Annotated in this window: 51 protein-coding genes (1 of these 51 running past the window's edge); 38 read left to right on the top strand and 13 right to left on the bottom strand. The window is 66.3% G+C overall.

Going from position 1 to position 56,690, the window contains the following annotated elements; genetic code table 11:
* The 4 genes from recC to OMP44_RS24045 form a co-directional block, all read left to right on the top strand.
* Positions 1-2,184, top strand: partial view of an exodeoxyribonuclease V subunit gamma gene (gene recC, locus OMP44_RS24060; protein ID WP_280311506.1) — the 3' portion only. It extends 1,248 nt beyond the left edge of the window; the window shows 2,184 of its 3,432 coding nt (coding positions 1,249-3,432); its start codon lies off the left edge, out of view; its stop codon occupies positions 2,182-2,184.
* Entirely contained in the window at positions 2,181-5,843 is a 3,663-nt protein-coding gene (gene recB / locus OMP44_RS24055) for an exodeoxyribonuclease V subunit beta (RefSeq protein WP_280311505.1), read from the top strand. Before recC ends, recB begins: the two co-directional genes overlap by 4 nt.
* The gene (gene recD / locus OMP44_RS24050; protein ID WP_252977193.1) at positions 5,836-7,917 is read left to right on the top strand and encodes an exodeoxyribonuclease V subunit alpha; all 2,082 of its coding nucleotides are present in this window, start codon (positions 5,836-5,838) and stop codon (positions 7,915-7,917) included. Before recB ends, recD begins: the two co-directional genes overlap by 8 nt.
* Positions 7,918-7,990: 73 nt before the next feature.
* On the top strand, positions 7,991-9,574 hold the full coding sequence (locus OMP44_RS24045; protein ID WP_280311504.1) for a DNA recombination protein RmuC: 1,584 nt from the start codon (positions 7,991-7,993) through the stop codon (positions 9,572-9,574).
* A 102-nt stretch (positions 9,575-9,676) separates the two neighbouring features.
* On the opposite strand, the gene OMP44_RS24040 is transcribed toward OMP44_RS24045, so the two are convergent.
* The 4 genes from OMP44_RS24040 to OMP44_RS24025 form a co-directional block, all read right to left on the bottom strand.
* The gene (locus tag OMP44_RS24040; RefSeq protein WP_133861275.1) at positions 9,677-11,260 is read right to left on the bottom strand and encodes a peptide chain release factor 3; all 1,584 of its coding nucleotides are present in this window, start codon (positions 11,258-11,260) and stop codon (positions 9,677-9,679) included.
* 94 nt (positions 11,261-11,354) lie between these two features.
* The gene (locus OMP44_RS24035) at positions 11,355-12,530 is read right to left on the bottom strand and encodes an acyltransferase family protein (protein WP_280311503.1); all 1,176 of its coding nucleotides are present in this window, start codon (positions 12,528-12,530) and stop codon (positions 11,355-11,357) included.
* A 297-nt stretch (positions 12,531-12,827) separates the two neighbouring features.
* On the bottom strand, positions 12,828-13,874 hold the full coding sequence (locus tag OMP44_RS24030) for a glycoside hydrolase family 5 protein (protein ID WP_280311502.1): 1,047 nt from the start codon (positions 13,872-13,874) through the stop codon (positions 12,828-12,830).
* A gap of 300 nt (positions 13,875-14,174) precedes the next feature.
* Entirely contained in the window at positions 14,175-14,366 is a 192-nt protein-coding gene (locus OMP44_RS24025) for a hypothetical protein (RefSeq protein ID WP_158891359.1), read from the bottom strand.
* Positions 14,367-15,087: 721 nt separating this feature from the next.
* Between OMP44_RS24025 and OMP44_RS24020 the strand changes: the two genes are divergently transcribed.
* From OMP44_RS24020 to OMP44_RS24005, 4 genes are read left to right on the top strand one after another with little or no spacing between them, the layout of a single operon-like run.
* Positions 15,088-15,798 carry an ABC transporter permease gene (locus OMP44_RS24020; RefSeq protein WP_133861272.1) on the top strand — a complete coding sequence of 237 codons (711 nt, stop codon included), beginning with the start codon at positions 15,088-15,090 and terminating at the stop codon, positions 15,796-15,798.
* A gap of 9 nt (positions 15,799-15,807) precedes the next feature.
* The gene (locus OMP44_RS24015) at positions 15,808-16,710 is read left to right on the top strand and encodes a glycine betaine ABC transporter substrate-binding protein (protein WP_133861271.1); all 903 of its coding nucleotides are present in this window, start codon (positions 15,808-15,810) and stop codon (positions 16,708-16,710) included.
* 3 nt (positions 16,711-16,713) lie between these two features.
* Positions 16,714-17,373, top strand: a complete 660-nt coding sequence (locus OMP44_RS24010; protein WP_133861270.1) for an ABC transporter permease — start codon at positions 16,714-16,716, stop codon at positions 17,371-17,373.
* Positions 17,374-17,383: 10 nt separating this feature from the next.
* Positions 17,384-18,538 carry an ABC transporter ATP-binding protein gene (locus OMP44_RS24005; RefSeq protein ID WP_263258826.1) on the top strand — a complete coding sequence of 385 codons (1,155 nt, stop codon included), beginning with the start codon at positions 17,384-17,386 and terminating at the stop codon, positions 18,536-18,538.
* Positions 18,539-18,777: 239 nt separating this feature from the next.
* On the opposite strand, the gene OMP44_RS24000 is transcribed toward OMP44_RS24005, so the two are convergent.
* Together OMP44_RS24000 and OMP44_RS23995 are read right to left on the bottom strand one after the other, a co-directional pair.
* Positions 18,778-19,251 (bottom strand): L,D-transpeptidase family protein, encoded by a 474-nt coding sequence (locus tag OMP44_RS24000; protein WP_405046304.1) that lies wholly within the window; start codon positions 19,249-19,251, stop codon positions 18,778-18,780.
* A gap of 86 nt (positions 19,252-19,337) precedes the next feature.
* Complete coding sequence (locus tag OMP44_RS23995; RefSeq protein WP_133861267.1) at positions 19,338-19,892, bottom strand: NUDIX hydrolase; 555 nt, start codon at positions 19,890-19,892, stop codon at positions 19,338-19,340.
* Between the two features lie 127 nt (positions 19,893-20,019).
* On the opposite strand from OMP44_RS23995, the gene OMP44_RS23990 reads away from it, so the two are divergent.
* The 3 genes from OMP44_RS23990 (at position 20,020) to purT (ending at position 22,085) form a co-directional block, all read left to right on the top strand.
* A complete protein-coding gene (locus OMP44_RS23990; RefSeq protein ID WP_133861266.1) occupies positions 20,020-20,607 on the top strand; it encodes a CoA pyrophosphatase in 588 nt (195 codons plus the stop codon).
* 77 nt (positions 20,608-20,684) lie between these two features.
* Positions 20,685-20,882, top strand: a complete 198-nt coding sequence (locus OMP44_RS23985; protein WP_133861265.1) for a DUF1289 domain-containing protein — start codon at positions 20,685-20,687, stop codon at positions 20,880-20,882.
* A 21-nt stretch (positions 20,883-20,903) separates the two neighbouring features.
* Positions 20,904-22,085: a formate-dependent phosphoribosylglycinamide formyltransferase gene (purT, locus tag OMP44_RS23980; RefSeq protein WP_133861264.1), complete on the top strand. Its 1,182-nt coding sequence runs from the start codon at positions 20,904-20,906 to the stop codon at positions 22,083-22,085.
* 61 nt (positions 22,086-22,146) lie between these two features.
* On the opposite strand, the gene OMP44_RS23975 is transcribed toward purT, so the two are convergent.
* Both OMP44_RS23975 and OMP44_RS23970 read right to left on the bottom strand, forming a co-directional pair.
* Positions 22,147-23,451, bottom strand: coding sequence for an MFS transporter (locus OMP44_RS23975; protein ID WP_280311501.1), 1,305 nt, complete (start codon positions 23,449-23,451; stop codon positions 22,147-22,149).
* A gap of 188 nt (positions 23,452-23,639) precedes the next feature.
* A complete protein-coding gene (locus OMP44_RS23970; protein ID WP_187980225.1) occupies positions 23,640-24,440 on the bottom strand; it encodes a cytochrome C assembly family protein in 801 nt (266 codons plus the stop codon).
* On the opposite strand from OMP44_RS23970, the gene OMP44_RS25225 reads away from it, so the two are divergent.
* The 14 genes from OMP44_RS25225 to OMP44_RS23905 all read left to right on the top strand — a co-directional run bounded on the left by OMP44_RS25225 (position 24,439) and on the right by OMP44_RS23905 (position 37,275).
* A complete protein-coding gene (locus OMP44_RS25225) occupies positions 24,439-24,684 on the top strand; it encodes a small membrane protein YohP (RefSeq protein ID WP_488803457.1) in 246 nt (81 codons plus the stop codon). The genes OMP44_RS23970 and OMP44_RS25225 overlap by 2 nt on opposite strands.
* A 176-nt stretch (positions 24,685-24,860) precedes the next feature.
* Positions 24,861-26,240 (top strand): signal recognition particle protein, encoded by a 1,380-nt coding sequence (gene ffh, locus OMP44_RS23965; protein ID WP_280311500.1) that lies wholly within the window; start codon positions 24,861-24,863, stop codon positions 26,238-26,240.
* Between the two features lie 250 nt (positions 26,241-26,490).
* Positions 26,491-26,739, top strand: coding sequence for a 30S ribosomal protein S16 (rpsP, locus tag OMP44_RS23960; RefSeq protein WP_017640797.1), 249 nt, complete (start codon positions 26,491-26,493; stop codon positions 26,737-26,739).
* Between the two features lie 5 nt (positions 26,740-26,744).
* On the top strand, positions 26,745-27,281 hold the full coding sequence (gene rimM / locus OMP44_RS23955; protein WP_133862627.1) for a ribosome maturation factor RimM: 537 nt from the start codon (positions 26,745-26,747) through the stop codon (positions 27,279-27,281).
* A 3-nt stretch (positions 27,282-27,284) separates the two neighbouring features.
* Positions 27,285-28,022 carry a tRNA (guanosine(37)-N1)-methyltransferase TrmD gene (gene trmD / locus OMP44_RS23950; protein WP_133862626.1) on the top strand — a complete coding sequence of 246 codons (738 nt, stop codon included), beginning with the start codon at positions 27,285-27,287 and terminating at the stop codon, positions 28,020-28,022.
* A 42-nt stretch (positions 28,023-28,064) separates the two neighbouring features.
* A complete protein-coding gene (gene rplS, locus OMP44_RS23945) occupies positions 28,065-28,415 on the top strand; it encodes a 50S ribosomal protein L19 (protein WP_007160957.1) in 351 nt (116 codons plus the stop codon).
* 69 nt (positions 28,416-28,484) lie between these two features.
* On the top strand, positions 28,485-28,898 hold the full coding sequence (locus OMP44_RS23940; RefSeq protein WP_133862625.1) for an acyl-CoA thioesterase: 414 nt from the start codon (positions 28,485-28,487) through the stop codon (positions 28,896-28,898).
* Positions 28,895-29,785 carry a site-specific tyrosine recombinase XerD gene (gene xerD / locus OMP44_RS23935; protein ID WP_133862624.1) on the top strand — a complete coding sequence of 297 codons (891 nt, stop codon included), beginning with the start codon at positions 28,895-28,897 and terminating at the stop codon, positions 29,783-29,785. The genes OMP44_RS23940 and xerD overlap by 4 nt, the downstream gene beginning before the upstream one ends.
* Before the next feature lie 62 nt (positions 29,786-29,847).
* Positions 29,848-30,573 (top strand): thioredoxin fold domain-containing protein, encoded by a 726-nt coding sequence (locus OMP44_RS23930; RefSeq protein ID WP_007160960.1) that lies wholly within the window; start codon positions 29,848-29,850, stop codon positions 30,571-30,573.
* Positions 30,574-30,633: 60 nt separating this feature from the next.
* Complete coding sequence (locus tag OMP44_RS23925) at positions 30,634-31,938, top strand: homoserine dehydrogenase (RefSeq protein ID WP_027600220.1); 1,305 nt, start codon at positions 30,634-30,636, stop codon at positions 31,936-31,938.
* 46 nt (positions 31,939-31,984) lie between these two features.
* The gene (gene thrC / locus OMP44_RS23920) at positions 31,985-33,394 is read left to right on the top strand and encodes a threonine synthase (protein WP_263258829.1); all 1,410 of its coding nucleotides are present in this window, start codon (positions 31,985-31,987) and stop codon (positions 33,392-33,394) included.
* A 220-nt stretch (positions 33,395-33,614) separates the two neighbouring features.
* Positions 33,615-34,154: a YaeQ family protein gene (locus tag OMP44_RS23915; protein ID WP_133862621.1), complete on the top strand. Its 540-nt coding sequence runs from the start codon at positions 33,615-33,617 to the stop codon at positions 34,152-34,154.
* Positions 34,154-35,875, top strand: coding sequence for a single-stranded-DNA-specific exonuclease RecJ (gene recJ, locus OMP44_RS23910; protein WP_133862620.1), 1,722 nt, complete (start codon positions 34,154-34,156; stop codon positions 35,873-35,875). The genes OMP44_RS23915 and recJ overlap by 1 nt, the downstream gene beginning before the upstream one ends.
* 296 nt (positions 35,876-36,171) lie before the next feature.
* Positions 36,172-37,275: an NADH:flavin oxidoreductase/NADH oxidase gene (locus OMP44_RS23905; protein WP_280311499.1), complete on the top strand. Its 1,104-nt coding sequence runs from the start codon at positions 36,172-36,174 to the stop codon at positions 37,273-37,275.
* 39 nt (positions 37,276-37,314) lie between these two features.
* Here the strand turns inward: OMP44_RS23905 and OMP44_RS23900 are convergent, their stop codons facing one another.
* Entirely contained in the window at positions 37,315-37,785 is a 471-nt protein-coding gene (locus OMP44_RS23900) for a nuclear transport factor 2 family protein (protein ID WP_280311498.1), read from the bottom strand.
* A gap of 191 nt (positions 37,786-37,976) precedes the next feature.
* On the opposite strand from OMP44_RS23900, the gene OMP44_RS23895 reads away from it, so the two are divergent.
* Positions 37,977-38,672 (top strand): tellurite resistance TerB family protein, encoded by a 696-nt coding sequence (locus tag OMP44_RS23895; protein WP_280311497.1) that lies wholly within the window; start codon positions 37,977-37,979, stop codon positions 38,670-38,672.
* A gap of 3 nt (positions 38,673-38,675) precedes the next feature.
* Here OMP44_RS23895 and OMP44_RS23890 read toward each other — a convergent pair whose 3' ends face one another.
* The gene (locus OMP44_RS23890; RefSeq protein ID WP_280311496.1) at positions 38,676-39,578 is read right to left on the bottom strand and encodes a LysR family transcriptional regulator; all 903 of its coding nucleotides are present in this window, start codon (positions 39,576-39,578) and stop codon (positions 38,676-38,678) included.
* A gap of 146 nt (positions 39,579-39,724) precedes the next feature.
* On the opposite strand from OMP44_RS23890, the gene OMP44_RS23885 reads away from it, so the two are divergent.
* From OMP44_RS23885 to OMP44_RS23850, 8 genes are all read left to right on the top strand, one after another.
* Entirely contained in the window at positions 39,725-41,398 is a 1,674-nt protein-coding gene (locus OMP44_RS23885; RefSeq protein ID WP_280311495.1) for a GMC family oxidoreductase, read from the top strand.
* A 109-nt stretch (positions 41,399-41,507) separates the two neighbouring features.
* Positions 41,508-43,130, top strand: coding sequence for an MFS transporter (locus tag OMP44_RS23880; protein ID WP_280311494.1), 1,623 nt, complete (start codon positions 41,508-41,510; stop codon positions 43,128-43,130).
* Positions 43,131-43,230: 100 nt separating this feature from the next.
* Positions 43,231-44,326 (top strand): peptide chain release factor 2 gene (prfB, locus tag OMP44_RS23875; RefSeq protein ID WP_133862613.1). Its coding sequence is split into 2 segments (ribosomal slippage): positions 43,231-43,302 and positions 43,304-44,326, totalling 1,095 coding nucleotides; the frame shifts between segments, so codons are not numbered across the junction.
* A gap of 96 nt (positions 44,327-44,422) precedes the next feature.
* The gene (gene lysS, locus OMP44_RS23870; RefSeq protein WP_133862612.1) at positions 44,423-45,925 is read left to right on the top strand and encodes a lysine--tRNA ligase; all 1,503 of its coding nucleotides are present in this window, start codon (positions 44,423-44,425) and stop codon (positions 45,923-45,925) included.
* Positions 45,926-46,183: 258 nt separating this feature from the next.
* Positions 46,184-47,191: a transporter gene (locus tag OMP44_RS23865; RefSeq protein ID WP_158891300.1), complete on the top strand. Its 1,008-nt coding sequence runs from the start codon at positions 46,184-46,186 to the stop codon at positions 47,189-47,191.
* Between the two features lie 227 nt (positions 47,192-47,418).
* Positions 47,419-48,363, top strand: a complete 945-nt coding sequence (cbpA, locus tag OMP44_RS23860; RefSeq protein WP_133862610.1) for a curved DNA-binding protein — start codon at positions 47,419-47,421, stop codon at positions 48,361-48,363.
* On the top strand, positions 48,363-48,683 hold the full coding sequence (locus OMP44_RS23855) for a chaperone modulator CbpM (protein ID WP_133862609.1): 321 nt from the start codon (positions 48,363-48,365) through the stop codon (positions 48,681-48,683). Before cbpA ends, OMP44_RS23855 begins: the two co-directional genes overlap by 1 nt.
* Positions 48,684-48,782: 99 nt before the next feature.
* The gene (locus tag OMP44_RS23850; RefSeq protein WP_280311493.1) at positions 48,783-49,526 is read left to right on the top strand and encodes a TIGR00266 family protein; all 744 of its coding nucleotides are present in this window, start codon (positions 48,783-48,785) and stop codon (positions 49,524-49,526) included.
* 36 nt (positions 49,527-49,562) lie between these two features.
* On the opposite strand, the gene OMP44_RS23845 is transcribed toward OMP44_RS23850, so the two are convergent.
* Positions 49,563-50,471: a helix-turn-helix transcriptional regulator gene (locus OMP44_RS23845; RefSeq protein WP_133862607.1), complete on the bottom strand. Its 909-nt coding sequence runs from the start codon at positions 50,469-50,471 to the stop codon at positions 49,563-49,565.
* 332 nt (positions 50,472-50,803) lie between these two features.
* Between OMP44_RS23845 and OMP44_RS23840 the strand changes: the two genes are divergently transcribed.
* From OMP44_RS23840 to OMP44_RS23825, 4 genes are all read left to right on the top strand, one after another.
* Complete coding sequence (locus OMP44_RS23840) at positions 50,804-52,135, top strand: MFS transporter (protein ID WP_280311492.1); 1,332 nt, start codon at positions 50,804-50,806, stop codon at positions 52,133-52,135.
* Between the two features lie 185 nt (positions 52,136-52,320).
* Positions 52,321-53,070 carry a fumarylacetoacetate hydrolase family protein gene (locus tag OMP44_RS23835; protein ID WP_133862605.1) on the top strand — a complete coding sequence of 250 codons (750 nt, stop codon included), beginning with the start codon at positions 52,321-52,323 and terminating at the stop codon, positions 53,068-53,070.
* The gene (locus tag OMP44_RS23830; protein ID WP_280311491.1) at positions 53,067-53,831 is read left to right on the top strand and encodes an SDR family oxidoreductase; all 765 of its coding nucleotides are present in this window, start codon (positions 53,067-53,069) and stop codon (positions 53,829-53,831) included. The genes OMP44_RS23835 and OMP44_RS23830 overlap by 4 nt, the downstream gene beginning before the upstream one ends.
* A 20-nt stretch (positions 53,832-53,851) precedes the next feature.
* Complete coding sequence (locus OMP44_RS23825) at positions 53,852-54,808, top strand: 2-hydroxyacid dehydrogenase (protein ID WP_280311490.1); 957 nt, start codon at positions 53,852-53,854, stop codon at positions 54,806-54,808.
* Between the two features lie 7 nt (positions 54,809-54,815).
* Here the strand turns inward: OMP44_RS23825 and OMP44_RS23820 are convergent, their stop codons facing one another.
* Together OMP44_RS23820 and OMP44_RS23815 are read right to left on the bottom strand one after the other, a co-directional pair.
* Positions 54,816-55,712 (bottom strand): metal ABC transporter ATPase, encoded by an 897-nt coding sequence (locus tag OMP44_RS23820; protein WP_280311489.1) that lies wholly within the window; start codon positions 55,710-55,712, stop codon positions 54,816-54,818.
* A 98-nt stretch (positions 55,713-55,810) separates the two neighbouring features.
* Entirely contained in the window at positions 55,811-56,626 is an 816-nt protein-coding gene (locus OMP44_RS23815; protein WP_280311488.1) for an aldo/keto reductase, read from the bottom strand.
* Positions 56,627-56,690 lie beyond the last annotated feature (64 nt).

Genomic DNA, 56,690 nt, shown 5'->3' with positions numbered 1-56,690 from the left:
AGCCTCAGGCCACGCGACGTAATCGTCATGGTGCCGGACATCGATGCCTATGCGCCGCACATCCGTGCGGTGTTCGGTCAGCTCGAACGCCAGGATCCGCGCTTCATTCCCTTCAGTCTGGCCGATCAGCACCAGCGTGGCTTCCAGCCGCTGCTGATCGCCCTGGAGCATCTGCTGCAATTGCCCGACAGCCGCTTCGCCCTGAGCGAAATCCTCGATCTGCTGGATGTGCCGGCGCTGCGCGCCCGCTTCGGACTGCGCGAAGGCGATCTGCCGACCCTGCACCTCTGGCTGGAAGGCGCCGGCGTGCGCTGGGGGCTGGATGCCGAGCAGCGCAGTCGTCTCGATCTGCCCGAGGGGCTGACGCAGAACACCTGGCGCTTCGGGCTGAGGCGCATGCTGCTGGGCTACGCCGTGGGCAGCGGCGCCGCCCTGGGCGATATCGAGCCCTTCGACGAGGTGGGTGGCCTGGACGCGGCCCTGGTCGGGCCGCTGGTGGATCTGCTCGATGCCCTGGACGCGGCCCAGGCGGCACTGGCCCAGCCAGCCCGGCCAACGGAGTGGGGCGCCCGCCTGCAGGCGCTGCTGGCGCTGTTCTTCAGCGCCCAGGACGAGCACGACGAATACCTGCTGGAGCAGCTGGAAAATCTCCGTGAGCGCTGGCTGGAATTGTGCGAGGACGTCGCCCTGGATGAAGAGCTGCCGCTCACCGTGGTCCGCGAGGCCTGGCTGGCCGGACTGGATTCCGGGGGGCTGGCCCAGCGTTTTCTTGCCGGGGCGGTCAATTTCTGCACCCTGATGCCCATGCGCGCCATTCCCTTCCGTGTGGTCTGCCTGCTGGGCATGCACGATGGCGCCTATCCGCGCATCCAGTCGCCGCTGGATTTCGATCTCATGGCCCAGGACTATCGTCCCGGTGACCGCTCGCGGCGTGAAGACGACCGCTATCTGCTGCTGGAGGCGCTGCTCTCGGCGCGCGATCAGTTCTATGTCAGCTGGGTGGGGCGCAGCATCCGCGACAACAGCGAGCGCCCGCCGTCGGTGCTGGTCGCCCAGTTGCGTGACCATCTTCAGGCCGGTTGGCGGCTGGAGGGTCATGAAGAAGAGCCGGAGCGTCTGCTCCCGGCTTTCACCCAGGCGCATCCCCTGCAACCCTTCAGCGCCCGCTATTTCCGTGGCGAGCGCGGCTATTTCAGCTTTGCCGCCGAATGGCTGGGCGTGCATGACTGCACCACCCGCGATGAGGATGACCTGTTGCCGCCGCTGGTACCCGAAGAGCCCCTGGGCCTCGATGACCTGGCGCGCTTTCTGCGCGGACCGGTGGATCTGTTCTTCGCCAATCGCCTCAAGGTGCACTTCGCGGCGCCCGATGCGCCGGCGGAAGACGAAGAGCCCTTCGGCCTGGATGCCCTGACCCGCTACCAGTTGGGCGAAGACCTGCTGGCGGCGGCGCTGGCCACGCCGGCCGAAGCGGATCAGGCGCTGATGGCCGCCGCCGAGCGCCTGCGCGGCAGCGGTCGTTTGCCGCTGGCGGGCTTTGGCGAACGGGCCGGGCGGGCCTTGCGCGAGCCGCTGCCCGCCGTGGTCGCCCAGGTCGAGGCCCTGGCGCTGCGCTGGCCCGAACCCCTGGAAGAGGCCGTGACCCTGGATCTCGCACATAAAGAGCTGCAGTTGGTGGCCAACTTCGAACGGCTGCGTCGTGGCCCTGAGGGGCTGCTGGCCCTGACCGCCCAGGCCAATGGCCTGGGCAATACCCGCACTCGCAAATGGCATCGGCTGCTGCGACCCTGGGTGCAACATCTGGTCGCCGCGGCCGGTGGCCTACAGCTGACCACCGCGGTGGTGGCGACCGATCTGACGCTGCTACTGGCGCCGCTGGACGCCGAGCTGGCCCGGCGTCAGCTGAACGAGTTGCTTGATGCGTGGGCGCTGGGCCAGCGTCGTCCACTGCCCGTCGCGCCGCGCACCGCCTTCGCCTGGCTGGCCAATGACCCGGACAAGGCCCTGGCCGCCGCCGAGCAGGCCTATCAGGGCGAGGCCGCGACCCACCCGGCACTGCGTCGGCAGTATCCGGACTTCGCCGCCTTGCTGGCCGACGAGGAATTCGATGGCTGGTGCCAGACCCTCTATGCGCCGGTGCACACCGCCGGCTGGCAGGTGGTGGGCGGGGAGGCGCAGGCATGAGTCAGCGTCCGCTCGCTCTGCGCTTTCCGCTACAGGGCAATCAGCTCATCGAAGCCAGTGCCGGCACCGGCAAGACCTTCACCATCTCCGCACTCTATGTGCGTCTGGTGCTGGGGCACGGTACACCCGAGACGGCTTTCGGGCGTGAATTGCTGCCGCCGCAGATCCTGGTGGTGACCTTTACCGAGGCCGCCACCCAGGAGTTGCGCGATCGCATTCGCCATCGCCTGGCCGAGGCGGCACGCTTCTTCCGTGACGAGATCGCCGCGCCCGATCCGCTGCTCGCCGAATTGCGCGAGGACTTTGCCGTCGAGGCCTGGGCCGATTGCGCCCGGCGCCTGGACATCGCCGCCCAGTGGATGGATGAGGCGGCCGTCTCCACCATCCACAGCTGGTGCCAGCGCATGCTCCGTGAGCACGCCTTCGACAGTGGCAGTCTCTTCGTGCAGAACTTGGAGCAGGACCAGAGCGAGCTGCTCGCCCAGGTGGTGCGCGACTACTGGCGGCGCTTCTGCTATCCCCTCGAAGGGGAAGCGCTGGACTGGGTGATCGAGCACTGGGGCGAACCCCGTGCCCTGGCCGCGCGCCTGCGCCCCATGTTGAGCGAGGCCCTGGGCGCCCCCCGGGGCGAACCCGCCGCCCTGCTGGCTACCGCCCTGGCCGAACGCCGAGAGCGGTTGGCGCGGCTCAAGGCGCCTTGGAGCAAGTGGGCCGAAGAGTTGCGCGAACTCTGCCAGGCCGGCTGCGATGCCAAGGTGGTCGACGGCCGCAAGTTGCAGAAGAGATTCTTCGGACCCTGGTGCGACAAGCTGGTCGCCTGGGCGGACAACCCCGCCAGCGAGGACCTGGATATCGGCACCGGCTTTACCCGGCTGACCGAGGAGGGCTTCGCCGAGGCCTGGACCAAGGCCAGTCCGCCGGATCATCCGGCCCTGGCGGCCATGGCGCGGCTGCCCGGGCAACTCGCCGAGCTGCCCAGCCCCGAGGTGCCGCTGCTGGAGCACGCGGCGGCCTGGGTGCAGCAGAAATTCGAGCGCGAGAAGCTGCGCCGCGCCGAGCTGGGTTTCGACGACATCCTTACCCGCCTGGACCGGGCGCTGCAGGCCGATGGCGCCGGCGCGCGGCTGGCGGCGCTGATCCGCGAGCAGTTCCCGGTGGCGCTGATCGACGAATTCCAGGACACCGATCCGGTGCAGTACCGCATCTTCAGCACCGTCTACGGCGCAGGGGAGGGCACCGGACTGTTCCTGATCGGCGATCCCAAGCAGGCCATCTATGCCTTTCGCGGCGCCGATATCCATACCTATCTGCAGGCACGTCGCGCCAATGCCGGCCACCTGCACTCGCTGGATACCAACTTCCGCTCCACCGCCGCCATGGTCGCGGCGGTCAACCAGGTATTCCAACATGGCGAGATGACGGCACCGCGCGCTGCCTTCCTGTTCCGCCAGGGTGAGGACAATCCGGTGCCCTTCGAGCCGGTTCGCGCCCAGGGCCGGCGCGAAGCCCTGGAAATCGACGGCGTACCGGGTGCGGCCCTGACCTTCTGGCAACTGGCGAGCGACGAGCCCCTGGCCGGCACCGCCTATCGCGCCACCCTGGCCGAGAGCACCGCCAGCGAGATCGTCCGGTTGCTGAGCCTGGCCGCCGAGGACAGGGCCGGCTTTCGCCGTGAAGACGGCGAACTGGTGCCGCTGCGGCCCGCCGATATCGCCATCCTGGTGCGCGCCGGCAGCGAAGCCCAGGCGGTGCGCCAGGCGCTGGTGCGGCGCGGGGTGCGCAGCGTCTACCTGTCGGACAAGGACTCGGTATTCACCGCCCAGGAGGCCCGCTGCCTGCTGGACTGGCTCAAGGCCTGCGCCGAGCCCGATGTGGATCGCCGGCTGCGCGCCGCCCTGGGCAGCCTGACCCTCGACCTGCCGCTGGCCGAACTGGATGCCCTCAACCACGACGAGCAGGCCTGGGAGTCGCGGGTCCTGCAATTCCGTGGCTATCGCCAGCTCTGGCGCGGCCAGGGGGTGCTGCCCATGCTGCGGCGCCTGCTGCAGGACTTCCGGCTGCCGCAGCGGCTGATGGCCCGCGCCGATGGCGAGCGGGTGCTGACCAATCTGCTGCACCTCGCCGAGCTCTTGCAGCGCGCCGCTGGCGAGCTGGACGGCGAGCAGGCGCTGATTCGCCACCTGGCCGAGCAGCTGGCCGCCCAGGGGGCCGCCGACGAGCAGATCCTGCGCCTGGAAAGCGACGCCGAGCTGGTCAAGGTGGTGACGGTGCACAAGTCCAAGGGCCTGGAATACCCGCTGGTGTTCCTGCCCTTCGCCTGCGCCTATCGCGCCGAGGAGGGCGCCACGCTGCCGCTGCGCTATCACGATGACCAGGGGCAGGTGCGCCGGACCTTCAAGCCCTCCGCCGGGGAACTGGCCCGCGCCGACGACGAGCGTCTGGCCGAAGACCTGCGCCTGCTGTATGTCGCCCTGACCCGGGCCCGCCATGCCTGCTGGGTCGGGGTGGTCGATCTCAAGCGCGGGCGCAGCAAGGAATCCGGCTTCGCCCGCAGTGCTCTGGGCTACCTGGCCACCGGTGGCGAGCCCCTGGCGAGTTCGGCGGCCCTGGACGCGGCCCTGACCACCCTGGTCGGTGCGCAATCCGACACCCTGATTCTGCCGTTGCCCGCCGCCGATCCGGCCCGCCTGCCCGAGGCCCGTGAAGCCCCGGTGACCCTCAAGGCGCTGACAGCCCGGCGGGCGGCCCGCGAGGACTGGTGGATCGCCTCCTACAGTGCCCTGCGCATCGGCACGCGGCTGGGCGAGGCGCGGGAGGAAGGGCCGTTCAATCTGGAGCTGGACCTGGATACCCCGGCGGCCCAGAAGCTGTTCGACGATGATCGCCTCGCTCCGGACGAGGCGCGTCAGCCGGCGGCTGGCGAAGACCTGCACCGCTTTCCCCGCGGACCCGGTCCTGGCACCTTTCTGCACAGCCTGCTGGAGTGGGTCGGCGAGGAAGGCTTCACCGCCATCCAGGCTGCGCCCGAGCGGCTGGACGACCTGATCGCCCGACGTTGCCAGCGGCGTGGCTGGAATCACTGGATTCCCATCCTGCAGGGTTGGCTGCGCCAGTTGCTGGAATTGCCGCTGCCGTTGCCGGGAGGCAGTCAGCACCTGGGCGAACTGGCGCGCTACCAGGTGGAGATGGAATTCTGGTTCGCCACCCATGGCGTCGATCTGGAGCGGCTGGATGATATGGTGAGTCGTGGCACCCATGGCGGCCAGGCGCGGCCGATGCTGGAGCCGGGCCAGCTCAACGGCCTGTTCAAGGGCTTCATCGACCTGGTCTTCGAGCACGAGGGCCGCTATTTCGTGGTGGACTACAAGTCCAACTGGCTGGGCGCCGAGGCCGGGGCCTATACCCGTGCGGCCATGGAGGCCGCTGTCCTGGCCAAGCGCTATGACCTGCAGTACGTGCTCTACAGCCTGGCTGTGCACCGGCTGCTCAAGGCGCGGCTACCCGACTATAGCTACGGGCGCCACTTCGGCGGCGCCGTCTACCTCTTCCTGCGCGGCTGCGATCCGGCCGGCCACGGCGTCTTCGTCGAGCGGCCCGCCCAGGCCCTGATCGAGACCCTGGATCTGCTGTTCAGTGGTGCGGAGAATGCCCATGTCTGATTTCAGCCCCGCCACCGAACGGCTGCTGCGCCTGGCATCCCTGGCCCAGGAGCGTCCCCTCGCCCCGCTCGAACAGCGTGACGACCTCTTTCGCCTGCTGGAGCTCTGGGTGCAGCGCGGCTGGCTGCGCCAGGTGGACCGGGCCTTCACCAGCTTTCTCGGCGAACTCGAACCCCAGGGCGACTCGGCGGTGCTGCTGGCCGCGGCCCTGGCCAGCCATCAACTCGGCCATGGCCATGTCTGCCTGGATCTCGCCGCCACCCTGCGCAATCCCGACGCCGCCCTGTCGCTGCCGCCCGAGGGCGACGAGGCGCGCGCTTCGCTCTTGCCGTCGCAGTTGCTGCATGGCCAGACCCTCGACGCCTGGCAGCGGGCGCTGCGGGCCAGCGTCCTGGTCGATGGCGACGGCAGCTGTCCGGAACGACCGCTGGTGCTGGGCGGCGAGCGCCTCTACCTGCGGCGCTACTGGAGTTACGAACGGGCGGTGGCCGCCAGCCTGCGTCAGCGCCTGGCCACTCTCGAGCCGCTGCCGGCGGATCTAGCGGAGCGCCTCGACCGGCTGTTTCCGCCGGATCCCGACGCGGGTGGCGAACCCGACTGGCAGAAACTGGCCTGCGCCCTGGCGGTACGGGGCGCCTTCAGCATCATTACCGGCGGCCCCGGCACCGGCAAGACCACCACCGTGGTGCGACTGCTGGCGCTGCTCCAGGCGCCCGCGGTGGCGGCCGGTCGCCCCCTGCGTATCCGCCTGGCCGCACCGACCGGCAAGGCGGCTGCGCGCCTCACCGAATCCATCGGCGGCCAGGTCAGTCGCCTGCCGGTGGACGACGAGTTGCGTCGGCACATCCCCACCGGGGTGACCACGGTACACCGGCTGCTGGGCAGTCGGCCCAACACCCGCCACTTCCGCCATCACCGCGGGCAGCCCTTGCCGCTGGACGTGCTGGTGGTGGACGAAGCCTCGATGATCGACCTGGAAATGATGGCCAGCCTGCTGGCGGCCTTGCCGCCCAGGGCACGCCTGGTCCTGCTGGGTGACAAGGATCAGCTGGCCTCGGTGGAGGCGGGCGCAGTGCTGGGCGATCTCTGTCGGGATGCCGAGGCCGGACGCTACAGTCCGGCTACCCGCGCCTGGCTGGAAGCCGTGAGTGGCCAGTCGCTGGCCCAGACGCCGCTGACGGTCGGCGACGACCAGGGTGACGCCCTGGCGCAGCAGGTGGTGATGCTCAGACGCTCGCGGCGCTTCGGTGCCGGCAGCGGCATCGGCCAGTTGGCCCGTCGGGTCAATGCCCAGGACGGCCCGGCTGCGCAGCAGGTGCTGGTCGACGGCGGCTACGCCGATCTTCATCGCGTGCTGCTCAAGGGCCCGGAGGATCGTGCCCTGGAACGCCTGGTGCTGGAAGGGCGCGGGCGCGCCCGCGGCTATCGTCATTATCTGCAGGTCCTGCAGGAGACCCGGCCCCAGCTCGACACCGTGCTGGAGGACCCGGCCTGGACGCGCTGGGCCGGCCAGGTGCTGGCCGCCTTCGACGACTTCCAGCTGCTCTGCGCCGTGCGCAAGGGGCCTTGGGGCGTGGAAGGCCTCAACCTGCGCATCGCCAGCGCCCTGCTGGCGGCCGGTCTGCTCGCGGGCGAGCATGGCTGGTACGAGGGCCGCCCGGTGCTGGTGACGCGCAACGACTACAGCCTGGGGCTGATGAACGGCGACATCGGCATCACCCTCTGCCTGCCGGACGCCAACCAGCCGGGGCGCAAGGTCCTGCGGGTCGCCTTTCCCCGCGGCGATGGCAGCGGTGGCCTGAGATTCGTCCTGCCCAGTCGGCTGGCGGCGGTGGAGACGGTGTTCGCCATGACCGTGCACAAATCCCAGGGCTCGGAATTCGCCCATACGGCGCTCCTACTGCCCGAGCAACTCAGTCCGGTGCTGACCAAGGAGCTGGTCTATACCGGCATCACCCGGGCGCGCGATGATTTCACCCTGATCGAGGCCCGCGGCGGCATCTTCGCCGAGGCCGTGGCCCGACGGGTCCGCCGCGTCAGCGGGCTGGATCTGGATTTGCGAAACACTGTGTAAATGTACAGATAAATGCTGGACGCTCCCCGTGCGCCTGCCTAAGGTGAGGGGAGCCGTCCGCGATGAGAGCGCCATGACTTCCCTGCCTTTCGTTTCCCTTGTGCTTCCCCTGTTGCTGCTGGCTGGCTGGGCGGGTTCGGCCGTCTGGCTGACCGGGCGCCAACGCTATCTGCAACAGCAACTCGATAGCGCCGCCGAGCGCTACGACATGCTGCGCGACGACCTGCAACGGGCCGAGCTGGCCAATGGTCGCCAGGTGGTGGAGCTGGGCGCCGAGCGTGAACGCACCGCCACCCTGCAGCGCCAGCTGGAGGCCACTCGCGAGCTGGAGGCCGAGTTGCGCCAGCAGACCCGCCAGGCCCAGTTGCAGGCCGCCGAACAGCACGCCCTGGCCGAGGCCACCCGGGCTCAGCTGCAGGGCAGCCAGGAGCAGCTCGCCGAACTGCGCGAGCGCCAGCACCGCGAGCAGCAGCTGCACGCCGAGGTGCAGGAGCGTCATGCGCGCCTGGCCGAAGAGCACGCCACGCTCAGGACCACCCTGGAGCAGAAGGAAGAGCACTTCCAGGCGCAGCAGCTACTACTGCGCGAGAGTCGCGAGCAACTCAAGCTGGAATTCGAACAACTGGCCGGACGCATCTTCGACGCCAAGGGCCAGGCCTTCGCCCAGCACAGCCAGCAATCCCTGGATGCCCTGTTGCGGCCGTTCCGCGAGCAGATCGAAGGCTTTCGCGCCAAGGTCGAGGACATCCACCACAAGGATGTCCAGCAGCAGGCGGCGCTCGGCCAGCAATTGCTCGACCTCAAGGAGCTCAACCGCCAGATCACCCAGGAGGCCCACGACCTGGCCACCGCCCTGCGTGGCCAGAAGAAGGCCCAGGGCAACTGGGGTGAGCTGATCCTGGAAAACGTACTGGAGCGCTCCGGCCTGCGCGAGGGCCGCGATTTCGTCCGCGAACGCAGCTTCACCACCGAGGCCGGGCGTCGCCGGCCGGACGTGCTGATCCATCTGCCGCAGAAGAAGCACCTGGTGGTGGACGCCAAGGTGTCGCTCAACGCCTATACCCGCTACGTCAACAGCGAGGACGAGGGCGAGCGGCGCCTGGCCCTGGGCGAGCACGTGCGCGCCGTGGGCGAGCGCATCCGCGAACTGGCCGATCGCGAATACTTCAGTCTGCCGGGGCTGAATTCGCCGGAGATGGTCTTCCTGTTCATCCCCATCGAATCGGCCTTCGTCGAGGCGCTCAAGGCCGACGAAAGCCTGTTCCAGCGCGCCATCGAGCAGAACGTGCTGGTGGCGACGCCGACCACCCTGCTGACCAGCCTCAACATCGTCCGCCAGCTCTGGCGCTTCGAAGACCAGAATCGCCATACCGCCGAACTGGCCGAGCGCGCGGGCAAGGTCTACGACAAGCTGCGCACCTTTCTCGGCAGCATGGACGGCATCGGCAAGAGTCTGGACAAGGCCGGCGAAGCCTATCGCAAGGCCTGCGGCCAACTGGTGGGCGGCCCGGGCAACCTGGTCAAGCAGGTGGCCGACTTCAAGGAACTGGGCGTGGCGGTACGCACCGAGCTGGACGGCCAGTGGACCGAGCGGGCAGAGCTGGAACTGACGATGGTGGAGCTGGAAGCCGCGGCCGAGTCTTCCGACCGGGACTGATGCGGGAAGACCCGGCAGGAGAGCCGGCGATCCGCCTGGACGATGCAGGGAGGAGGACGGTACGCCTGACCGGCGCCAGGTGCACCGGTCAGGCAGTAGGGCTTAATGGTGCTCGCGGGTGGCGCGGAATTTGATCTCCGGCCAGCGCTCTTCCATCAGCGCCAGATTGACCCGGGTCGGCGCCAGGTAGGTGAGGTGACCACCGCCATCCACCGCCAGGTTCTCGAAGGCCTTGTTCTTGAAGTCCTCGAGCTTCTTCTTGTCGTCGCACTCGATCCAGCGCGCCGACCAGACGTTGATGGCCTCGTAGGCGCACTCCACCTTGTATTCTTCCTTCAGGCGACTGGCGACCACATCGAACTGCAGCACGCCCACGGCGCCGAGCACGATGTCGTTGTTGCGCTCGGGGAAGAACACCTGGGTGGCGCCTTCCTCGGCCAGTTCCTGCAGGCCCTGGCGCAGCTGCTTGGATTTCAGCGGATCCTTCAGGCGCACGCGGCGGAACAGTTCCGGGGCGAAGTGGGGGATACCGGTGAAGCCCAGCAGCTCGCCTTCGGTGAAGGTGTCGCCGATCTGGATGGTGCCGTGGTTGTGCAGGCCGATGATGTCGCCGGCGAAGGCCTCTTCCAGGTGCTCGCGCTCGCTGGAGAAGAAGGTCAGGGCATCGGCGATCTTGAGGTCCTTCTTGATCCGCACGTGGCGCAGTTTCATGCCCTTCTCGTACCTGCCCGAGCAGATGCGCATGAAGGCGATGCGGTCGCGGTGCTTGGGATCCATGTTCGCCTGGATCTTGAACACGAAGCCGGAGAACTTCTCTTCCACCGGTTCCACCACCCGCTCGTGGGCGGCGCGCGACAGCGGGCGCGGCGCCCAGTCGACCACGGCGTCGAGCACCTGGTCGACGCCGAAATTGCCCAGGGCGGTACCAAAGAACACCGGGGTCATCTCGCCGCGCAGGAAGGCTTCGCCATCGAATTCGTGACAGGCGCCCTGCACCAGTTCCAGCTCCTCGACGAAGCGCTCATAGAGATCGCCCAGGTGGGCGCGGGCCTCGTCGGAGTCCAGCTTGTCGATGGTCTTGGTGGCGATGCGCTCGTGACCATGACCGGGGGTGTAGACGTAGATGCGGTCGTCCGAGAGGTGATAGACACCCTTGAAGTCGCGATAGCTGCCGATCGGCCAGGTGATGGGCGCGGCCTTGATCTTGAGCACCGCCTCGATCTCGTCGAGCAGTTCGATGGGGTCGCGGATGTCGCGGTCGAGCTTGTTGATGAAGCTGACGATGGGGGTGTCACGCAGGCGGCAGACGTCCATCAGGGCGATGGTGCGGGGTTCGACGCCCTTGCCACCGTCGAGCACCATCAGCGCCGAATCCACCGCGGTCAGGGTGCGGTAGGTGTCTTCGGAGAAGTCTTCGTGGCCGGGGGTGTCGAGCAGGTTGATCATGTGCTCGCGGTAGGGGAACTGCATCACCGAGGTGGTGATGGAAATGCCGCGCTGCTTTTCCATCTCCATCCAGTCGGAAGTCGCATGGCGGTCGGATTTGCGCGACTTCACCGTGCCCGCGACGGCGATGGCCTGGCCCATCAGCAGCAGCTTTTCGGTGATGGTGGTCTTGCCCGCATCGGGGTGGGAAATGATGGCGAAGGTACGGCGCTTGGCGACTTCGGCGGCCTGGGTGGTCATGGATGAACCTGGGCGGGAAGAAAAAAGAGGGGGCGGAGTATAGCAGAGGGCAGCCCCACCGGCTTGAGGTCGGTAGGGCTGCGCCAGGCGCCGCTCAGCGCTGCGGCTGGATGTTGCCGTCGCAGCAGGGCGGGGTGCGTTTGCGGCGGACCAGCCGCTTGCCCAGGGCCATGCCCGGGATCTCGATATACCTGTGGGTCAGGCAGGCGAAGGCGAAGACCACCGCCAGTTCCACCAGCACCACTAGGTTGTCCAGCACGACGCTACCCGTGGCGATGTAGCGGATCATGAAGGGCAGCGGCGCATCATGGGAGGGCGCCACCACCGTGAGGTCCTGGTGCAGCAGCTTGCCCAGCACGATGAAGGCGCTCTTGACCACAAAGATCACCGCGGCGTGGCACAGGTAGATCGAATAGGACAGCATCCCCAGGCGTACGAAGAGCCCTTGGTGCAGCACGCTGGAGACCAGACCGCGCTCGAAGGCGAAGGTGAGGACGGTGACGCAGAACACCAGGGTCGCCAGCACGCCCTTCTTGGGCACCGGCAGATCGGAGGTCATCACCGCGGCACCGGCGATCAGGCAGGCCAGCTCCAGCAGGGTGCCACCGAATTGCCCCTGGTTGTGCTGCTTGATCCAGACGTAGAGGCGATAGGTGCAGGCGCCGGCGAAAAAGCACGACAGGCCGCGGAAGATCTCGGTCTTCAGCGGCAGGAAGGGAAACAGCAGCTGCACGAAGGCCAGCAGGGCGATCGCCAGGAACCACTGGCGCTGATGACCCTGGCCCTTGAGCACCAGCAGACCGAAGATCAGATAGAGGTAGAACTCGATGCTGATGCTCCAGGACGGGTAGTTGAACGAACCGGTGATGGCCTGGCCCAGCCAGGATTGCAGCAGCAGCAGATTGGGCAGGAATTGCTCGGGTGCGGTAGCGCCGCTGAAAGCCGGATCGTTGAAGCCGACCCCCAGCTTTTCCGCCAGTAGGCGACCGCATTCCAGCAGTACATAGAGCCCGAGCATGGCCAGGTGCAGCGGCAGGATCCGCGCCGAGCGACTGATGGCGAAATCGCGATAGTCGTCCAGGGTCCGCAGACGGTTTTCGTAGGTGTGCATGAGCACGAAGCCGCTGAGCACGAAGAAGAATTCAACGAACAGGTAGGCATTGGCGATCAGCGGATTTTCCGAGGCGGCCTGAGCGACATAGGTATGGAACAGGACGACGGCGACGGCGAGCAGGCCGCGAAAGCTATCCAAAGCGACAAATCTTTCCATGGGAAATCCCTGAGGGTGCGGCAAGAAAGGCGAACGGATGCAGCGCTGCCGTTAGGGGGAAAGAGCACAGGGGTAGTGCGGAAATACGATAGCTGACATGGCATCCTTTCTCTTGTGCGTCGCAAGCGTCTTAATAGTCGCACTATTACTTGCTGTTACATTTTGATCGCTAAACGCCAGCAAGTTCTTGCCCGACCGTCCATGGCCAAGCGTTTTGTGATTGCAGTCACCGATTTCCGGACATGTTGTCGCATAACTGCAAGAAGGCGCCGCCTGGTTCGCCTGGCGGCGCTGCGGTCAGCGCGGGCCCAGTGCCTGGCAGCCGGCGGGCTTCACGTACTTCTGCAGCACGCTCCACTGCGGCCGGGGTTTGCCCTTGACCGGCTCGATTGCCAGCGGGTAGTCGCCCCAGTTGGGGCCGGCTGCCCAGTACATGGCCGGGATGCATTCCTGCCGCAGCCGTGCCAGCAACCTGTCCATGGCTGCCAGCCAGCGCGGATCGTTGTCGGGTACGCCGAACTCGCCGATGTGACCGCGCTTGCCGTGCTGCTTGAGCCAGGTGATGAAGGGCTCGACCCGGCGGATGCCGACATCCGGGTCGAAATCGGTCATATCCTTTTTGAGGTATTTGCCGCCACCGTCGTTGTCGAAATAGACGTGCGCCGAATAGATCAGGTTGTCGGCCGGATCCTTGAGGCCGAGCAGCTTGGCGTTGTAGCGCGGCCAGAGATAGCTGCTGGACCAGCCGTTGCCTTCGATCAGGATCGGTCGCGCCCGATCGACGTCACGCACGGCGTCGATGCCATGCTGCGCCGCCACCGGCCACTGCTCAACCGCATCGTGGGGCTCGTTCATGATGTCGTAGGCGGCCAGGGCAGGGTGCTCGTGCCAGCGCTGGGCGATTCGCTGCAGGACATCGGCATAGGCCGGATAGGGCACCGCCGCGCTGCCGATGATCTGGCCGCGGTATCTCATGTAGTTGTGCAGATCCAGGATCACGCTAATGCGATAGCGCTTGGCATTGTCCAGGGTCTGGTCGATCAGCTTGGCGTAGGCGGGGTCCAGGGGTTGCCCCAGACGCGGCTGTAGGCGCTCCCAGATGACCGGGAAGCGGATCACCCGGATACCCTTGGCCGCCCAGCGCCGGTAATGACCGGCGTCGGGAAAGAAATAGTTGGTGCCCGGTTTGCCCGGCAGTACGTGAGGGGCGAAGCCGGCGCCGGAGAAATTCAGGCCTATCAGATCGGTGGGAAAATCCCGCGGAGTGGCCTGGGTGACCGGTGTGGCTGCCAGGCTGAGCAGGGCGAACAGGGTTGTGATAGCGGATTTCAGGCGTAGCGTCATCGGCAAGGTCCCGGACAGTGACGGAAGACGTTGGGTGATCGGGCGCAGGGGCTCGACTCGCCATCAGGCCTGAAGAGACGCCGGGAAGTTGCAGTGCAACGCTCAGAAGGTGCGCCAGACAACGTTAATGCCAGGCGAAATCAGTGGAAATGCGAGCTGGGTAGGGCTGGCGGGCAGCGCAAAGCCGGACGTTGGGGTGTCTGGCGAGGGGCGGGATGAAAGCCGCTGGAGCGGGTAATGAGCTGCCTGTGACTACTTTCCATCGGTTGATGGCGCAGGCAGATCATTCGAAAGCGGTGTTTAGCGACGCAGGCAGATTCCAGCCCACTGCTCTGCTTCGCGGCGGGCCGAAGCCTCGTCATCGAAGTCGGCGATCAGGCCGCCATGAGCATAGACCACGACCCAATTTTCCACCTTGGGTTGCAGCAGCATTACCGGGGCAGAGGATAGAACAGCAGAGTCCAACGATGCACAAGCCGTCATGTCATTCATAACGTTCCCTTTGAAGTTAGCTCGATGAATAGTCTGTTTTTATGGCGGTACCAGGAATGGCGCTTGGTGCTATCACTGGGCCACCTATTGACCTTGGTATGGCTGAATGTTCCCTCAAAGCGTCAGCCACTCGTCGGCATGATAAAGAGGTGCCAAAACCTCGTCATCGCACTGGCGCACAAAAAGATGTTTCAGTGATGACCGTACGTCAGCTAGGCTGTGTGGCGCTCCACGAAACCGAGGCTGCTCGCGACGCTATCTGCGACCGGGTTCGCGCTGGTGCTGCAAAGCAGCTAACAGTAAGTGTATTAAATTTATCGTCACATATTTGTCAGCGGCTCTAGCCCGCGCCTCTCCCTTTTGATGCGATATGAAAGCCTCTCGCCCGGGCCTTTCACTCTGTCAAGTCATGCAGTTTTCGCGATCGGATTGGCATTGAGCGAGTCTATTGGGTTAGCCTGAAAAGGAGCTGACGAACTATCGACTGCGATGGGCGTCAATCTCTTCGGTCGAGGCAAGGCGCCATGTCGTTCCCCAGGGAGCGACACCCAAGGGCTAGGCAGATCCGAGATCCGCAGTGCCCCGTTGGTCCAGCCGGCATACCCGCCATGCCCTGCTGTGTCTCGACCCTGAACCCGGACAGCCGTCCTGCGCCTCGCTCCTGTCGCGAGGTCCGCACTCGGAAGGCATGCGGCCTGTCCGCCCGTTGAAGGAGCCTGACATGGCGAAGTTCAAGACCCTCCTGCTCGGCACGGCCGTGGGAGTGGTGATCCTGGCGCTGCTGGTGCACTGGATCGGTAGGGATACCCTCGCTACCTATCGCGCGGATCTGCTGTTCTATCTCCAGGCCCATCTCTACCTGGTGGTCGTTTCCATGGTATTGGCGCTGCTGGTGGGACTCCCCGCCGGGGTCCTGCTCAGTCGACCGCGATTCGCCCGCAGCGCCGAGCGCTTCATGCAGGTGTTCAACATCGGCAATACCGTCCCCCCGCTGGCGGTGCTGGCCATTGCCCTGGGCATCGTCGGCATTGGCGACGGACCGGCGATCCTGGCGCTGTTCCTCGCCTCGCTGCTGCCCATCGTGCGCAACACCTACGAGGGGCTGAAGAACGTGCCCGCCTCGCTCAAGGAAGCGGCCACCGGCATCGGCATGACGCCTGCCCAGGTGCTGACCAAGGTGGAGCTACCGAATGCCGTGCCCATCATCATCGGCGGGGTTCGGGTTGCCCTGGCGATCAATGTCGGCACCACGCCGCTGGTATTTCTCATCGGCGCCAACAGCCTGGGCAGCCTGATCTTTCCTGCCATCGCCCTGGAGAACCAGTCACAGCTGCTGCTGGGCGCCGCCGCTACCGCACTGCTGGCGCTGCTGCTGGATGGCCTGGTGCTGCTTGCCAGTCGCCTCTGGCTGGAACGCGGCCTGGCCCGCTAAGGAGACGAGATGAAGAAGTTGCTTATCGCCCTGGGCGCCGCCTGGTTCGGATTGACACTGGCCAGTGGTGCCCAGGCCGATCCGATCCGCATCGGTGCCAAGGTCTTCACCGAGCAGGCCATCCTCGCCGAACTCACCGGGCAGTATCTGTCCAGGCACGGCTACCAGCCGGAGATCGTCGGCGGCCTGGGCAGCACCATCGCTTGGAACGGCGTGAAGAACGCCCAGCTCGACCTCACCTGGGAATACACCGGTACTTCGCTGGTGGCCTACAACCATGTCACCGAACGACTGGACAAGGACGCCTCCTACCAGCGAGTCAAGCAGCTGGACGCCAAGGTCGGTCTGGCGTGGCTGGCGCCCACCCGCTTCAACAACACCTATGCCCTGGCGCTGCCGGAGAAGGTCGCCCGGCAGCATCCCGAACTCAACAGCATCAGTGACCTGGCCGGGCTGCTCAAGGCCGAGGCGGGCAAGCGGCACCTCACCGCGCTGGACATCGAGTTCGCCAACCGCTCCGACGGCCTCGCCGGTCTGGTCAAGGCCTATGGCCTGAGCTACACCCGCGATGACATCCGCCAGATGGACCCGGGCCTGGTCTACACCGCCCTGCGCAACGGCCAGGTCTTCACCGGTCTCGTCTACACCACCGACGGCCGCCTGGACGCCTTCAAGCTCAAGGTGCTGGAAGACGACAAGGGTTACTTCCCCGACTACACCGCCGCGCCGGTGGTGAACGCCCGTTACCTGGAAAGGCATCCGGATCTCGCCACGTTGCTCAAGCCCCTGGCGGAAAGCCTGGACCAGGCCACCATGCGCCAGCTCAACGCCAAGGTGGACATCGAGCGACAGACTCCGGCCCAGGTAGCTCGCGACTTCCTTGCCCAGCATCCCCTAGACGGAGGGCAGTGACCCATGGATTTCGTCACCTCCTTCAATCACATCGACTGGTTGCAGGTCCTCGAACTGACCCGCCAGCACATCACCCTGGTAGGCGTCGCCGTGACCCTGGCGATCCTAGTGGGCGTGCCCCTGGGCATCCTCATGACCCGCTACCCTGCGCTGGCCGGACCGCTGCAGGCGCTGGCAACGGTGGTCATGACGCTGCCTTCGATCGCCCTGTTCGGTCTCCTGCTGCCGTTCTACTCCAAGTTCGGCCAGGGCCTGGGTCCGCTGCCGGCGATCACCGCGGTGTTCCTCTATTCGCTGCTGCCGATCCTGAGAAACACCTATTTGGCGCTGACCAGCGTCGAACCGGGGATCCGCGAGGCGGGCGCCGGCATCGGCATGACCTTCTGGCAGCGCCTGCGGATGGTCGAGCTGCCCATCGCCCTGCCGGTGATCCTGGCCGGGGTGCGCACCGCCGTGGTCATGAACATCGGCGTCATGACCATCGCCGCCACCATCGGCGCCGGTGGCCTGGGCGTGCTCATCCTCACCGCCATCAGTCGCAGCGACATGGCCACTCTCATCGTCGGCGCCGTGCTGGTCAGCCTGCTGGCCATCGTCGCCGACCTCGTCCTGCAGTGGCTGCAACGCCGCCTCACCCCGCGCGGCCTGCGCAGCGCCTCTTAAGGAGCCCCAGATGATCGAACTCGACCGCCTGACCAAGACCTTCAAGCAGCACGGCAAGGACGTGACCGCAGTGGACGCCGTGAGCCTCACCGTGGAGGAGGGCCAGATCTGCGTCTTCCTCGGCCCCTCCGGCTGCGGCAAGACCACCACCCTGAAGATGATCAACCGCTTGATCGAACCCACCTCGGGACGGGTACTGATCAATGGCGAGGACACCACCGGCATTGACGAGGTGACCCTCAGAAGACACATCGGCTACGTGATCCAGCAGATCGGTCTGTTTCCCAACATGACCATCGAGGAAAACATCACCGTGGTGCCCAAGCTGCTGGGTTGGGACAAGAAGAGATGCCGCGAGCGCGCCACCGAGCTGATGAGCATGGTGCAGCTCGAACCCAAGCAGTACCTGTCGCGCTATCCGCGCGAACTCTCCGGCGGCCAGCAGCAGCGCATCGGGGTGATCCGCGCCCTGGCGGCCGAGGCGCCGCTGCTGCTGATGGACGAACCCTTCGGTGCGGTGGACCCGATCAACCGCGACGCTATCCAGAACGAGTTCTTCCAGATGCAGCGGGCGCTGAACAAGACGGTGATCATGGTCAGCCATGACATCGACGAAGCCATCCGCCTGGGCGACAAGATCGCCGTGTTCCGTGGCGGCCGCCTGGTGCAGTTCGACCATCCGGACACCCTGCTGGCCCATCCCAAGGATGAATTCGTCAGCAACTTCGTCGGCCAGGACAGCACCCTCAAGCGCCTCTTGCTGATCCGTGCCGAGGACGCGGCCGACAATGCGCCGTCGATCCAGGCCGAAACCCTGATCGGCGACGCCGTGGAGCTGATGGAAGAGCACGACCGCCGCCATGTGGTGGTGACGGATGCCGCCAACAAGGGCCTGGGCTACGTGCGTCGGCGTGACCTGCGCGGCCAGAGCGGGCCGGTGGCGCCCTTTGTCACCCCGTTCAAGGCCACCGCGGCCTTCGACGAGCACCTGCGCATCCTGCTGTCACGCATGTACCAGTTCAATACCTCCTGGCTGCCGGTGCTCAGCGCCGACAACGACTTCCTTGGCGAGGTCACCCAGGAGTCCATCGCCGACTATCTCAGCAGCGGTCGGTCGCGTGGCAAGACCACCATCGTCTCGCCGGCGGAGCAGGTGGCGGGGTAGGACAGGGGACGCCTATCGGCGCAGAGTCTGTGCAAAGGTTCGCGAGCCAGAGCCAAACAAGGCCTAGGCGCCCCCGCGAAGACACCTGAGGAAGCAGATCGGACTCGCGCTCGACCGGGCTCGCGCGCGAGTTTACGAAGGGTAGATGAGCATTGCGACGGGGCCGCCCAGGTCGGACTGGCGACCCAGGGCCTCTTCAACGCGGTTCGGCCGACGCGCAGCAGCCTTTGGATAGACTCTCAGGGGCGGATCTCGATCAGGGTGCCGTCCTTGACCAGGCCCCAGACCTCACGCATGTCATGGTTGGTCAGCGCGACGCAGCCATTGGTCCAGTTCAACGAGTTGAAGTACCACTCGGGGTATTCCTCGTCGATGGGCGTACCGTGCAGCATGATCATGCTGCCTGGGGGTACGCCAGCCTGATGCGCGCGGGCCAGATCCTCCCGGTTGGGATAGGAGATGTGCATGGCCAGGTTGAACTTGTCGCTGGTCTTGCGCCAGTCGATCCAGTAGAAGCCTTCCGGCGTACGCTGGTCGCCCTCGCGCAGCTTGGGGCCGCGGGGATTCTTGCCCAGCGAGATGCGATAGGACTTCATCACGGTATCGCCGCTGAGCAGCTGCAGCTGGTTGCGCGACTTGATCACCAGCACCTTGTCGATCAGCGGCGCGGCCGGCTGGCGGATCACCGTGACACTGGTGCTGGCCTGAGCCAGCTGGGGAAGCAACGAACCGCACAGCACATAGCAGAGCGCCAACAACAGGTGCAACGGACGCATGTCGGGAAGATCCTCGGAAGAGCTCAGGCAGGCTTGGGGGCGACCACCATGGGCGCCATGCCCTCGTGACGCAACGGATACTCGCCGCGACGGCGATCGGCGAAAAAGCATTCTAGTGTTCGCTTGATGGTCGGAAAAGCCAGAGACGACCAGGGGATGTCGGCTTCGTCCAGAAGGCGCACATCGAGACTTTCCTCGCCGACGGCAAAGCGGCCGTCGACCAGCTCGCCGCGGAACAGCATGTAGATCTGATCGATGTGCGGCAGATCGAAGAGGGTATAGAGCTCCAGGCCCTGCACCTGCGCGCCGGCTTCCTCGAGGGTCTCGCGGGCGGCGGCTTCGGTGGTGGTCTCGCCGTTTTCCATGAAGCCCGCCGGCAGCGTCCAGTAACCCTGGCGCGGCTCGATCGCGCGCTGGCAGAGCAGCACCTTGCCCTCCCAGGTCGCCAGGCAGCCAGCCACCACCCGCGGATTCTGATAATGCACTGCGCCGCACTGGCTGCAGACCAGGCGCATCCGGTTGTCACCCGCGGGAATGCGCGCTTCCAGCAGGCCGCCACAGTGATTGCAATGCTTCATGGTTCATCCTCGTTTTGCTGCAGTGTGCCGGGACGCTCCCGGGCCTCGCAAGCGATGGCAGGACTTGGGATTGCCCGGCGGGCATGCCATGATCCAGGGGATACGATGAGCAAGGGAGAATCTTGGCGTGGATGAGTTGCTCCAGCGCCTGCGTCACTATCAGCCGCGCACCCTGAGCGGCACCGAAAGCTACCAGGAAGCGGCGGTGCTGGTGCCCATCATTCGTGGCGAGCATCCCGAGTTGCTGCTCACCCTGAGGGCCAGCAACCTGTCCACCCACGGTGGCGAGGTGGCCCTGCCGGGCGGGCGGCGCGATCCCGAGGATGCCGACCTGGTGGCCACCGCCCTGCGCGAGGCCGAGGAAGAGGTCGGGCTGCCACCGGGTCTGGTGGAAGTCATCGCGCCCCTGAGTCCGCTGGTGTCGCGCTACGGCCTGGCGGTGACCCCCGTCGTCGCGCTAATTCCGGATCAGCTCGAATACATTCCCAGCGAAGCCGAGATCGCCGCGATCTTCACCGTGCCCCTGCGGTTCTTCTGCGAGGTGCCGCCGGATTACACCTTCCGGGTCGACCACGATGGCCTGCGCTGGCAGGTGCCCAGCTATCAATATGGCGAGCACCGCATCTGGGGGCTGACCGCGGTGATCATCGTCGAACTGGTCAACCTGCTGTACGACGCCGGCATCGTGCTCAAGGCACCGCCCAAGCGGGATTGAGCGGTATCGGCAAGGTAAAGGCACATGCCAAATTTGGTATTAACGGGCACAATGCGCGGCCATTCGAGGGAAGCCGCATGACCACCGCCGATTCACCCGTGCGTTCGCCCTGCGTCCATGTCTGTGCCCTGGACGAACAGGACATCTGCATCGGTTGCCAGCGCAGCGCCGCCGAGATCACCCGCTGGATGTCCATGAGCGAGAGCGAGCGCCGCGAGGTGCTGCTGCGTTGCGGCGAGCGGGCGCGAGCGAGCGGTGCGGCCTTCCTGACCTGATATCAGCCGGAGAGATCTGTCATGCCCCGTATCGGTACCCCCCTGTCCCCCAGCGCCACCCGCGTGCTGCTCTGCGGCTCCGGCGAACTGGGCAAGGAAGTCGTCATCGAACTGCAGCGCCTGGGCGTCGAAGTCATCGCCGTGGATCGCTATGCCGATGCCCCGGCCATGCAGGTCGCCCACCGCAGTCACGTCATCGACATGCTCGACGGTGCCGCCCTGCGCGCGGTGATCGAGCGCGAGCAGCCGCACTTCATCGTGCCGGAAATCGAAGCCATCGCCACCGCTACCCTGGTGGAGCTGGAAGGCGAGGGCTACACCGTGGTGCCTACCGCCCGTGCGGCCCAGCTGACCATGAATCGCGAAGGCATCCGTCGCCTCGCCGCCGAGGAACTGGGCCTGCCCACCTCGCCCTATTACTTCGCCGACACCTACGAAGACTACGCCGCCGCCGCCGAGGCGCTGGGCTATCCCTGCGTGGTCAAGCCGATCATGAGTTCCTCGGGCAAGGGCCAGAGTCTGCTGCGCAGCGCCGACGAGCTGCAGGCCGCCTGGCAGTACGCCCAGGAAGGCGGGCGTGCCGGCAAGGGCCGGGTGATCGTCGAGGGTTTCGTCGACTTCGACTACGAGATCACCCTGCTGACCGTGCGCCACGTCGGCGGCACCTCCTTCTGCGCACCGGTCGGGCATCGCCAGGTCAAGGGCGACTACCACGAGTCCTGGCAGCCCCAGGCCATGAGCGAGCAGGCCCTGGCCGAATCCGAACGGGTCGCTCGCGCCGTCACCGAGGCCCTGGGCGGTCGCGGTCTGTTCGGCGTGGAGCTGTTCGTCAAGGGCGACCAGGTCTGGTTCAGCGAGGTTTCGCCGCGGCCCCACGACACCGGCCTGGTGACCCTGATCTCCCAGGATCTCTCCGAATTCGCCCTGCATGCCCGGGCCATCCTCGGCCTGCCGATTCCCACCATCCGCCAGTTCGGTCCCTCGGCCTCGGCGGTGATCCTGGTGGACGGCGACTCGCGCCAGACCGCCTTCGCCAACCTCGGCGCGGCCCTGGCCGAACCCGACACCGCACTGCGTCTGTTCGGCAAGCCGGAGGTGAAGGGGCAGCGGCGCATGGGCGTGGCCCTGGCCCGCGATGAAAGCATCGAGGCCGCGCGGGCCAAGGCCGTGCGTGCGTCCCAGGCGGTGAAGGTCGAGTTGTAACGTCGTCTGCGCATCACGAAAAAAGGGCCCCGCGGGGCCCTTTTTTATTGGGTAGAAAAATCTACAGCGACTGGTCGCGCGTTTCGCGCATGCAGAGCACCGCCACCAGGCTGATGGCCGCCGCCGCCGAGACATAGCCGCCCACCCAGCTCAGGCCGCCGGCTTCCACCAGTTGCTGCGCGGCATAGGGCGCCAGGGAGGCGCCGAGGATGCCGCCCAGGTTGTAGGCCGCCGAGGCGCCGGTGTAGCGCACCCGGGTCGGGAAGATCTCCGGCAGCAGGGCGCCCATGGGGCCGAAGGTCATGCCCATGAGAAACAGCTCCAGGGCCAGGAACAGGCCGACCGCCTGGCTGGAACCATGGGTCAGCAGCGGCTCCATGGCAAAGCCCGACAGCAAGGCGGCGATAGCGCTCACCGCCAGTACCGGCTTGCGGCCGAAGCGATCCGCCAGCCAGGCCGAAAGCGGCGTGGCCAGGGCCATGAACAGCACCGCCACGCAGAGCAGGCCGAGGAATTCCTGGCGGCTGTAGCTGAGGTTCTTCACTCCGTAGCTCAGCGAGAACACCGTGGAGATGTAGAAGAGGGCGTAGCACACCACCATGCTCAGAGCGCCCAGCAGCACCGCCTTGCCGTGCTTGCCAAAGGTCTCGACCATGGGCAGGCGCAACTTCTCGCGACGGGCCATGGCCTCGGCGAACACCGGCGTCTCGTGCAGCGACAACCGCACATAGAGGCCGACCACCACCAGCAGGGCGCTGAGCAGGAAGGGGATGCGCCAGCCCCAGGCGCGGAATTGCTCGTCGTCCAGCAGCAGCGCCAGGGCCAGGAACAGGCCGTTGGCCATGAGGAAGCCGATGGAAGGGCCGAGCTGGGGGAACATGCCAAACCAGGCGCGCTTGCCGGGTGGGGCATTCTCGGTGGCCAGCAGCGCCGCGCCGCCCCATTCGCCACCCAGGCCCAGGCCCTGGCCGAATCTCAGCAGGCACAGCAGGATCGGTGCCCAGACGCCGATGCTGGCATAGCCGGGCAGGAGACCGATCAGGGTGGTGGAGATGCCCATCAGCAGCAGCGAGGCCACCAGCGTGGACTTGCGGCCGATGCGATCGCCGAAATGGCCGAACAGCAGCGAACCCAGGGGGCGCGCCAGGAAGGCGATGCCAAAGGTGATGAAGGCGCTGAGGGTCTGGGCCATGCCCGCGCCCTGGGGAAAGAATACCGGGCCGATCACCAGGGCCGCGGCCGTGGCATAGACATAGAAGTCGTAGAACTCGATGGCGGTGCCGATGAAGCTGGCGGTGGCCACGCGGGTGGGGGAATTGCGCGGCACGGAGGTGGGCGCGTCGAAGGCGGCAGCGGTCGTGGACATGCAGGGTTACCGGGCAGTCGTTCTTGTAGGAGGCGTCTGCCGGAGCGGCCCGATGGGGCAGCGGCTGTCCGAGGATGGGGACGGGCGGGACGACCTGTTATGACGTGCCGGGCGCGAAGCGGCTGTTGGCCGGGTCGCGCCGAACGTGGTTCGGTCGCCTGATTATGCAGGTAGTGGAACGACGACTGTCAACGATGCAGGATGAATTCCCGCACCAGCTTGCTACCGAAGTAGGCCAGCATCAGCAGGATGAAGCCCAGCAGCGTCCAGCGGATCGCCGTATGGCCGCGCCAGCCCAGGCGATGGCGACCCCACAGCAGGATGCCGAACACCACCCAGGCGATGCAGGAGAGCACCGTCTTGTGGATCAGGTGCTGGGCGAACATATCCTCGACAAAGAACCAGCCGGAGATCAGCGCCAGTGACAGCACTACCCAGCCAGCCCAGAGAAAGCCGAACAGCAGGCTTTCCATGGTCTGTAGCGGCGGAAAGCTGCGGATCAGTCCCGAGGGGTGCTTGTTCTTGAGTTGATGGTTCTGCAACAGCACCAGGCAGGACTGCAGCACCGCCAGGGTGAAGAGACCATAGGCGATGATCGACAGCAGTACGTGCACGACGATCCTGGGCGATACGTCCAGCGGGGTCACGGTGCCCGGCGGCACGAATTCGGCCAGCAGCGCGGTGACGGCGCCGAGGGGATAGACCAGCACCAGCAAGGGTTGCAGCGGCATGCGCAGGCAACCGATCAGCATCAGGGCGATGGCGGTCGCCGAGATCAGGCTCGAGGCGTCGAAGAAGTCCAGGCTCAGGGTCGGCTCGAGGATCAGCTGCAGGTAGACCGCCAGGGCGTGGGGCAGCAGGGCCAGGATGCCGGCACCCAGGACCAGGGGCTTGTTCGATGGCTGTTTGCGCAGCAGGCAACTGCCCTGGTAGAGGGTCGCGAGCAGATAGAGGGCGGCGGCCAGGAGGGTGGGCAGCAGGGCGTGCATGGTCCGGTTTCAGCAGAGCGGAAAGCAGGCGAGTGTGGCACAGACAGGGCGGTACAGAAAGTCTGAGCCGCGCCCTGGCGCCGGCTGGCCAGGCTGGGCGAACCCTTGCCGCCACCGGGTGGTCCCAAGAGGTACATATCTAGAAGAGGTCGCGACCATGCTTAAATTTCTCGGCGGTACCATGGGCATCATCTTTTTGATCGGCCTGGTGGTGGTCATCGGCATCTTCTCGCTGATTTTCTGATCCCGTCCCCTCGTGCACCGGCCTGGGCGCCGGTGCCTTTCCCTCCCTTCTCAGCTGCCCGCCGAATCGGGCACTGCTGACGGATTCATGCGGTACAGGCCCCAGCGGCTATCCCTGGTCAGGCGCTCTTTCGTTATACTTGTCGGTCAGCCGCCGTTTCTGCCCTGGATGTCCGCATGTTCGATAATCTCACAGACCGCCTGTCCCAAAGCCTGCGCCACATTACCGGCAAGGCCAAGCTCACCGAAGACAACATCAAGGACACCCTGCGCGAGGTGCGCATGGCGCTGCTCGAGGCAGACGTCGCCCTGCCGGTGGTCAAGGAGTTCGTCAACCGGGTCAAGGAGCGGGCGGTCGGCACCGAGGTGTCCAAGAGCCTGACGCCGGGACAGGCCTTCGTGAAGATCGTGCGCGCCGAACTCGAAGCCATCATGGGTGCGGCGAACGAGGATCTGGCGCTCAACGTCGCGCCGCCGGCGGTCATCCTCATGGCCGGCCTGCAGGGCGCGGGCAAGACCACCACCGCGGGCAAGCTGGCGCGCTTCCTCAAGGAGCGCAAGAAGAAGACCGTCATGGTCGTCTCCGCCGACGTCTACCGCCCGGCCGCCATCAAGCAGCTGGAGACCCTGGCCGGGGAGGTCGGGGTCATCTTCTTCCCCTCCGACATCAGCCAGAAGCCGGTGGAGATCGCCCAGGCCGCCATCCGTGAGGCCAAGCTCAAGTTCATTGACGTGGTCATCGTCGACACCGCCGGTCGCCTGCACATCGATAGCGAGATGATGGCGGAGATCCAGCAGGTCCATGCCGCCACTAGGCCGGCCGAGACCCTGTTCGTGGTCGACGCCATGACCGGTCAGGACGCCGCCAACACCGCCAAGGCCTTCAACGACGCCCTGCCGCTGACCGGCGTGATCCTGACCAAGGTCGATGGCGATGCCCGGGGCGGTGCCGCCCTGTCGGTCCGCCACATCACCGGCAAACCGATCAAATTCATCGGCATGGGCGAGAAGAGCGAAGCCCTCGACCCCTTCCACCCGGATCGCGTCGCCTCGCGCATCCTCGGCATGGGCGACGTCCTCTCGCTGATCGAGCAGGCCGAGCAGACCCTGGATCGCGAGAAGGCCGACAAACTGGCCAAGAAGCTCAAGAAGGGCAAGGGCTTCGATCTCGAAGACTTCCGCGACCAGTTGCGGCAGATGAAGAACATGGGCGGCCTGGGTTCGCTGATGGACAAGCTGCCGACCATGATGGGCGGCATGAACATCCAGCAGATGGGCAATGCCCAGGGCGCCGCGGAAAAGCATTTCAAGCAGATGGAAGCCATCATCGACTCCATGACCCCGGCCGAGCGCCGTGATCCGGAGCTGATCAGCGGCTCGCGCAAGAAGCGTATCGCTCTGGGTTCCGGTACCCAGGTGCAGGACGTCGGCCGCCTCATCAAGCAGCACAAGCAGATGCAGAAGATGATGAAGAAGGTCACCGCCAAGGGTGGCATGGCCAAGATGATGCGCGGGATGGGCAGCATGCTCCCCGGCGGCGGCATGCCCAAGATGTGATTTCCTGGTGCCGCCCGTCGCCAGATGGTCGGCACCGGCAAGGGCTCTGTGAAGGGCGTCGGCACCAGTGCTGATGCACCTTCGCGAGCGACGAGGCTCCGCTGCTGGAGTCTCCAGGCTGCCGCAATGCCGAGGGCACCGTTTAAAGCCATTGGCAAACCGGGTGACAGCCCTTAGAATATGCGGCCTTTCGGGCCATGTGGCCCAGTGTGCCCACAGCTACAAGCACCGACTACAGGAACGAAGTTCAATGGTAACCATCCGTCTAGCCCGTGGCGGCTCCAAGAAGCGCCCCTTCTACCACCTGACCGTGACCAACAGCCGCAATGCGCGTGATGGTCGTTTCGTCGAGCGCATCGGTTTCTTCAACCCGGTGGCCAGCGGCGCCGAAATCCGTCTGTCGGTGGATCAAGAGCGTGCCAGCTACTGGCTGTCGCAGGGCGCCCAGCCGTCCGAGCGCGTCGCTCAGCTGCTCAAGAGCGCTCAGGCTACCGCCTGAAGATCATGAGTACGCCGACCTCCGCCCCCGACCTGGTGGTCCTGGGCAAGATAGTTTCGGTCTTCGGCGTACGCGGTGAGCTCAAGATCTACTCCTTTACCGATCCGCTCGACAATCTGCTGGACTATCGGACCTGGACGCTCAGGCGCGAAGGCGAGACCCGGCAGGTCAAGGTGCTCGGCGGTCGGTTGCACGGCAAGGTCCTGACGGTACGTCTGCAGGGCCTGGACGATCGTGAAGAAGCCCGCCTGATGGCCGGTTTCGAGATCTGCGTGCCGCGCAGCGAATTGCCCCAACTGGGCGCCGGTGACTACTACTGGCATCAGTTGGAAGGTCTCAGGGTGATCAATCGCGAAGGCCAGTGGCTGGGTGTGGTGGATCATCTGCTGGAGACCGGGGCCAACGACGTCATGGTTGTCATGCCCTGTGCTGGCAGCCTCGACGATCGTGAGCGTCTGTTGCCCTATCTGCCCGACCAGTACGTGCTGGCGGTGGATCTGGCCAAGGGCGAGATGCAGGTCGACTGGGACGCGGATTTCTGATCCATGCGTATCGATGTCATCAGCATCTTTCCCGAGATGTTCGAAGCCGTGAGCGCCTATGGCGTGAGCGGTCGCGCGATGAAGCAGGGGCTCCTGGAGCTGACCTGCTACAACCCGCGCAGCTATACCGAGGATCGCCACCAGACCGTGGACGACCGGCCCTTTGGCGGCGGTCCCGGCATGGTCATGAAGATCCAGCCGCTGGAGCGCGCCCTGGCCGATGCCCGGGGTGATTCGGCGGCGAAGGTGATCTACCTGTCCCCCCAGGGTCGCAAGCTCGACCAGGCGGCGGTACGGGAACTGGCGCAGGAGGAGCATCTGATCCTCATCGCCGGGCGTTACGAAGGCATCGACGAGCGTTTCATCGAGACGCACGTGGATGAAGAATGGTCGATTGGCGACTATGTGCTGTCCGGCGGTGAATTGCCGGCCATGGTGCTGATCGATGGGGTTACGCGACTGCTGCCCGGAGCCTTGGGGCATGTGGATTCCGCCGAGCAGGACTCGTTTACCGACGGCCTGCTCGATTGCCCGCACTACACCCGACCCGAGGTGTACGAGGGCCGTCGCGTACCCGACGTGTTGCTCAGTGGTAACCACGAGCATATCCGGCGCTGGCGCCTGCAGCAGTCCCTGGGACGCACTGCGGAGCGACGCGCCGATCTTCTGGATGGCCGCTCGCTTTCTGGGGAAGAGCAGAACCTGCTGGCGGAATATCTCCGTCAGCGGAACGATAGTTAGGTATCGATGGCGGGCCGCGGCCTGTCTTAGGAGCAGAGTGACATGACCAACAAAATCATTGCCCAGATCGAAGCTGAGCAGATGAACAAAGAAATCCCGGCGTTCGCCCCAGGCGACACCGTGATTGTCCAGGTTAAGGTGAAGGAAGGCGACCGTCAGCGTCTGCAGGCCTTCGAAGGCGTGGTGATCGGCAAGCGTAACCGCGGCCTGAACAGCGCCTTCACCGTACGCAAGATCTCCAACGGCGTTGGCGTCGAGCGTACCTTCCAGACCTACAGCCCGCTGGTCGACAGCCTGAGCGTCAAGCGTCGCGGTGACGTGCGCAAGGCCAAGCTGTACTACCTGCGCGAACTGTCCGGCAAGGCTGCCCGCATCAAGGAAAAGCTTTCCTGATCGCGGCGTGACCAGAAAAAAGCAGCTTCGGCTGCTTTTTTCGTTTCTGAGGTTCGAGGTATTACAGATATGAGCACCCGCGAAGCGGAAATCCAGCGGCGCACGGCGCTGTCGGAAACCCGGGTGGCCAAGGCGGTCTTCCCGCCCACCACCAATCATCACGACACCCTGTTCGGCGGCACCGCCCTGGCCTGGATGGACGAGGTGTCCTTCATTACCGCGACGCGCTTCTGCCGCAAGCCGCTGGTCACGGTCTCCACCGACCGGATCGATTTCAACCACCCCATTCCCGCCGGCTCCATCGTCGAGCTGATTGGCCGGGTGGTGAAGGTTGGCAACACCAGCATCAAGGTGCAGGTGGAGGTGTTCGTCGAAGGCATGCTGGCAGAAGGGCGCGAACGCGCCATCAACGGCGCCTTCAGCTTTGTCGCCGTCGATGACGAGGGCAAGCCGACGCCGGTGCTGCCCGGCTTCGCCGCGTGAGCGCCGAACGGCTGATCGAGGAATTCCTCGATGCCCTGTGGCTGGAAAAGGGGCTGTCGCCCCACACCCGCAGCGCCTATTGCACCGATCTGCTGGCCTTCGCCCGGTGGCTGGAGGGCAGGGGCCTGACCCTGGAGACGGTCGGCCGTGACGCCGTGCTCGATCATCTCGGCTGGCGCCTGAGCGAGGGTTACCAGGCGCGTTCCACCGCGCGCTTTCTCTCCGGCCTGCGCAGCTTCTACAAGTACGGCGTGCGCGAAGGGCGGATCGCCGAGGACCCGACGCTGCTGGTCAGCATGCCGCAGCTGGGCGCGCCGCTGCCCAAAAGTCTGTCCGAGGCGGATGTGGAGGCGCTTCTGGCGGCGCCGGATACCGACGACAGCCTCGGTCTACGCGATCGCACCATGCTCGAGGTGCTCTATGCCACCGGCCTGCGGGTGACCGAACTGATCAGCCTGACCCTGGACGAGATCAATCTGCGCGAGGGTTCGCTGCGGGTCTTCGGCAAGGGCAGCAAGGAGCGGCTGATTCCCCTGGGCGAAGAGGCCATCGCCTGGCTGGAAAGCTATCTGAAGACCGCACGTCCGCTGCTGCTGGGCGGCCAGCCCGGCGACATCCTCTTTCCCAGCCAGCGGGGCACGCCCATGACCCGGCAGACCTTCTGGCACCGCATCAAGCTGCATGCCCAGGTGGCCGGCATCCGCACCTCGCTGTCGCCACACACCCTGAGGCACGCCTTCGCCACCCATCTGCTCAACCACGGCGCGGATCTGCGCACGGTGCAGATGCTGCTCGGCCATACCAGCCTGTCCACCACCCAGATCTACACCCACGTCGCCCGCGTGCGGCTGCAGCAACTGCACGCCCAGCACCATCCGCGCGGCTAGGGCCCACCGCCGTAGCCGGCAGGTCTGTGGTAGGCTTGCCGGCGTCTCAACAGGAGTCAAACATGCGTATTTCCCAACTGTTGCTCGCCGCTTGCCTGGGGCTTGGCGTGCAACTGGCTCAGGCCGAACCTGAGCAGGCCATTCGCCAGAGCCTGACCGCGCTGCAACCCAATCTCGCCATCGAGTCCATCGCCAAGAGTCCGCTGGAAGGCCTCTACCAGGTCCAGCTCAAGGGCGGCCGCGTGCTCTATGCCAGCGGCGATGGCCAGTTCGTCATGCAGGGCTATCTCTATCAGGTCAAGGACGGCAAGGCCTCCAACCTGACCGAGAAGGCCGAGAACGTCGCCGTGGCGCGGCAGATCAATGGCCTCGATCGCAACCAGATGATCGTCTATCCCGCCCAAGGCGAGACCAAGGCGCACATCACCGTCTTCACCGACACCACCTGCCCCTATTGCCAGAAGCTGCACGCCGAGGTGCCCGAGCTGAACAAGCGCGGCATCGAGGTACGCTACCTGGCCTTCCCGCGCCAGGGCATGGGCTCGCCGGGTTCCAAGCAGCTGGAGGCGGTGTGGTGCGCCAAGGACAAGCCGGCGGCGCTGAACCAGATGTTCACCGGCCGTGAGGTCAAGTCCGAGAGCTGCCAGAATCCGGTCGCCCAGCAATTCGCGCTGGGGCAGAACATGGGCATCCAGGGCACGCCGGCGATCATTCTCGCCGATGGCCAGATGATCCCGGGCTACCAGCCGGCCGACCAGCTGGCGGAAGCGGCAATCGGCGCCCGCTAGGCGCTGCGAAAGATTTCAACGGCGCTGCGGAGCGGCGCCACCTGATAGGGGGATAAGGGTGTGAAGCCGGTCAAAGTAGGCATCTGTGGTCTGGGTACCGTGGGCAGCGGGACCTTCAACGTACTCAAGCGCAACGCCGAGGAAATCGCCCGGCGCGCCGGGCGGGGTATCGAGGTGGCGCAGATCGCCCAGCGCCGACCCAATCCCCAGTGCGATACCGGTAGCACGCCGATCACCGCCGATGTCCTGGCGGTGGCCGACAATCCCGAGATCGACGTGGTGGTGGAGCTGATCGGTGGCTACACCCTGGCCCGCGAGCTGGTGCTGCGCGCCATCGCCAACGGCAAGCACGTGGTCACCGCCAACAAGGCGCTGATCGCCGTGCACGGCAACGAGATCTTCGCCAAGGCACGCGAGCAGGGCGTGATCGTCGCCTTCGAGGCCTCGGTGGCCGGCGGCATCCCGGTGATCAAGGCGCTGCGCGAAGGCCTGGCCGCCAACCGTATCAACTGGGTGGCCGGCATCATCAACGGCACCGGCAACTTCATCCTCTCCGAGATGCGCGAGAAGGGTCGCACCTTTCCCGATGTCCTGGCCGAAGCCCAGGCGCTGGGCTATGCCGAGGCCGATCCGACCTTTGACGTCGAAGGCATCGATGCCGCCCACAAGCTGACCATCCTGGCCTCCATCGCCTTCGGCATCCCGCTGCAATTCGACAAGGCCTACACCGAGGGCATCACCCGCCTGACCACCGCCGATGTCGGCTATGCCGAGGCGCTGGGCTATCGCATCAAGCACCTGGGCGTGGCGCGCAGCACCGACCAGGGCATCGAGCTGCGGGTACACCCGACGCTGATCCCGGCCGATCGCCTGATCGCCAACGTCAATGGCGTGATGAACGCGGTGATGGTCAATGGCGACGCCGTCGGCTCGACGCTGTTCTACGGCGCCGGTGCCGGGCAGGAGCCGACCGCCTCGGCGGTGGTGGCCGACCTGGTGGACGTGGTTCGCGCCATGACCTCGGATCCCGAGAATCGCGTGCCGCACCTGGCCTTCCAGCCCGATGCGCTGTCCGACCATCCGGTGCTGTCGATCGAGGCCTGCGAGAGCGCCTACTATCTGCGCATCCAGGCCAAGGATCACCCGGGCGTGCTGGCCCAGGTGGCGAGCATCCTCTCGGCGCGCGGCATCAACATCGAGTCCATCATGCAGAAGGAAGCCGAGGAACATGACGGCCTGGTGCCCATGATCCTGTTGACCCATCGCGTGACCGAGCGCCACATGGTCGAGGCCATCACCGCGCTGGAAGCCCTGGACGACGTCGTCGGCGATGTCGTCCGCATCCGCGTCGAGCACCTGAACTGAGCAGCCTGGCGGCGCCCGGCGCCGCCGTCTTTCCCGAGGTCGAGTCATGCGTTACATCAGTACCCGCGGCCAGGCGCCCGCGCTGAATTTCGAAGAAGTGCTGCTGGCGGGTCTCGCCAGCGATGGCGGTCTCTACGTCCCGGAGAACCTGCCGCGCTTTTCCCTGGAGGAGATCGCCTCCTGGGCCGGTCTGCCCTATCACGAGCTGGCCTTCCGGGTGATGAAGCCCTTCGTCGCCGGCTCCATCGCCGATGCCGAATTCAAGGCCATCCTAGAAGAGACCTACGCCGGTTTCGCCCATGGCTCGATTGCGCCGCTGCGCCAGCTGGATGCCAACGAATGGGTACTGGAGCTGTTCCACGGCCCGACCCTGGCCTTCAAGGACTTCGCCCTGCAACTGCTGGGGCGGCTGCTCGACCATGTGCTGGCCAAGCGCGGCGAGCGCGTGGTGATCATGGGCGCCACCTCCGGCGACACCGGCTCGGCGGCCATCGAAGGCTGCAAGCGCTGCGAGAACGTCGACATCTTCATCCTCCATCCGCACCAGCGGGTGTCGGAAGTGCAGCGCCGGCAGATGACCACGCTGCTGGGCGACAACATCCACAACATCGCCATCGAAGGCAACTTCGACGACTGCCAGGAGATGGTCAAGGCTAGCTTCGCCGACCAGGGCTTCCTCAAGGGCACCCCGCTGGTGGCGGTCAACTCGATCAACTGGGCGCGGATCATGGCCCAGATCGTCTACTACTTCCATGCGGCCCTGCAGCTGGGCGCTCCGGCGCGTTCCATCGCCTTCTCGGTGCCCACCGGCAACTTCGGCGACATCTTCGCCGGGTACCTGGCGCGCAACATGGGGCTGCCGGTGAGCCAGCTGGTGGTGGCCACCAACCGCAACGACATCCTGCACCGCTTCATGTCCGGCAATCGCTACGACAAGCAGCAGCTGGAAGCCACGCTGTCGCCGTCCATGGACATCATGGTCTCGTCCAACTTCGAGCGCCTGCTGTTCGACCTGCACGGTCGCGATGGCCTGGCCCTGGCCGAGCTGATGGCGAATTTCCGCAGCAGCGGCACCCTGACGGTGGCCGACGATCGCTGGACCGAAGCGCGCAAGCTGTTCGACTCCCTTGCCGTGAGCGACGAAGAGACCTGCGCCACCATCGCCGAGGTGTATGCCACCACCGGCGAGGTGCTGGATCCGCACACCGCCATCGGCGTGCGCGCCGCTCGCGAATGCCGGCGTAGCCTGGCCACCCCGATGGTGGTGCTGGGTACCGCCCACCCGGTGAAATTCCCCGAGGCGGTGGAAAAGGCCGGCATCGGCGCGACCCTCAGCCTACCGACCCACCTGGCCGATCTGCTGCAGCGTGAAGAGCGTTGCACCGTGCTGCCCAACGACCTCGCCGCCGTCCAGGCCTTCGTCAGCCGCCACGGCAAGCGTGGTCAGCCGCTGTAGGGCGGTAGCACAACCGTGTTGGGCTTCGCGGCGCTCAACCCAACCTACGCGGGCCTGTAAGTTGGGTTGAGACGGCTCCATCGTCGAAGCCCAACGAGGCGGACTCGAACCTTCTAGCGTTGGGCTCCGCTGCTTTCAGCCCAACCTACGGATCTGCGGTCCCAAGGTCCCCTGCCTTTTTTCCGGTACAATGCCCGGCTTTCCCTGCCGGTGACCCGCCATGGCTCTGCAAGCCACGCCCTACAAAGTCGAACTCAACCTCACCGATCTGGATCGTGGGGTCTACGAGAATCTGCGTCTGACCGTGGCGCGGCATCCCTCCGAGACCGAGGAGCGCATGGCGGTGCGGTTGCTGGCTTACGTGCTCTGGTACAACGAGCAGCTGGCCTTCGGCCGCGGCCTGTCCGACGTCGACGAGCCGGCGCTGTGGGAAAAGAGTCTCGATGGCCGGGTGCTGCACTGGATCGAAGTCGGCCAACCCGATGCCGACCGCCTGACCTGGTGCAGCCGTCGCACCGAGCGGACCAGCCTGCTGGCCTACGGCAACCTGCGTGTCTGGCAGACCAAGGTGGTGGACGCGGTCAGGACGCTGAAGAATCTGCATATCGCCGCGGTTCCCGCCGAGCCCCTGGCCGAGCTGGCCCGCGATCTGCCGCGCAGCATTTCCTGGCAGGTGATGATCAGCGAAGGCACCCTGTTCGTCACCGACGACCGCGGTCAGCACGAATTGCAGCTGGAATGGCTGCTGGGCGAACGTTGATGCGCCTGGAGCCCCGTCCGCTGCCGGCGGTATTGCCCGACCTGGGCGATCTGCCGCCGCTGCTTACCCGGCTCTATGCCGCGCGCGGCGTGACCTTGCCGGAAGAACTGGACAAGGGGCTGGCGCGACTGGTGCCCTATCACCAGCTCAAGGGCATCGAGGCGGCGGTGGAGCTGCTGGCACGTGCCCTGGAAGAGCGTCGGCGCATCCTCATCGTCGGCGACTTCGATGCCGATGGCGCCACCGCCAGTGCCGTGGGCGTGCTGGCCTTGCGTCGCCTGGGCGCGGCCTGGGTCGACTACCTGGTGCCCAATCGCTTCGAATACGGCTACGGCCTGACACCCGAGATCGTCGCCGTGGCCCTGCAGCGTGAACCCGAGGTGCTGCTCACCGTCGACAACGGCATCTCCAGCCTGGACGGCGTGGCTGCGGCCAAGGCGGCCGGGCTGCAGGTGGTCATCACCGACCACCACCTGCCGGGCGCCGAATTGCCCGCCGCCGATGCCATCGTCAATCCGAATCAGCCGGCCTGCGCCTTTCCCAGCAAATGCATCGCCGGGGTCGGGGTGATCTTCTATGTGATGCTGGCCCTGCGCAGTCGCCTGCGCGAGAACGGCTGGTTCTCCCGTCAGGGCCTGGCCGAGCCCAATCTGGCCGAGTTGCTGGATCTGGTCGCCCTCGGCAGCGTCGCCGACGTCGTGCCGCTGGACGCCAACAACCGCATCCTGGTGCACCAGGGGCTGATGCGGATCCGCGCCGGTCGGGCACGACCGGGGCTCAAGGCGCTGCTGGAAGTGGCCGGGCGCCAGCCGGGCAAGGTGGCTTCCAGCGACCTCGGTTTCATTCTCGGCCCGCGGCTCAATGCGGCGGGGCGCCTGGACGACATGTCCATCGGCATCGAATTGCTGCTCTGCGAAGACCCGCAGCTGGCGCAGGAATATGCCCAGCAGCTGGACGACTTCAACAAGGATCGCAAGAGCATCGAGCAGGGCATGCAGCGTGAGGCGCTCAAGCAGCTCAAGGAGTTGCCGGAAGACAATCTGCCCTTCGGTCTCTGCCTGTTCGACCCGGAGTGGCACCAGGGCGTGATCGGCATCCTCGCCTCGCGCCTCAAGGAAAAGTATCACCGCCCGGCGCTGGCCTTCGCCGACGACGGCAGTGGCAACGGCATGCTCAAGGGCTCGGCGCGGTCGGTACCCGGGCTGCATATCCGCGATGCCCTGGATGCCGTGGCGACCCGTCATCCGGGGCTCATCACCAAGTTCGGCGGTCACGCCATGGCCGCCGGTCTCAGTCTGCCCCAGGCGCACTACGAGACCTTTGCCGCCGCCTTCGATGCCGAGGTGCGGCGTCACCTGCAGGCCGAGGATCTCAGCGGTCGCCTGCAGACCGATGGCTGCCTGGCCCCGGCCGAATTCCAGCTCGGCCTGGCCCAGGCCCTGCGCCAGGCCGGTCCCTGGGGACAGCAGTTTCCCGAGCCGCTGTTCCACGGCACCTTCGAGATCCTCTCCCAGCGTCTGCTCAAGGAGCGGCACCTCAAGCTGACCCTGCGCAGCGAGCAGGGCGGCCCGGAGCTGGATGGCATCGCCTTCAACATCGACCGCGACACCTGGCCCGATCCCAACATCCGCTGGGCCGAGCTGGCCTATCGGCTGGACGTGAACGAATTCCGTGGCAACGAGAACGTGCAGTTGCTGGTGGTGCACCTGGCACCGCGTTAGGGTTCGTTTGAAAAGTGCCTGCGCTTGGCGATGCGTTAAAAATCAGCTGGTTCGCCGGTCCGATCGGAATGCTCATTTACCCCTCGTAAACTCGAGCGCGAGTCCGATCCGCTTCCTCGCTGATTTGATTCGCTGGCGCTCACCCTCCGGGCCAGCCGTTGGCTGTTACTCCCGTTGGTCGTTGCGCCTTGCCTGACCTTCGCTCGGCGACTTTTCAGACGAGTCCTGTCGGATCGGCGATCTATTCTGGTTGGTAGCACTCCAATACCGTGCATCCCGACTAGACGAGGTCCGCCATGAGTCTCCTGTTCCAGCCCCTGACCCTGCGTCAGCTGACCCTGCCCAATCGCGTGGTGGTCTCCCCGATGTGCCAGTACTCCAGCGAAGACGGCTTCGCCAACGACTGGCACCTGGTCCATCTCGGCAGTCGCGCCACCGGTGGCGCTGGTCTGGTGATCTTCGAGGCCACCGCGGTCACCGCCGATGGGCGCATCACGCCCCAGGACCTGGGGCTGTGGAAGGACGAGCAGATCGAGCCCTTGCGGCGGATCACCCAGTTCATCGAGGGCCAGGGCAGCGTCGCCGGCATCCAGCTGGCCCATGCCGGCCGCAAGGCCAGCACCTGGCAACCCTGGCTCGGCAAGCACGGCAGCGTGCCCATCGCCGAAGGCGGCTGGGTGCCGGTGGCGCCCTCGGCCATTGCCTTCGATCCCCAGCACACCCGGCCCACGGCGGTGGATCGCGACGATATCGCCAGCATCCGTCGGGCTTTCGTGGACACCGCCGAGCGGGCCCTGGCGGCCGGCTTCAAGGTGGCCGAGATCCATGCCGCCCACGGCTACCTGCTGCACCAGTTCCTCTCGCCGCTCTCCAACCGTCGAGAGGACGACTACGGCGGCAATTTCGAAAATCGCATTCGCTTGCTGCTGGAAGTGACCGCCGATGTGCGGGCGGTCTGGCCGGAAGAGTTGCCGCTGTTCGTGCGGGTCTCGGCCACCGACTGGGTGGAAGACGGCTGGGACGTCGACGAGACGGTGGAGCTGGCGCGGCGACTGAAGACCCTGGGCGTCGACCTGATCGACGTCTCTTCCGGCGGTACCGCGGCCCAGGCCGACATTCCCACCGGGCCTGGCTACCAGACCCAGTTTGCCGAGCGGGTGCGCAAGGAAGCCGGGATTCCCAGTGGCGCGGTGGGCATGATCACCGATGCCGCCCAGGCCGAGCACGTGCTGCGTACCGGTCAGGCCGACCTGGTGCTGCTGGCCCGCGAACTGCTGCGCGATCCTTATTGGCCGCTGAATGCCGCCGAGGCCCTGCGCGACAAAGTCTCCTGGCCGCCGCAGTACGTGCGCGCCGCCCATCGGGATACGCCGCTGCGCAAGCCGTTCGGGGAAGAATAGGGCGCGGGACGGAGCCATCCGCGCGGATGGCTTCCCGGTTCAGGGCTTGGCCGGGCGCAGCATCGCCTCCAGGGCGTCGCTGTCGTAGTAGTCGCCCAGGTACCAGATGCGGCCGTCGCGGATCTTCATGATGCTGGCGCCGCGGATCTTGACCGGTTGCTTGCCGGTGGCGGTGACGCGGTTGCCGGTCAGTTCCCATTCGAAGGCAATGCTGCGTGGGCCGATGACCGGCTTGTGCACCATCTTCACCTGCAGATCCGGGACGGCCTTGAGGGTGACCTTGACGATCCGGTCGCGGGCCTGGGTGCGGCTGGTCTCGGTGGTGGCGGCGCCACTGTCGAAATACTGCACCTTGGGATCGAGCAGGGCGCTGGCGGCCTCGGCATCGTGATCGTTCCAGGCATCGAGGTAGCGATTGGCGATGAGGCGTGCGTCCTCGGCGGCGGCCTGAACCTGGCCGGCGGTGAGGGCGAGCGAAAGCGCGAACAGCACAGCCAGACGCGAGCGCATGGGGTGTCTCCGGCAACTGCAGGGGGAAGGCGCAAGAGTAGCGCCGTGGGCGGTCCGCGGTCAGCAATATTTTGTATCGACCGGCTGGTCGCAACGGCGACCCCGGCAATATCCGGTAAGCAGGTGGCGGGAGCCAGACGGCGTGGTCAGCGGTCCTAGAGGGCTGAATCCAGACTCTATGGAGGTCATCCATGAACACCCGCGGTTTGCTTGATCAATTGCTCAAGGCGGGCCAGCAGGCGCTGGCCAAGAAGACCGGTCACTCGGCCTCCCGACCCGGCACGGCGTCCACCGGCAAGGATTCCCTGGGCGGTCTGCTCTCCGGGCTGGGCAACAGCGGCCTGGCGGCCGGGGCCCTGACCGCGCTGCTGGGCAGCAAGCGCGGTCGCGCCATGGGTGGCAAGGCGGTCGGCTATGGCGGTCTGGCGGCCCTCGGCATGGTGGCCTACAAGGCCTATCAGTCCTGGCAGGCCAATCAGGCCCAGGGGACGGCGGCCGTCGAGCCGCGTACCGTGGATCGGGTACCGGAGCACGAAGCCGAGGCCCATGGCCGGGCGGTGCTGATCGCCCTGATCGCGGCCGCCAAGGCCGATGGTCACGTCGATGACCAGGAGCGCCAGGCGATCGAGGCCGAGATGGCCAAGCTGGACAACGATCCCGAGTTGCGCAGCTGGCTGCAGCGCGAACTGGAGCAGCCGCTGGATCCGGCCAAGGTCGCCGCCGCCGCGGAAACGCCCGAGATGGCCGCCGAGATGTACCTGGCCAGCCTGATGCTGATCGACGATCAGCAGTATATGGAAAAGGCCTACCTGGACGAGCTGGCGCGCCAGCTGCGCCTGGAACCCGGCTTGCGCGCCGAGCTGGAACGCGAGGCCGCGGCGGTCTGACGGCTAGGCGAGCGGGCGTTCCTCGCCCAGCAGGACGCTCCGCTCCGCCGCGCAGAGCTGCAGCAGGAAATCCCAGACCACGCGCAGGCGCGCTGAGCGGTGCAGCTCCCGGTGGGTCGAGATCCAGTACTCGCGGGTGAAGGACCGCTCCGGGAGCACGCCCTCCAAGGGGGTGTTCTGGCCCACCAGATAGCAGGGCAACACCGCGATGCCGATGTCGGCACAGGCCGCTTCGCGCTGGGCGATGACACTGGTGCTGCGAAAGACGATGCGTGGCTCGGGGCAGAGGCCCTGGATGAATTGCAGTTCGCGGGTGTACAGCAGGTCATCGACGTAGCCGATGAAGGTCTGCTCGCCGAGATCGGCCTGGGCGTCCAGCGCGGGTGCCCGATCCAGATAGGCGCGACTGGCATAGAACCTCAGGCGATAGGGCGTCAGCCGCCGGCCGATCAGGCCTTCGGCGGTGGGTCTTTCCAGGGTGATGGCGATGTCCGCCTCGCGGTTGGTGACGCTGACGAAGCGTGGCACCGACACCAGCTCCACTTCCAGCCCGGGATAGTCGCGCAGCAGCGCCCCCAGGCGCTGGGCGAGAAAGCCGGTGCCCAGGCCCTCGGTCACTCCGACCCGCACCTGGCCCAGCGGATTGAGGCGCTGGGTTACCGCCTCCTGGGCCAGCAATGCGGCTTCTTCCATCGCCTGGGCATGCGCGAGCAGCGCCTGACCGGCCGGGGTGAGCTGATAGCCGCTTGCCTGCTGCACCAGCAGCTGGCTGCCCAGGGCGCGCTCCAGGGCCTCCAGGTGGCGGGCGACGGTCGCATGACTGACGCCCAGACTGCGAGCGGCGGTGAGCAGGCGACCATGGCGCTGGACCTCCAGAAAAACCCGCAGATCGTTCCAGTCGAACATCCCTTTTCCTCGTCTAGGCCTGTCTGCCGGGCCGCTTGCTGGTCACTGTTCAGAAATGCACAGCCGTTGCCCGTTTTCTGCGACTGTTGTTCGCGGATGACGACACTAGGATAGGGACCACAACAACAAAAAAGCGAGGGAACGTCATGCCCGGTCCTGCTGCGGAATATGACTTCATCATCGTCGGCGCCGGTCCGGCCGGCTGCCTGCTGGCCAATCGGCTGTCCGCCGATCCGAGTCATCGTGTGCTGCTGCTGGAAGCCGGCGGCCGTGACAACCATCCCTGGATCCACATCCCCGTCGGCTATCTGTTCTGCATCGGCAATCCACGCACCGACTGGTGCTTCAAGACCGAGGTGGAAGCGGGTCTGGGTGGCCGCGCGCTCAACTATCCTCGCGGGCGGGTGCTGGGCGGCTGCTCCTCCATCAACGGCATGATCTACATGCGCGGCCAGGCCCGCGACTATGACGGCTGGGCCGCCGCCGGCAATCCCGGCTGGGGCTGGCAGGACGTGCTGCCGCTGTTCAAGCGCATGGAAGATCATTGCGATGGCGCCTCGGCCTTTCATGGTGCCGGGGGCGAATGGCGGGTCGAGCGGCAGCGTCTGCACTGGACGCTGCTCGACGCCTTTCGCAGTGCCGCGGGCGAAACCGGTATCGCGCCGGTGGAAGACTTCAACACCGGCGACAACGAAGGCTGCGGCTACTTCCAGGTCAATCAGCGCAATGGCGTGCGTTGGAATGCCGCCAAGGCCTTTCTCAAACCCATCCGTCAGCGCGCCAACCTGCAGGTGCTGACCGGTGTGCAGGTGGAGCGGGTGCTGCTGGAGGAGGGCAGGGCACGGGCGGTGCTGGCGCGGTTGCCGGGCCAGGCCGAACCCCTTCGCCTGATGGCGCGGCGGGAGATCGTGCTCTGCGCCGGCGCCATCGGCTCGCCGACCCTGTTGCAGCGCTCCGGCATCGGTCCGCGCGGTCTGCTCGAAGGCCTGGGTATCGGTGTCCGGCACCGGCTGGAAGGGGTGGGCGGCAATCTGCAGGATCACCTGCAACTGCGGCTGATCTATCGGGTGCACGGCGTGCCGACCCTCAATGCCCTGGCCGGCAGTCTCTGGGGCAAGCTGGGCATGGGCCTGGAATACCTCTGGAAGCGCAGTGGCCCCCTGGCCATGGCGCCGAGTCAGCTGGGCGCCTTCGCCCGCTCCGACCCGGCGCAACCCTCGGCCAATCTGCAATACCACGTACAGCCGCTGTCGCTGGAGCGCTTCGGTGAGCCGCTACACGGCTTTCCCGCCTTTACCGCCTCGGTGTGCAACCTGCGCCCGGCCAGTCGTGGCCAGGTGAGCATCCGCAGCGCCGACCCGCTGGCCGCGCCGCTGATCCAGCCGCGCTATCTCAGCGCGCCGGAGGATCTCAGGGTGGCCGCCGATGCCATCCGCCTGACCCGGCGCCTCGTCGCCGCCCCGGCCCTGGCCGCCTATCGGCCCGAGGAATATCTGCCGGGACCGGCCTACCAGAGCGAAGCGGAGTTGCAGCAGGCCGCAGGGGCCATAGGCACCACCATCTTCCATCCGTCCGGCACCTGCCGCATGGGTCAGGACGCCGACGCCGTGGTCGATGCGCGCCTGCGGGTACATGGCATCCCGGGGCTGCGGGTGGCCGACGCCTCCATCATGCCGACCCTGGTCTCGGGCAACAGCTGCTCGCCGACCCTGATGATCGCCGAGCAGGCGGCCACCTTCATGCTGGCCGAGGCCCGCGAACAGGGCCGCCACGAGTTGCCCGCCGCGATCGCCAGGGCCAGCGCGGTCTCCGCTGCCTAGATGCGTCCATCCGGTTTCACCGACGGCGGGGCCTCCCGCCGTTTCCACCGTAGTAGCTGTCGCCCATAACAACAATCAGCCCGGCGATCCCGGGTCAGGAGAACGTGCGATGTCCGACTATGCCCAACCCCGGGTACAACCCAGCGCAGCCAGCAGTCGCCGCGAAGAGCGCAAGGTGATCTTCGCCTCGTCCCTGGGGACCGTCTTCGAGTGGTATGACTTCTTTCTCTATGGCGCCCTGGCGGCGGTGATTAGCAAGCAGTTCTTTGCCGGCGTCAACGACACCACCGCCTTCATCTTCGCCCTCCTGGCCTTTGCCGCCGGCTTCGTGGTGCGACCCTTCGGCGCCCTGCTGTTCGGACGCCTGGGCGACCTGGTCGGCCGCAAGTACACCTTTCTCGCCACCATCATCCTCATGGGCATCGCCACCTTTGGCGTCGGTCTGTTGCCCACTTACGCCAGCATCGGCATGGCCGCGCCCATCATCCTGGTGGTGCTGCGCCTGCTGCAGGGCCTGGCTCTGGGTGGGGAATACGGCGGTGCCGCCACCTACATCGCCGAGCATGCGCCACCCGGCAAGCGCGGCGCCCACACCAGCTGGCTGCAATCCACCGCGACCCTGGGGCTGTTGCTGTCGCTGGTGGTGATCCTGGTCTGCCGCTACCTGACCGGCGACCAGTTCGAGGTCTGGGGCTGGCGCCTGCCGTTCCTGCTGTCGATCTTCCTGCTGGCCATCTCCACCTGGATCCGCATGTCCATGCACGAGTCGCCGGCCTTCCTGCGCATGAAGGCCGAGGGCAAGCAGAGCAAGGCACCGATCCGCGATTCCTTCACCAACTGGAGCAATCTCAAGGTGGTGCTGATCGCGCTGTTCAGCATCAACGGCGGCCAGGCGGTGACCTTCTACCTGTCGCAGTTCTACGTGATGTTCTTTCTCACCCAGACCCTCAAGCTCGACCCGGTGCTGGCCAACAACCTGCTGATCATCAGCGTGATCCTGGGCGCCCCCTTCTTCGTCATCGCCGGCTGGCTGTCGGACAAGGTCGGGCGCAAGCCGATCCTGATGCTGGGGCTGCTGCTGGCCACGGTGCTCTACTTCCCGCTGTTCAAGGCCCTGACCCACTACGCCAATCCGCAGATCTACCAGGCCAGCCAGCAGGCGCCCATCGTGGTGACCGCCGACCCGGCCACCTGCACCTTCCAGTTCGACCCGGTGGGCAAGGCGCGCTTCGACAGTCCCTGCGATAGGGTCAAGACGCTGCTGGCCAAGAGCGGGCTGCCCTACCGCAGCGTGGCGGCGGCACCGGGGGACGCGGTGCAGGTCAACGTCGGTGACAAGGTCATCGTCGGCTTCGACGAACCGGCCCTGCGCGCGGCGGTACAGGCCGCCGGCTATCCGGCCAAGGCCGATGCGGCCCAGGTCAACAAGCCCATGGTGGTGGCGGTGATCTTCGCCCTGATCCTGATCGCCACCCTCTGCTACGGACCCCTGGCGGCGCTGATGGTGGAGCTGTTCCCCACACGCATCCGCTACACCTCCATGTCGCTGCCGTACCACATCGGCAACGGCTGGTTCGGCGGCTTCCTGCCGACGGTGTCCTTTGCCCTGGTGGTCTATACCGGCGACATCTTCTACGGCCTCTGGTACCCGGTGCTGGTGACCGGCGTCAGCCTGGTGGTGGGGCTGCTGTGCCTGCCGGAAACCCGCCACCGCGATCTCGACGCCGATTGAGCTCCCGCCGGCGGCGAATCCCCGTCGCACTCTGAGTTTCGCCGCCGACTGGGTTATACTCGCGAGCTTTTCCACAGCTTTTCTCGCGAGTGTTTCCCCCATGGAAATCAACCCGATCGTCACCAGCATCAAGGACCTCTCCAGCCGCACCGAGACCATTCGGGGGTATCTTTGACTACGATCTGAAGAAGGATCGTCTGGTCGAAGTCGAGCGCGAGCTCGAAGACCCCGCTGTCTGGAACAAGCCCGAGTACGCCCAGAATCTTGGCCGCGAGCGCGCCCTGCTGGCCCAGGTGGTCGGTACCCTGGACGAGTTGAACGGCGGCCTGGCCGATGCCACCGACCTGCTGGAAATGGCTGCCGAAGAGGAAGACCAGGGCGCCGTCGATGACGTGGCGGCCGAGGTGGAGCGCCTGCGCGGCATCCTCGAGAAGCTGGAATTCCGCCGCATGTTCAGCGGCGAGATGGACCCGAACAACTGCTACCTGGACATCCAGGCCGGCTCCGGCGGCACCGAGGCCCAGGATTGGGCCAACATGCTGCTGCGCATGTACCTGCGCTGGGCCGACCAGCACGGCTTCAGCGCCGAGATCGTCGAATTGTCCGAAGGCGAGGTCGCCGGCATCAAGGGCGCCACCGTGCACATCAAGGGCGAATACGCCTTCGGCTGGCTGCGTACCGAGATCGGCGTGCACCGCCTGGTGCGCAAGAGTCCCTTCGACTCGGGCAACCGTCGCCACACCTCGTTCACGGCAGTGTTCGTCTCGCCCGAGATCGATGACAACATCGACATCGAGATCAACCCCTCGGATCTGCGCGTCGACACCTACCGCTCCTCGGGCGCCGGCGGTCAGCACGTGAACACCACCGACTCCGCGGTGCGGATCACCCACGTGCCCACCAACACCGTGGTGGCCTGCCAGAACGAACGCTCCCAGCACGCCAACAAGGACACCGCCATGAAGATGCTGCGGGCCAAGTTGTACGAGCTGGAGATGCAGAAGCGCAACGCCGCGTCCCAGGCCCTGGAGGATTCCAAGTCCGATATCGGCTGGGGCCACCAGATCCGTTCCTATGTGCTCGACGCCTCGCGGATCAAGGACCTGCGCACCGGCGTGGAACGCAGCGACTGCGACAAGGTGCTCGACGGCGATCTGGACGAATACCTCGAAGCCAGCCTCAAGCAGGGCGTTTAATCCATCACTTCCTGTAGGAGCGGCTCATAGCCGCGATAGAGCTCTATCGCGGCTATGAGCCGCTCCTACGGTCAGCACCCCAGGTAAACAGCAGACATGAGCGAACAACCCCTAGATCCCCAAGCCCAGGAACAGGAAGACAACAAGCTGATCGCCCAGCGCAAGGAAAAGCTTTCCGCGCTGCGCGATCAGCAGGCCATTCCCTTCCCCAACGACTTCCGCCGCGACAGCCTGGCCGGTGACCTGCAGCAGCAGTACGCCGACAAGACCAAGGAAGAGCTGGAAGCCGCCGGCATCAAGGTCAAGGTGGCCGGGCGCATCATGCTCAATCGCGGCGCCTTCATGGTGCTGCAGGACACCAGCGGGCGCATCCAGGTCTACGTCGACCGCAAGACCCTGCCGGCGGCAACCCTGGAAGCGGTCAAGAGCTGGGACCTGGGCGACATCATCGCCACCGAAGGCACCCTGGCCCGCTCCGGCAAGGGCGATCTCTACGTCAACATGAGCGATGTGCGCCTGCTGACCAAGTCGCTGCGCCCGCTGCCCGACAAGCACCACGGCCTGACCGACACCGAGCTGCGCTATCGCCAGCGCTATGTCGATCTGATCGTCAACGAGGAGGTCCGCCAGACCTTCCGCGTACGCTCTCAGGTCATTGCCCACATCCGCCGCTTCCTCATGGAGCGGGGTTTCCTCGAAGTCGAAACCCCCATGCTGCAGACCATTCCCGGCGGCGCGGCGGCCAAGCCCTTCGAGACCCACCACAACGCCCTGGACCTGGCCATGTTCCTGCGCATCGCGCCGGAGCTGTACCTCAAGCGCCTGGTGGTCGGTGGCTTCGAGAAGGTCTTCGAGATCAATCGCAACTTCCGCAACGAAGGCGTCTCCACCCGGCACAACCCCGAGTTCACCATGCTCGAGTTCTACCAGGCCTACGCCGACTACCACGACAACATGGACCTCACCGAGGAACTGTTCCGCGAACTGGCCATGGCCGTGCTCGGCAGCACCGACGTGCCCTATGGCGACAAGGTCTTCCACTTCGGCGAGCCCTTCGTGCGCCTGTCCGTGTACGACTCCATCCTCAAGTACAACCCGGACATTACCGCGGCAGACCTGCAGGACGTCGAGAAGGCCCGCGCCATCGCCAAGAAGGCCGGCGCCAAGGTGCTCGGCCACGAAGGCCTGGGCAAGCTGCAGGTGATGATTTTCGAGGAGCTGGTGGAGAGCAAGCTGGAGCAGCCGCACTTCATCACCGAGTATCCTTTCGAGGTCTCGCCGCTGGCGCGTCGCAACGACGACAACCCCAGCGTCACCGACCGCTTCGAGCTGTTCATCGGCGGCCGCGAGATCGCCAATGCCTACTCGGAGCTCAACGACGCCGAAGACCAGGCCGAGCGCTTCATGCTGCAGGTCCAGGAAAAGGACGCCGGTGACGACGAGGCCATGCACTATGACGCCGACTTCATCAACGCCCTGGAATACGGCATGCCGCCCACTGCCGGCGAAGGCATCGGCATCGACCGCCTGGTGATGCTGCTGACCAACTCGCCGTCGATCCGCGACGTCATCCTCTTCCCGCACATGCGTCCGCAATAAGGGTGGCGCCCCGTTCGGGGCGTCGCTCCGGCTGCTGCCGACCGGGGCTCTGTCATCAAAGGTTCATCCGGGCCTGCTAAGAGCCTGTTCAGAGTCTAGCGAGCTAGAGCCAAACAAGGCGAAAAGGGCTGAGGAAGCGGAATTTACGAAGGGTAAATGAGCATTCCGAGGGCGTTTTCAACGCTGTTTGGCCGACGCGCAGCAGACTTTGAACAGGCTCTTAAAGAGCCCTGATGTCGCGTCCCTTTGCAGGTAGCCATGACCAATACGTTGATCCCCTTGCATCCGGCCGCCGAACGGCTGGGGCTGCTCTACGCCTATCATTTCACCTCCGGCCAGCCGGGCCGCGCCCTGACCATGGCGCCGGAAGATCCCTGGGAGGCGGAAGAGGGCGGTTTTCGCTGGCTGCACTTCAACCTGGCCCACGCCGCCGCCGAACGCTGGATGCGCGAGCACCTGGGGTTGCCCGAGGAATTCTTCGAATCCCTGCACGCCGGTTCCCATTCGACCCGGCTGGAACCGGCCGACGACACCCTGCTCGGGGTGGTGAACGACGTGACCCTCGCCTACGGCCAGGTCTCGGTGGACGTCGCCACCCTCTGGGCCTGCGCCCGCCCGGGACTGCTGGTGACCGCCCGCGCCCAGCCACTGCGCTCGGTGGATCGCCTGCGCCATGCGGTGCGTCGCGGCGAGGGCTTCGGCTCCACCCTGGAGCTGCTGGTGCACCTTCTGCGCGATCAGGCCGATGTGCTCACCGGCATCATCCGCGACACCACGGTCAAGGTGGATGCCATCGAGGATCGCCTGCTGTCCCAGCGGCTCTCCGCCAGTCGCGCCGAACTGGGCGGTCTGAGACGCGCCCTGGTGCGGCTACAACGGCTGCTGGCCCTGGAGCCGGGCTCCTTGCTGCGACTGCTCAACCGGCCACCGGCCTGGCTGCGGCGCGACGACATCCAGACCCTGCGCGAGGCGACCGAGGAATTCGACCGGGTGCTGGACGACCTCGCCGCCCTGGTGGAGCGGCTCAAGCTGCTGCAGGAAGAGATCGCCGCCGCCTCCGCCGAGCAGACCAATCGCACCCTGTTCACCCTGACCCTGGTCACGGTGCTGGCCCTGCCGATCAACATCATCGCCGGCTTCTTCGGCATGAACGTCGGCGGCATCCCGCTCTCCGACTCGCCCCACGGTTTCTGGATCCTGGTGGCGCTGGTGGCGACCTTCACAGTGCTGGCCGGCAGCCTGGCCTTTCGCAAGCGCGGTGACTGACCGGCTGCGTGCAACCCCCGGGCGTGCGTCGCGGTCTTTAGTGCGGTGCTTCAGAAGTTGACTGCACAATTTTGGCGGCGCTTTTTGCTCCTGGACGTTGTTGCCACTCCTCGCCATAGCCCTGCTATGACTCGTCGCGGCGCCCAGCCCAAGAGGAAAAATCACTCGCCAACTCTTGCGCGAACCGCTGTAGCACCACACTAGGCAGCCTCCCACTGGAGACCACGATGGACTTCAAGGACTACTACGAGGTGCTCGGCGTCGCCCCCGACGTCGACGACAAGACCCTCAAGACCGCCTATCGCAAGCTGGCGCGCAAGTACCACCCCGATGTGAGCAAAGAGGCCGAGGCCGAGGCCCGCTTCAAGGAGGTGGCCGAGGCCTATGACGTCCTGCGCGATCCGCACAAGCGGGCGGAATACGACCAGATACGCCTCTACCAGCAGCAGGGCGAACGCTTCCAGGTGCCGCCGGACTGGCAGCCGGGTTCCGGCGCCGACTACAGCGATCCCCAGGCCGGTTTCGGCGAGGACTATTCCGACTTCTTCGAGTCCCTGTTTGGCGCCGCCGGGCGTTCCCCGCACGGCGGCTTCGCCCGCCGGGGCCGTGACATCGAACTGGAGCTGCCGCTGTTTCTCGAAGAGAGCCAGGCCGGCAGCACCAAGCCGCTGAGTTTCAGTCTGCCGCAACGGGATGAACTGGGCCGCCGCGTGGGTGAGACCACCAAGACGCTCAATGTCAAGATTCCCGCCGGCAGCGTCGACGGCGAACGCATCCGCCTCAAAGGTCAGGGCGAGCCGGGGCTCGGCGGTGCCGAGGCGGGAGACCTCTATCTGGTCATCCGCCTGGTTCCTCATCCGCTGTTCGACGTGGACGGCCAGGATCTGGTGGTCAGTGTACCGCTCGCCCCCTGGGAAGCCGCGTTGGGCGCCAGGGTGCAGGTGCCGACGCTGGATGGGCAGATCATGCTCAGTATCCCGCCCGGCAGCCAGAATGGTGCGCGGTTGCGGGTGCGCGGCAAGGGCCTGGCCGGCAAGGCCGGGCAGGGCGATCTGCATGCCCTGCTCAAGGTGGTGATGCCGCCTCAAGGCGACGAAGAAACCCAGGCGCTGTGGCGCCAACTGGCCGAGCGGGCGGCCTTCGATCCCCGCCGCGACTGGAGGAGAGTCTGATGAGCAGTCTGATCGTCCTACAGGAATTCTGCGTGCTCTGCGAGGTAAGCGAGCCGGTGGTGGTGGAGATCGTCGAGCATGGCATCCTGGCGCCACAGCGGGGCAAGCGCCCGTCCGAGTGGCACTTCGATACCGGCGCCCTGCACCGCGCCCGTCGCGCCGTGCGCCTGAGGCGCGAACTGGAACTGGACTGGCCCGCCACCGCCCTGGCCCTGCACCTGCTGGACGAGGTGGAAGAGCTGCGCCGCGAGAACCGGCGCCTGCGGCGGCGCCTGGAGCGCTTCGCCGGTGAGCTGCGAGACGTGGGCGCCGATTCGTAGGGTGGAAAACCGCGCAGCGTTTTCCACGCGCCTTGCCCCTTCGCAGGACAGCGGAAAAGGCTACGCCGTTTTCCACGCTACATCAGGAGTTCGACAACCATGCCCAGCCATATCCTCGACCACCGCATTCTCGGCGAATCCCTGCAGGCGGTGGAGATCGGTCTCGATCCCGGCGAGACTGTGATCGCCGAGGCCGGTGCCATGACCTACATGGAGGCCGACATCGACTTCACCGCGCGCATGGGCGACGGCTCCGCTGGCTTGCTCGGCAAGCTCTGGGGCGCCGGCAAGCGCATGCTCGGCGGCGAGTCGCTGTTCATGACCCATTTCACCAACGAAGGGCGCGAGAAGCGCCACGTCGCCTTCGCCGCGCCCTATCCGGGACAGGTGATTCCGCTGGACCTCGCCGCCCTGGGCGGCACCCTGTTCTGCCAACGCGATTCCTTTCTCTGCGCCGCCAGGGGCACCCGCATCGGCGTGGCCTTCACCCGGCGCCTGGGCGCCGGCTTCTTCGGTGGCGAGGGCTTCATCCTGCAGCGGCTGGAGGGGGATGGCATGGCCTTCGTGCATGCCGGCGGCACGGTGATCCGCAAGGACCTCAGGGGCGAGACCCTGCGCCTGGACACCGGTTGCCTGGTGGGTTTCACCAGCGGTATCGACTACAACATCAAGCTGGCGGTTGGCCTGCGCAGCATGCTGTTCGGCGGCGAAGGCCTGGTGCTGGCGACCCTGAGCGGCCACGGTACCGTGTGGATCCAGACCTTGCCCTTTTCCCGGCTAGCCGGCCGGGTCCAGGCCGCGGCCGGCGGCGTCACCGGTGAACGCCGCGCCGGTGGCGACTGATCCGTTCGGCCCACCCCGGGCATGCCCGGCGGTGGCTCAGCTGCCCAGCTGACGGCGAAACTGGCTGGGTGGTACGCCCTGGGCCTGGCGGAAGCGCCGGGAAAAGTAGGCTTCATCGGCGAAGCCGCAGCGCATGGCGATCTCGCCCACCGAGAGTTCGGTGTCCAGCAGCAGGCTCCTGGCCAGGTGCATGCGGCGCTCCAGCACCAGTTCGCTGAAGGTCTTGCCGGTTTCCTTGCGCAGCCAGTGCGACAGGTAGTTTGGCGACAGGAAGCTGGCTGCCGCCACGGTCTTCAGGTCCAGTTCTGGATCGGCAAGATGATGGCGTACGTACTCGGTCATCCGTGCCAGGGCGTTGCGGCGGTTGCGTCGGGTGGCATTGGCCGCAGCGAGCGCCTGCAGGGGATCGGCGTAGGCCCGGCAGACGAGCGCGATGAGTTGCAGCAGACAGCCCTTGAGGTATTCCCGCGTGCCGAAGGGGCGTTCCGCCGCGGCATCCAGAGCCTGCATCCGCTCGAGCAGGGCGAGCACCTCCGCCCAGTCCTGCTCGTCCAGGGCGAAATCCAGCTCGCCCTGGAAACGAAACGGGGCGAGTTCGGGAGCCTGCTGCAGACTGACGTCTTCCAGGTCCAGAGGCGAGCAGTTCAGGTGGGGCAGCAGGAAGTGCTGGTCGAAGTTCAGCAGCAGCGCCCGGCTACCGGGCTCCGGCGGGATGTGATGCAGCCGATGCGGCAGGACGAAGGCCAGGCTGCGTTCGGCGAAGGGCCGCTCGACGTTGCCGATGCGCTGGCTGCCCGCCGCGCCCAGATTGACCTGTATCTGGAAATACTCGTGGCGATGGGGCAGGGGTTCGCCGGTGGAAAAGGATTTTTCGCGGATATGGAAGTCGGCCTTGGCACTGCGTTGGCGCATGCCAAAAGTGGGAACGCGGGGGGTGGCACGCATCTTTCTCTCCAAAGGCGGGCGCAGGAACGCTGCCGGTAAAGGTGTCGCTGCGCGGACGCTGGTGATCGTCCAAGTCGATCAATGAGCGGCCTTCACTCGATCCGCTCTAGCCCGCGACTCCATTCCCGTCCGGCTAGGTGCCGGGGCGCCTAGGGGAATCTGGATTTATCCACGCACTTGATGGCTGACCCCTTCGCCAGGCTTCTCGGACGGTTGTCAAGGTTTAGTCATACGATAACCTACATCTGTTGCAACAGGGGTAATGCCGTTCCGCCGGCGGCCCCGGGAAACCTCCCGCCACGCGCTCTCCAACAATAAAAAGGGGCTCTGGAATGTCGACTCTCTCTACCTCTCCCAAGACGGCCGCCATTGGCGATGCCGCCGCCCGGGCACTGCCGACGCGGCGCCGCTGGTTCATGCTGACGTTGCTGCTGGTGGCCACCGTCATCAACTACGTGGACCGGGTGAACATCTCCATCGCCGCGCCCTTCCTGTCCCGTGACCTCGGCCTGGACAAGGTCCAGATGGGCCTGATCTTCTCCGCCTTCGCCTGGACCTACGCCTTCGCCCTGGTGCCCGCCGGTTTCATCGCCGATCGCTTCGGCTCGCGGCTGGTGTACGGCGCTTCCCTGATCACCTGGTCCGCCGCGACAGTGGGGCAGGGCATGGTCAGCGGCTTCGCGTCGCTGTTCGGCCTGCGGCTCGCCGTCGGCGCGCTGGAAGCGCCGGCCTTTCCGGCCAACAGCCGGGCGGTCACGGTGTGGTTCCCGGCGCGCGAGCGCGGCATGGCCAGCAGCATCTACGTCTGTGGCCAGTACCTCGGCACGGCGCTGTTCACCGGGGGCTTGCTGTGGCTCGCCACTCACTACAGCTGGCGCCACGTGTTCTACGTGACCGGCAGCGCCGGCATCCTCTTCGGCCTGGTCTGGCTGTGGCTCTATCGCGATCCGAGCGAATGCAAGAAGGTCAGCCCGGAGGAGCTGGCCTATATCGAAGAAGGCGGCGCCCTGGTCAAGAGCGCGGGCGAGCGTACGCGTTTCGACTGGCGGCAACTGGCTGAACTGCTCAGCTACCGGCAGGTGTGGGCGATCTGCCTGGGCAAGTTCGCCAGCACCTCGGCGTTGTATTTCTTCCTCACCTGGTTCCCTACCTATCTGATGGAGGAACGCCAGATGAGCACCATCAAGGTCGGCATCTTCGCCGTGCTGCCCTTCGTCGGCGCCACCGTGGGCATCCTGCTGGCCGGGGCGGTATCGGACCTGCTGATCCGTCGTGGCTGCTCGCTGTCGTTCGCGCGCAAGCTGCCGTTGGTGGTGGGGTCGGCACTGGGCATGTCCATCGTGTTGGTCAACTTCACCGACTCCAACCTGTTGTGCATCGCCATCCTGACCTGCGCCTTCTTCGCCCAAGGAATCGCCTCGGCGTCCTGGGCGGCGGTTTCGGAGGTGGCACCCAAGGAGCTGATCGGCGTCACTGGCGGCTTCACCAGCCTGGCGGCAAACATCGGCGGGATCGTCACCCCCACGGTGATCGGTTTCATCGTGCAGAACACCGGCAGCTTCGCCTACGCCTTCTGGTTCATCGGCGCGGTGGCCCTGATGGGCACGCTGTCCTACTCCTTCCTGCTCGGTCGGCTGCACCGCATCGAATTGCGCCCGCGCTAAGCGCCTGCGGGTGGGTCTCGTAGAAAGCCGCCACTCCATTCGGGAGCGGCGGCTTTGGTCCGTCGAGGGACCTGGTCCGCGCCGCTCAGGAGCCGTCATTTGTCCAGACGATAGCCGGAAAACTGCAAATCCCCTCGATGACGTTCTCCTAGCATGAGGTCACCCAACCGCTCAGGACGATCCCCATGCTCGTCGATGCCACCCCTTCCCTCGCCTCACCTCTGCCGCCTCTGCCAGCGCCACCGCCGCCTGCAAGCATCGCTATCGCCGGCCATGGCGAGCGCTTCTTCGTCGGCCGGGTGTTCTGCCTGGGGCGCAACTATGGCTGGGACGGGACGCCTGACGTCCGCGGGGCCACGCCGCTGTATTTCATGAAGCCTGCCAACGCGGTGATGGACGCCCGAGGTGAAGTGCCCTTTCCGCCAGCCACCAGCGAGTTCTGCCATGAGGTGGAACTGGTGGTGGCCATAGGTCGCGGCGGCTTCCGCATCCCGGTGGCGACGGCGCTCGAGCACGTCTGGGGTTACGCCGTGGGATTGGACATGACCCGCCGCGACCTGCAGGCCCGAGCCAAGGCCGAGGGCCAGTCCTGGGAGGCGGCCAAGGGCTTCGACGGGGCGGCGCCCATCGGGCCGTTGTTCCCTGTAGCCCAGTGTGGCCATCCCATCCAGGGCGCCATCTGGCTCGCGGTGAACGGCGAGGAGCGGCAGCGCGCCGATCTGGGCGAACTCATCTGGTCGGTGGCCGAGGCCATCAGCCTGCTGTCCGGCTACCTACCGCTGCAGCCCGGCGACCTGCTCATGACCGGTACGCCGCCCGGTGTTGCGCCTCTCGCGGCGGGCGATGTCATCACCGCCGGCATCGCCGGTCTCGGGCGGCTCGATCTGGCGGTCGGCCACCCCCCGCAACCCTGGAATCCTGGAGAACAACAATGAAAGAGACTTCCACCCCGCGCATCGCCCTGGTGACCGGTGCCGGCAGCGGCATCGGCAAGGCCGTAGCCCTGGCCCTACTTGACGCGGGCTTCACCGTGGTGCTCGCCGGGCGGCGCAGTGAGCCGTTGCAGGCGCTGGTCGACCAGGCCCTGGGTCAGGGGCAGCAGGCCCTGGCGATCCCTACCGACGTGCGCGATCCGGCCAGCGTGGAGCGACTTTTCTCCAAAATCGAGCGGGAGCTGGGGCGCCTGGACCTGCTGTTCAACAACGCCGGCGTCAACGCCCCCGCGGTGCCGGTCGACGAGCTGCCGCTGGACAACTGGGACAATGTCCTCGCCACCAACGTCACTGGCGTCTTCCTGTGCGCCCGCGCGGCCTTCGGCCTGATGCGGCGCCAATCGCCCCAGGGCGGGCGGATCATCAACAACGGCTCCATCTCGGCCCACGCCCCGCGGCCGTTCAGCGCGCCCTACACGGTGAGCAAGCATGCGGTGCTGGGACTGACCAAGAGCCTGGCGCTGGATGGTCGGGCCTACGACATCGCCTGTAGCCAGATCGACATCGGCAACGCCCTCACCGAACTGTCGGAGCGCATGACCCGGGGCGTGCGTCAGGCCAACGGCGAGATCGCCGTGGAGCCCATGTGCGACGTCCGGCACGTCGCCGATGCGGTGCGCTACATCGCCGGACTGCCGCTGTCGGCCAACGTCCTGAATCTGACCGTGATGGCGACGAAGATGCCCTTCGTCGGCCGCGGCTGAAACCCGTGGAGGAATTCCCCATGAGCAAACCCGTCATCCTGCAACTCAGCGCCATCCTGATTCCGGCGATCCGCGAGCGCCTCGCCGAGCGCTTCGAGGTACACCGCTACTTCGAGATCGAAGACCAGGCGGCCTTCCTCGTCAGCCACGGTGCCCGTATCCGCGGCGTGGTGACCGGCGGCCATACCGGCATCGCCCGGACACTGCTGGAGCAGTTGCCGGCGGTGGAAGTGATCGCCGTCAATGGGGTCGGTACCGATGCCATCGATCTGGCCTACTGCCGCGACCGCGGCATCAAGGTGGCGGCTACCCTGGGTGCCCTGACCGAGGACGTGGCCGACCTGGCCGTAGGCCTGCTCATCAGCGCCTGTCGCGGACTCATGGAAGGCGACGGCTTCGTTCGCGCGGGCCACTGGGCCAGCAGTCCCACGCCGCTGGCACCGTTGCCGCTGGCGCGCCGCTTCAGCGGCATGCGCGTCGGGATCGTCGGCCTGGGCCGGGTCGGACGGGCGGTGGCCACCCGGGTCGCCGCCTTCGGTTGCCCGGTCGCCTACACCGATCTGCGGCCGATGACCGATGTCGAGCACACCTTCGTTGGTGACCTGGTCGAACTCGCCCGCCAGAGCGATGCCCTGGTGGTCGCCGCAGCGGCGGACCAGGCCAGCGGCATCATCGATGCCCAGGTGCTGGAGGCGTTGGGCCCGGACGGCTTTCTGGTCAACATTGCCCGCGGCAAGCTGGTCGATGAAGCCGCGCTGATCGCCGCCCTGCGCGAAGGGCGGATCGCCGGCGCCGGGCTGGACGTCTTCGTCGACGAGCCGCGCGTACCGGCGGCGCTGAGGGAGGATTGGCGGGTAGCGCTGCAACCGCATCGGGCCAGCGCCACGCTGGAAACCCGCACGCGGATGGGCGAGATGGTGATCGAGGCCCTGGAGACGGGCCTCGCCGGGGGCGAACCGGTCGGGCGCGTGGCCTGAGTCGGCCTCAGGCCCGCTGCAGGGCGCTCTGGGGCGCCATGCGCTCCAGCCAGTCGCGCCAGCGCACCCGGCTGTCGTGGACCAGCCAGCCGTCCTGGCGGGCGAAGCTTTCCGACAGCCAGAGGCCGCGGGTCGACACCGGCAGGCGCTGGCCGGCGGACAGGGTGTAGAGCTCGCCGGTGGGCTTGCCTTCGTCCAGGGCGACCAGATAGAGGTCCGGGCGCTGGCGCGCCAGGCGCGCCAGCAACTGGCCGTTCTCGATCTTCTCGTCGACGTGGAACAGACTCGGCGCCTTGCATTCCTTGGGCAGTTCCAGCAGCAGGTCATAGACCAGTTGCAGCGAGGCGGTGGGGGTGTGCACATAGGCGCGGGGGCGTTCCAGCAGCGCCAGGCTGCCGCAGCGCACCGGCCGCGCCGCGCCCGAGCGCGGGGTCAGGCGAAAGGCCACGTCTTCGCGGTAGGGCAGGGCCGGGGCATAGGGCGTCGGCAGCCAGGTGTCGGCGAAGCGTCCGGCCAGCCAGCCGCGCGGCGTCTCGATCAGGCACTCCTCGGCCACCTCCTGTACGGCGGTGAGCAGCGGCAGGGCCAGTTCGTGGGTCGGGATGTAACCGGATATCAGCTTGAGCACCACGTCGCCCCGATCGGGCCGGCGCTGGCGTACCAGCAGCCAGTGGTCCTGGCCCTGCCAGTTCAGCGTCAGGCGCACCGAGACGCCCAGGTTGGCGAGCTTCGCACTGAAGTGCTGGGCATCCTCGATCTCGATCGGCTTGCGCCGCTCCAGCATCTCGCTGAAATTCAGCGGTTGGCCGAGCGCCTGGTAGGTGAGGCCGTCATGATTGGCCTCGACCGAAAGGGGCAGGGTCTTGAACGCCTTGGGATTGTGGCGGGCGATGAGCTGGGGCATGGCCGACTCCTGTTGTAGTGTGCCGCGGACGCGCCGTCCCGGGCGACCGGGCAGGACGTCCAGCGGACGAAGGCAAGGGTTCAGCGAAACGCTCTGGATCAGGGCCGAGCGGAGATCACTTCGGCCAGGGTACGGACATTATGTGACAGGTGCAGGGGATCGATAGTGCCGACTATCGCACCGCTCACCCCGGGCTCGCCGAATACCCGGGCGAAGCTCGCGCACACCGGATCCTGGCCGGTACCGAGCACCGCGTGGCCGCTGGCCAGGGCCTTCTTGATCAGGATGCCCTTGCCCTGGGCGGCGGCGGCTCGGATCACCGGGATCTCGGCGTCTTCGTTGAGGTTGAAGGTGACCATGGCGCAATCGCCGGTCTCCAGCGCCTTGAGACCGCCCGCGACGGTCTTGCCGGAAAAGCCGAAGGCGCGGATCAGGCCTTCGCGCTTGAGCTCGGCCAGGGTCTCGTAGCAGCCGCTGTCCTGGAGGATGGCCAGGTCGTTGCCATCGGAATGCACCAGCACCAGGTCCAGCCAGTCGGTCTCCAGCCGGCGCAGGCTGCGTTCCACCGAGCGGCGGGTATGGGCCGCGCTGAAGTCGAAGCTGGACAGGCCATCGGTGAATTCCTCGCCGACCTTGCTGGCGATCACCCAGTGCTGGCGCTGGCCACGCAGCAGTGGACCCAGGCGTTCTTCGCTGCGGCCGTAGGCCGGCGCGGTGTCCAGCAGGTTGATGCCCAGCTCGCGGGCCAGGCTGAGCAGATCGGCGGCGCTGCGGTCGTCGGGGATGGTGAAACCGTTGGGGTACTTCACGCCCTGGTCGCGGCCGAACTTGACCGTGCCCAGGCCCAGTGGGGAAATCTCGAGACCGGTGCTGCCCAGCGGACGCTGCAGACCATGTAGGGTGCGCAGGCTCATGGCAGCAGCTCCTCCCAGAAGGGCGCGGCCACCGGCGGTTGCGGATGGGCGGGCAGGGCGGGGT

The sequence above is a fragment of the Pseudomonas flavocrustae genome (assembly GCF_029872515.1).
Classification (GTDB): Bacteria; Pseudomonadota; Gammaproteobacteria; order Pseudomonadales; family Pseudomonadaceae; genus Chryseomonas; species Chryseomonas aestiva.
The sequence above is the reverse complement of the archived record's forward strand: the minus strand, read 5'-3'. Positions and strand labels throughout refer to the sequence as shown.

Excerpts from the sequence above, each read along its gene's own strand:
- recB (WP_280311505.1), top strand. The coding sequence starts at position 2,181 with ATGAGTCAGCGTCCGCTCGCTCTGCGCTTTCCGCTACAGGGCAATCAG.
- recD (WP_252977193.1), top strand. The coding sequence starts at position 5,836 with ATGTCTGATTTCAGCCCCGCCACCGAACGGCTGCTGCGCCTGGCATCC.
- OMP44_RS24045 (WP_280311504.1), top strand. The coding sequence starts at position 7,991 with ATGACTTCCCTGCCTTTCGTTTCCCTTGTGCTTCCCCTGTTGCTGCTG.
- OMP44_RS24040 (WP_133861275.1), bottom strand. The coding sequence starts at position 11,260 with ATGACCACCCAGGCCGCCGAAGTCGCCAAGCGCCGTACCTTCGCCATC.
- OMP44_RS24035 (WP_280311503.1), bottom strand. The coding sequence starts at position 12,530 with ATGGAAAGATTTGTCGCTTTGGATAGCTTTCGCGGCCTGCTCGCCGTC.
- OMP44_RS24030 (WP_280311502.1), bottom strand. The coding sequence starts at position 13,874 with ATGACGCTACGCCTGAAATCCGCTATCACAACCCTGTTCGCCCTGCTC.
- OMP44_RS24025 (WP_158891359.1), bottom strand. The coding sequence starts at position 14,366 with ATGAATGACATGACGGCTTGTGCATCGTTGGACTCTGCTGTTCTATCC.
- OMP44_RS24020 (WP_133861272.1), top strand. The coding sequence starts at position 15,088 with ATGGCGAAGTTCAAGACCCTCCTGCTCGGCACGGCCGTGGGAGTGGTG.
- OMP44_RS24015 (WP_133861271.1), top strand. The coding sequence starts at position 15,808 with ATGAAGAAGTTGCTTATCGCCCTGGGCGCCGCCTGGTTCGGATTGACA.
- OMP44_RS24010 (WP_133861270.1), top strand. The coding sequence starts at position 16,714 with ATGGATTTCGTCACCTCCTTCAATCACATCGACTGGTTGCAGGTCCTC.
- OMP44_RS24005 (WP_263258826.1), top strand. The coding sequence starts at position 17,384 with ATGATCGAACTCGACCGCCTGACCAAGACCTTCAAGCAGCACGGCAAG.
- OMP44_RS23995 (WP_133861267.1), bottom strand. The coding sequence starts at position 19,892 with ATGAAGCATTGCAATCACTGTGGCGGCCTGCTGGAAGCGCGCATTCCC.
- OMP44_RS23985 (WP_133861265.1), top strand. The coding sequence starts at position 20,685 with ATGACCACCGCCGATTCACCCGTGCGTTCGCCCTGCGTCCATGTCTGT.
- purT (WP_133861264.1), top strand. The coding sequence starts at position 20,904 with ATGCCCCGTATCGGTACCCCCCTGTCCCCCAGCGCCACCCGCGTGCTG.
- OMP44_RS23975 (WP_280311501.1), bottom strand. The coding sequence starts at position 23,451 with ATGTCCACGACCGCTGCCGCCTTCGACGCGCCCACCTCCGTGCCGCGC.
- OMP44_RS25225 (WP_488803457.1), top strand. The coding sequence starts at position 24,439 with ATGGTCCGGTTTCAGCAGAGCGGAAAGCAGGCGAGTGTGGCACAGACA.
- OMP44_RS23970 (WP_187980225.1), bottom strand. The coding sequence starts at position 24,440 with ATGCACGCCCTGCTGCCCACCCTCCTGGCCGCCGCCCTCTATCTGCTC.
- ffh (WP_280311500.1), top strand. The coding sequence starts at position 24,861 with ATGTTCGATAATCTCACAGACCGCCTGTCCCAAAGCCTGCGCCACATT.
- rpsP (WP_017640797.1), top strand. The coding sequence starts at position 26,491 with ATGGTAACCATCCGTCTAGCCCGTGGCGGCTCCAAGAAGCGCCCCTTC.
- rimM (WP_133862627.1), top strand. The coding sequence starts at position 26,745 with ATGAGTACGCCGACCTCCGCCCCCGACCTGGTGGTCCTGGGCAAGATA.
- trmD (WP_133862626.1), top strand. The coding sequence starts at position 27,285 with ATGCGTATCGATGTCATCAGCATCTTTCCCGAGATGTTCGAAGCCGTG.
- rplS (WP_007160957.1), top strand. The coding sequence starts at position 28,065 with ATGACCAACAAAATCATTGCCCAGATCGAAGCTGAGCAGATGAACAAA.
- OMP44_RS23940 (WP_133862625.1), top strand. The coding sequence starts at position 28,485 with ATGAGCACCCGCGAAGCGGAAATCCAGCGGCGCACGGCGCTGTCGGAA.
- OMP44_RS23930 (WP_007160960.1), top strand. The coding sequence starts at position 29,848 with ATGCGTATTTCCCAACTGTTGCTCGCCGCTTGCCTGGGGCTTGGCGTG.
- thrC (WP_263258829.1), top strand. The coding sequence starts at position 31,985 with ATGCGTTACATCAGTACCCGCGGCCAGGCGCCCGCGCTGAATTTCGAA.
- OMP44_RS23915 (WP_133862621.1), top strand. The coding sequence starts at position 33,615 with ATGGCTCTGCAAGCCACGCCCTACAAAGTCGAACTCAACCTCACCGAT.
- recJ (WP_133862620.1), top strand. The coding sequence starts at position 34,154 with ATGCGCCTGGAGCCCCGTCCGCTGCCGGCGGTATTGCCCGACCTGGGC.
- OMP44_RS23905 (WP_280311499.1), top strand. The coding sequence starts at position 36,172 with ATGAGTCTCCTGTTCCAGCCCCTGACCCTGCGTCAGCTGACCCTGCCC.
- OMP44_RS23900 (WP_280311498.1), bottom strand. The coding sequence starts at position 37,785 with ATGCGCTCGCGTCTGGCTGTGCTGTTCGCGCTTTCGCTCGCCCTCACC.
- OMP44_RS23895 (WP_280311497.1), top strand. The coding sequence starts at position 37,977 with ATGAACACCCGCGGTTTGCTTGATCAATTGCTCAAGGCGGGCCAGCAG.
- OMP44_RS23890 (WP_280311496.1), bottom strand. The coding sequence starts at position 39,578 with ATGTTCGACTGGAACGATCTGCGGGTTTTTCTGGAGGTCCAGCGCCAT.
- OMP44_RS23885 (WP_280311495.1), top strand. The coding sequence starts at position 39,725 with ATGCCCGGTCCTGCTGCGGAATATGACTTCATCATCGTCGGCGCCGGT.
- OMP44_RS23880 (WP_280311494.1), top strand. The coding sequence starts at position 41,508 with ATGTCCGACTATGCCCAACCCCGGGTACAACCCAGCGCAGCCAGCAGT.
- lysS (WP_133862612.1), top strand. The coding sequence starts at position 44,423 with ATGAGCGAACAACCCCTAGATCCCCAAGCCCAGGAACAGGAAGACAAC.
- OMP44_RS23865 (WP_158891300.1), top strand. The coding sequence starts at position 46,184 with ATGACCAATACGTTGATCCCCTTGCATCCGGCCGCCGAACGGCTGGGG.
- cbpA (WP_133862610.1), top strand. The coding sequence starts at position 47,419 with ATGGACTTCAAGGACTACTACGAGGTGCTCGGCGTCGCCCCCGACGTC.
- OMP44_RS23855 (WP_133862609.1), top strand. The coding sequence starts at position 48,363 with ATGAGCAGTCTGATCGTCCTACAGGAATTCTGCGTGCTCTGCGAGGTA.
- OMP44_RS23850 (WP_280311493.1), top strand. The coding sequence starts at position 48,783 with ATGCCCAGCCATATCCTCGACCACCGCATTCTCGGCGAATCCCTGCAG.
- OMP44_RS23845 (WP_133862607.1), bottom strand. The coding sequence starts at position 50,471 with ATGCGTGCCACCCCCCGCGTTCCCACTTTTGGCATGCGCCAACGCAGT.
- OMP44_RS23840 (WP_280311492.1), top strand. The coding sequence starts at position 50,804 with ATGTCGACTCTCTCTACCTCTCCCAAGACGGCCGCCATTGGCGATGCC.
- OMP44_RS23835 (WP_133862605.1), top strand. The coding sequence starts at position 52,321 with ATGCTCGTCGATGCCACCCCTTCCCTCGCCTCACCTCTGCCGCCTCTG.
- OMP44_RS23830 (WP_280311491.1), top strand. The coding sequence starts at position 53,067 with ATGAAAGAGACTTCCACCCCGCGCATCGCCCTGGTGACCGGTGCCGGC.
- OMP44_RS23825 (WP_280311490.1), top strand. The coding sequence starts at position 53,852 with ATGAGCAAACCCGTCATCCTGCAACTCAGCGCCATCCTGATTCCGGCG.
- OMP44_RS23820 (WP_280311489.1), bottom strand. The coding sequence starts at position 55,712 with ATGCCCCAGCTCATCGCCCGCCACAATCCCAAGGCGTTCAAGACCCTG.
- OMP44_RS23815 (WP_280311488.1), bottom strand. The coding sequence starts at position 56,626 with ATGAGCCTGCGCACCCTACATGGTCTGCAGCGTCCGCTGGGCAGCACC.